At 65.8% G+C, this 56357-nt stretch carries 56 protein-coding genes (2 of these 56 running past the window's edge); 46 read left to right on the top strand and 10 right to left on the bottom strand.

The features are described 5' to 3' along the window. The 36 genes from tuf to OD750_RS03275 all read left to right on the top strand — a co-directional run. On the top strand, positions 1-342 hold the final stretch of the coding sequence (tuf, locus tag OD750_RS03100) for an elongation factor Tu (RefSeq protein WP_263542737.1). 849 nt of this gene lie to the left of the window's left edge; the window shows 342 of its 1191 coding nt (coding positions 850-1191); its start codon lies off the left edge, out of view; its stop codon occupies positions 340-342. Positions 343-588: 246 nt separating this feature from the next. After that, positions 589-900, top strand: a complete 312-nt coding sequence (gene rpsJ / locus OD750_RS03105) for a 30S ribosomal protein S10 (RefSeq protein WP_255910649.1) — start codon at positions 589-591, stop codon at positions 898-900. A 32-nt stretch (positions 901-932) separates the two neighbouring features. Then, positions 933-1574 carry a 50S ribosomal protein L3 gene (gene rplC / locus OD750_RS03110; protein WP_263542749.1) on the top strand — a complete coding sequence of 214 codons (642 nt, stop codon included), beginning with the start codon at positions 933-935 and terminating at the stop codon, positions 1572-1574. A gap of 11 nt (positions 1575-1585) precedes the next feature. Next, the gene (rplD, locus tag OD750_RS03115) at positions 1586-2191 is read left to right on the top strand and encodes a 50S ribosomal protein L4 (protein ID WP_263542750.1); all 606 of its coding nucleotides are present in this window, start codon (positions 1586-1588) and stop codon (positions 2189-2191) included. After that, complete coding sequence (gene rplW / locus OD750_RS03120) at positions 2188-2478, top strand: 50S ribosomal protein L23 (RefSeq protein WP_263542751.1); 291 nt, start codon at positions 2188-2190, stop codon at positions 2476-2478. Before rplD ends, rplW begins: the two co-directional genes overlap by 4 nt. A 12-nt stretch (positions 2479-2490) precedes the next feature. Continuing rightward, the gene (rplB, locus tag OD750_RS03125; protein WP_263542752.1) at positions 2491-3318 is read left to right on the top strand and encodes a 50S ribosomal protein L2; all 828 of its coding nucleotides are present in this window, start codon (positions 2491-2493) and stop codon (positions 3316-3318) included. A 12-nt stretch (positions 3319-3330) separates the two neighbouring features. After that, complete coding sequence (gene rpsS / locus OD750_RS03130) at positions 3331-3612, top strand: 30S ribosomal protein S19 (RefSeq protein ID WP_263542753.1); 282 nt, start codon at positions 3331-3333, stop codon at positions 3610-3612. Between the two features lie 11 nt (positions 3613-3623). Continuing rightward, the gene (gene rplV / locus OD750_RS03135) at positions 3624-3959 is read left to right on the top strand and encodes a 50S ribosomal protein L22 (protein WP_263542754.1); all 336 of its coding nucleotides are present in this window, start codon (positions 3624-3626) and stop codon (positions 3957-3959) included. A 16-nt stretch (positions 3960-3975) separates the two neighbouring features. Then, on the top strand, positions 3976-4683 hold the full coding sequence (gene rpsC / locus OD750_RS03140; RefSeq protein WP_263542983.1) for a 30S ribosomal protein S3: 708 nt from the start codon (positions 3976-3978) through the stop codon (positions 4681-4683). 2 nt (positions 4684-4685) lie between these two features. Beyond that, on the top strand, positions 4686-5099 hold the full coding sequence (gene rplP, locus OD750_RS03145) for a 50S ribosomal protein L16 (RefSeq protein WP_263542755.1): 414 nt from the start codon (positions 4686-4688) through the stop codon (positions 5097-5099). Then, positions 5099-5284, top strand: a complete 186-nt coding sequence (rpmC, locus tag OD750_RS03150; RefSeq protein WP_263542756.1) for a 50S ribosomal protein L29 — start codon at positions 5099-5101, stop codon at positions 5282-5284. The genes rplP and rpmC overlap by 1 nt, the downstream gene beginning before the upstream one ends. A gap of 10 nt (positions 5285-5294) precedes the next feature. Continuing rightward, positions 5295-5558 (top strand): 30S ribosomal protein S17, encoded by a 264-nt coding sequence (gene rpsQ / locus OD750_RS03155; protein WP_263542757.1) that lies wholly within the window; start codon positions 5295-5297, stop codon positions 5556-5558. A 23-nt stretch (positions 5559-5581) separates the two neighbouring features. After that, positions 5582-5950 carry a 50S ribosomal protein L14 gene (gene rplN, locus OD750_RS03160; protein ID WP_263542758.1) on the top strand — a complete coding sequence of 123 codons (369 nt, stop codon included), beginning with the start codon at positions 5582-5584 and terminating at the stop codon, positions 5948-5950. Between the two features lie 12 nt (positions 5951-5962). Then, a complete protein-coding gene (gene rplX, locus OD750_RS03165) occupies positions 5963-6277 on the top strand; it encodes a 50S ribosomal protein L24 (protein WP_263542759.1) in 315 nt (104 codons plus the stop codon). A gap of 11 nt (positions 6278-6288) precedes the next feature. Further along, positions 6289-6828, top strand: a complete 540-nt coding sequence (rplE, locus tag OD750_RS03170) for a 50S ribosomal protein L5 (RefSeq protein WP_263542760.1) — start codon at positions 6289-6291, stop codon at positions 6826-6828. 19 nt (positions 6829-6847) lie between these two features. After that, complete coding sequence (gene rpsN, locus OD750_RS03175; RefSeq protein ID WP_263542761.1) at positions 6848-7153, top strand: 30S ribosomal protein S14; 306 nt, start codon at positions 6848-6850, stop codon at positions 7151-7153. A 37-nt stretch (positions 7154-7190) separates the two neighbouring features. Beyond that, entirely contained in the window at positions 7191-7586 is a 396-nt protein-coding gene (gene rpsH, locus OD750_RS03180; protein ID WP_263542762.1) for a 30S ribosomal protein S8, read from the top strand. 10 nt (positions 7587-7596) lie between these two features. Continuing rightward, positions 7597-8124, top strand: a complete 528-nt coding sequence (rplF, locus tag OD750_RS03185; protein WP_263542763.1) for a 50S ribosomal protein L6 — start codon at positions 7597-7599, stop codon at positions 8122-8124. Positions 8125-8147: 23 nt separating this feature from the next. Next, a complete protein-coding gene (rplR, locus tag OD750_RS03190; RefSeq protein ID WP_263542764.1) occupies positions 8148-8507 on the top strand; it encodes a 50S ribosomal protein L18 in 360 nt (119 codons plus the stop codon). Positions 8508-8584: 77 nt separating this feature from the next. After that, a complete protein-coding gene (gene rpsE / locus OD750_RS03195; protein WP_263542765.1) occupies positions 8585-9097 on the top strand; it encodes a 30S ribosomal protein S5 in 513 nt (170 codons plus the stop codon). Continuing rightward, the gene (gene rpmD / locus OD750_RS03200; protein WP_425508204.1) at positions 9087-9302 is read left to right on the top strand and encodes a 50S ribosomal protein L30; all 216 of its coding nucleotides are present in this window, start codon (positions 9087-9089) and stop codon (positions 9300-9302) included. Before rpsE ends, rpmD begins: the two co-directional genes overlap by 11 nt. A 25-nt stretch (positions 9303-9327) precedes the next feature. Beyond that, positions 9328-9762, top strand: a complete 435-nt coding sequence (gene rplO / locus OD750_RS03205) for a 50S ribosomal protein L15 (protein WP_263542766.1) — start codon at positions 9328-9330, stop codon at positions 9760-9762. 3 nt (positions 9763-9765) lie between these two features. After that, positions 9766-11079, top strand: a complete 1314-nt coding sequence (gene secY, locus OD750_RS03210) for a preprotein translocase subunit SecY (protein WP_263542767.1) — start codon at positions 9766-9768, stop codon at positions 11077-11079. A gap of 146 nt (positions 11080-11225) precedes the next feature. Then, on the top strand, positions 11226-11582 hold the full coding sequence (gene rpsM / locus OD750_RS03215; protein WP_263542768.1) for a 30S ribosomal protein S13: 357 nt from the start codon (positions 11226-11228) through the stop codon (positions 11580-11582). 15 nt (positions 11583-11597) lie between these two features. Beyond that, complete coding sequence (gene rpsK / locus OD750_RS03220) at positions 11598-11990, top strand: 30S ribosomal protein S11 (protein WP_257385382.1); 393 nt, start codon at positions 11598-11600, stop codon at positions 11988-11990. 11 nt (positions 11991-12001) lie between these two features. After that, a complete protein-coding gene (gene rpsD, locus OD750_RS03225) occupies positions 12002-12628 on the top strand; it encodes a 30S ribosomal protein S4 (protein ID WP_263542769.1) in 627 nt (208 codons plus the stop codon). An 18-nt stretch (positions 12629-12646) separates the two neighbouring features. Then, positions 12647-13642, top strand: a complete 996-nt coding sequence (locus OD750_RS03230) for a DNA-directed RNA polymerase subunit alpha (RefSeq protein ID WP_263542770.1) — start codon at positions 12647-12649, stop codon at positions 13640-13642. A gap of 30 nt (positions 13643-13672) precedes the next feature. Next, complete coding sequence (gene rplQ / locus OD750_RS03235; protein ID WP_263542771.1) at positions 13673-14059, top strand: 50S ribosomal protein L17; 387 nt, start codon at positions 13673-13675, stop codon at positions 14057-14059. Positions 14060-14127: 68 nt separating this feature from the next. Continuing rightward, the gene (locus OD750_RS03240; protein ID WP_263542772.1) at positions 14128-15360 is read left to right on the top strand and encodes a Dol-P-Glc:Glc(2)Man(9)GlcNAc(2)-PP-Dol alpha-1,2-glucosyltransferase; all 1233 of its coding nucleotides are present in this window, start codon (positions 14128-14130) and stop codon (positions 15358-15360) included. Positions 15361-15403: 43 nt separating this feature from the next. After that, positions 15404-15928: a disulfide bond formation protein B gene (locus OD750_RS03245; RefSeq protein ID WP_263542985.1), complete on the top strand. Its 525-nt coding sequence runs from the start codon at positions 15404-15406 to the stop codon at positions 15926-15928. A 96-nt stretch (positions 15929-16024) separates the two neighbouring features. After that, positions 16025-17422: a class II 3-deoxy-7-phosphoheptulonate synthase gene (locus tag OD750_RS03250; protein WP_263542773.1), complete on the top strand. Its 1398-nt coding sequence runs from the start codon at positions 16025-16027 to the stop codon at positions 17420-17422. 145 nt (positions 17423-17567) lie between these two features. After that, positions 17568-20735, top strand: a complete 3168-nt coding sequence (locus OD750_RS03255; RefSeq protein WP_272841766.1) for an amidohydrolase family protein — start codon at positions 17568-17570, stop codon at positions 20733-20735. After that, on the top strand, positions 20735-22009 hold the full coding sequence (locus OD750_RS03260; protein WP_263542775.1) for an amidohydrolase family protein: 1275 nt from the start codon (positions 20735-20737) through the stop codon (positions 22007-22009). Before OD750_RS03255 ends, OD750_RS03260 begins: the two co-directional genes overlap by 1 nt. Positions 22010-22082: 73 nt before the next feature. After that, the gene (locus tag OD750_RS03265) at positions 22083-22922 is read left to right on the top strand and encodes a TIGR02452 family protein (RefSeq protein ID WP_263542776.1); all 840 of its coding nucleotides are present in this window, start codon (positions 22083-22085) and stop codon (positions 22920-22922) included. A gap of 376 nt (positions 22923-23298) precedes the next feature. After that, positions 23299-32088, top strand: coding sequence for an HYD1 signature containing ADP-ribosyltransferase family protein (locus OD750_RS03270; protein WP_263542777.1), 8790 nt, complete (start codon positions 23299-23301; stop codon positions 32086-32088). Positions 32089-32091: 3 nt separating this feature from the next. After that, complete coding sequence (locus OD750_RS03275) at positions 32092-32385, top strand: hypothetical protein (RefSeq protein ID WP_263542778.1); 294 nt, start codon at positions 32092-32094, stop codon at positions 32383-32385. Positions 32386-32731: 346 nt separating this feature from the next. Here the strand turns inward: OD750_RS03275 and OD750_RS03280 are convergent, their stop codons facing one another. Next, complete coding sequence (locus OD750_RS03280; RefSeq protein WP_263542779.1) at positions 32732-34333, bottom strand: amidase; 1602 nt, start codon at positions 34331-34333, stop codon at positions 32732-32734. Between the two features lie 58 nt (positions 34334-34391). Then, positions 34392-35036 carry a class I SAM-dependent methyltransferase gene (locus OD750_RS03285; protein ID WP_263542780.1) on the bottom strand — a complete coding sequence of 215 codons (645 nt, stop codon included), beginning with the start codon at positions 35034-35036 and terminating at the stop codon, positions 34392-34394. Between the two features lie 61 nt (positions 35037-35097). On the opposite strand from OD750_RS03285, the gene OD750_RS03290 reads away from it, so the two are divergent. After that, positions 35098-35487, top strand: coding sequence for a plastocyanin/azurin family copper-binding protein (locus OD750_RS03290; RefSeq protein WP_263542781.1), 390 nt, complete (start codon positions 35098-35100; stop codon positions 35485-35487). Here OD750_RS03290 and OD750_RS03295 read toward each other — a convergent pair. The 4 genes from OD750_RS03295 to OD750_RS03310 all read right to left on the bottom strand — a co-directional run bounded on the left by OD750_RS03295 (position 35391) and on the right by OD750_RS03310 (position 40523). Then, positions 35391-35915 (bottom strand): GNAT family N-acetyltransferase, encoded by a 525-nt coding sequence (locus OD750_RS03295; protein WP_263542782.1) that lies wholly within the window; start codon positions 35913-35915, stop codon positions 35391-35393. The two genes, OD750_RS03290 and OD750_RS03295, sit on opposite strands and share 97 nt — an antisense overlap. A gap of 52 nt (positions 35916-35967) precedes the next feature. Then, a complete protein-coding gene (locus tag OD750_RS03300) occupies positions 35968-36135 on the bottom strand; it encodes a hypothetical protein (protein ID WP_263542783.1) in 168 nt (55 codons plus the stop codon). Positions 36136-36288: 153 nt separating this feature from the next. Then, entirely contained in the window at positions 36289-38118 is a 1830-nt protein-coding gene (gene typA, locus OD750_RS03305; protein ID WP_263542784.1) for a translational GTPase TypA, read from the bottom strand. 167 nt (positions 38119-38285) lie between these two features. After that, positions 38286-40523, bottom strand: coding sequence for a pilin (locus OD750_RS03310; protein ID WP_263542785.1), 2238 nt, complete (start codon positions 40521-40523; stop codon positions 38286-38288). A 164-nt stretch (positions 40524-40687) separates the two neighbouring features. Here OD750_RS03310 and OD750_RS03315 point away from each other — a divergent pair, with 164 nt between their 5' ends. Further along, entirely contained in the window at positions 40688-41215 is a 528-nt protein-coding gene (locus OD750_RS03315; protein ID WP_263542786.1) for a peptidylprolyl isomerase, read from the top strand. Between the two features lie 73 nt (positions 41216-41288). Here the strand turns inward: OD750_RS03315 and OD750_RS03320 are convergent, their stop codons facing one another. Further along, entirely contained in the window at positions 41289-41555 is a 267-nt protein-coding gene (locus OD750_RS03320) for a GlsB/YeaQ/YmgE family stress response membrane protein (protein ID WP_263542787.1), read from the bottom strand. A gap of 201 nt (positions 41556-41756) precedes the next feature. On the opposite strand from OD750_RS03320, the gene OD750_RS03325 reads away from it, so the two are divergent. From OD750_RS03325 to prpC, 8 genes are all read left to right on the top strand, one after another. Then, positions 41757-42953 carry a pyridoxal phosphate-dependent aminotransferase gene (locus tag OD750_RS03325; RefSeq protein ID WP_263542788.1) on the top strand — a complete coding sequence of 399 codons (1197 nt, stop codon included), beginning with the start codon at positions 41757-41759 and terminating at the stop codon, positions 42951-42953. 7 nt (positions 42954-42960) lie between these two features. Continuing rightward, positions 42961-43341, top strand: a complete 381-nt coding sequence (locus OD750_RS03330; protein WP_263542789.1) for a glutaredoxin domain-containing protein — start codon at positions 42961-42963, stop codon at positions 43339-43341. Between the two features lie 92 nt (positions 43342-43433). Next, on the top strand, positions 43434-44420 hold the full coding sequence (locus tag OD750_RS03335) for a malate dehydrogenase (RefSeq protein WP_263542790.1): 987 nt from the start codon (positions 43434-43436) through the stop codon (positions 44418-44420). A 225-nt stretch (positions 44421-44645) separates the two neighbouring features. Continuing rightward, a complete protein-coding gene (gene prpE, locus OD750_RS03340) occupies positions 44646-46544 on the top strand; it encodes a propionate--CoA ligase (protein WP_263542791.1) in 1899 nt (632 codons plus the stop codon). Between the two features lie 60 nt (positions 46545-46604). Next, complete coding sequence (gene prpB, locus OD750_RS03345; protein WP_263542792.1) at positions 46605-47492, top strand: methylisocitrate lyase; 888 nt, start codon at positions 46605-46607, stop codon at positions 47490-47492. Position 47493: 1 nt separating this feature from the next. Next, positions 47494-48060 carry a hypothetical protein gene (locus tag OD750_RS03350; RefSeq protein ID WP_263542793.1) on the top strand — a complete coding sequence of 189 codons (567 nt, stop codon included), beginning with the start codon at positions 47494-47496 and terminating at the stop codon, positions 48058-48060. Continuing rightward, positions 48057-48623 (top strand): hypothetical protein, encoded by a 567-nt coding sequence (locus OD750_RS03355; RefSeq protein WP_263542794.1) that lies wholly within the window; start codon positions 48057-48059, stop codon positions 48621-48623. The genes OD750_RS03350 and OD750_RS03355 overlap by 4 nt, the downstream gene beginning before the upstream one ends. A 50-nt stretch (positions 48624-48673) precedes the next feature. Beyond that, positions 48674-49828: a bifunctional 2-methylcitrate synthase/citrate synthase gene (prpC, locus tag OD750_RS03360; RefSeq protein WP_263542795.1), complete on the top strand. Its 1155-nt coding sequence runs from the start codon at positions 48674-48676 to the stop codon at positions 49826-49828. A 146-nt stretch (positions 49829-49974) separates the two neighbouring features. On the opposite strand, the gene OD750_RS03365 is transcribed toward prpC, so the two are convergent. The 3 genes from OD750_RS03365 to OD750_RS03375 form a co-directional block, all read right to left on the bottom strand. Then, the gene (locus OD750_RS03365) at positions 49975-52821 is read right to left on the bottom strand and encodes a WD40/YVTN/BNR-like repeat-containing protein (protein WP_263542796.1); all 2847 of its coding nucleotides are present in this window, start codon (positions 52819-52821) and stop codon (positions 49975-49977) included. A gap of 162 nt (positions 52822-52983) precedes the next feature. After that, positions 52984-55809, bottom strand: a complete 2826-nt coding sequence (locus OD750_RS03370) for a WD40/YVTN/BNR-like repeat-containing protein (protein ID WP_263542797.1) — start codon at positions 55807-55809, stop codon at positions 52984-52986. Between the two features lie 117 nt (positions 55810-55926). Next, a protein-coding gene (locus OD750_RS03375; RefSeq protein WP_263542798.1) for a chemotaxis protein CheX crosses the window boundary here: on the bottom strand, positions 55927-56357 show its 3' portion. Its footprint extends 34 nt past the window's final position; the window shows 431 of its 465 coding nt (coding positions 35-465); its start codon lies off the right edge, out of view; the stop codon is at positions 55927-55929.

Raw genomic sequence — 56357 nt, forward strand, 5'->3', positions numbered from 1 at the left:
ACGAAGCGCGACGACGTGGAGCGCGGCCAGGTGCTGTGCAAGCCGGGTTCGATCAACCCGCACACGAAGTTCGAAGCCGAGGTGTACGTGCTGTCGAAGGAAGAGGGCGGTCGTCATACGCCGTTCTTCAAGGGTTACCGCCCGCAGTTCTACTTCCGCACGACGGACGTGACGGGGAACGTGGAACTGCCGGAAGGCGTCGAGATGGTGATGCCGGGCGACAACGTGAAGATGGTCGTGACGCTGATCGCGCCGATCGCGATGGAAGAAGGTCTGCGCTTCGCGATCCGCGAAGGCGGCCGTACCGTCGGCGCCGGCGTCGTCGCCAAGATCTTCGCGTAAGCGAAAGCAAGATCCAGCCGCTCTCCCGCGAGGAGAGCGGCTAACTACAGCGAAAAGAGGTGCAGGATGCGCCTCGTGTTCGCCGGACATGGAGTGTCGCGCATGGAATGCCCGCTTGACGGGCGTCTTTGTGCGTACTACACTTTCCTGTCTGGGCGGACCGGTTTACCGGTCTGCCCGATTTTTCTGGGGAACGGCACATGAAGTTGCCGTATCCCGACGCTCTTTTACCGAGGAAGTACGGCCATGGCGGACCAAAAGATCCGTATTCGACTGAAGGCTTTCGATCATCGTCTGATCGACCGCTCCGCGAGCGAAATCGTGGAGACCGCGAAGCGTACCGGCGCCCAGGTGCGCGGTCCGATTCCGCTGCCGACCAAGATCGAGCGCTACACCGTGCTGGTGTCGCCGCACGTCGACAAGGACGCGCGTGACCAGTACGAGACCCGCACCCACAAGCGCGTGCTGGATATCGTCGATCCGAACGACAAGACCGTTGACGCCCTGATGAAGCTCGACCTCGCCGCCGGCGTGGACGTGCAGATCAAGCTCTACTGAGCGGCGCCACAGGCACGCAATAGGACACGAACATGAGTATCGGATTGGTTGGCCGCAAATGCGGCATGAGCCGAGTCTTCACCGAAGACGGACGCTCGATTCCGGTGACCCTGATCGAAGCGACGCCGAACCGCGTCACCCAGGTCAAGACGGTCGAGAATGACGGCTACAACGCGGTGCAGGTGACGGCGGGCAGCAAGCGCGCTTCGCTCGTCAACAAGCCGGCCGCGGGCCACTACGCCAAGGCCAAGGTCGAAGCCGGCCGCGGCCTGTGGGAATTCCGCGTCGAAGCGGCCGACCTCGGCAACTTCAACGTCGGCGGCGAAGTCAAGGCTGACGAAGTCTTCAAGGTCGGCCAGATCGTCGACGTTCAGGGCGTCAGCAAGGGCAAGGGCTTCCAGGGCACCATCAAGCGCCATGGCTTCACCATGGGCGACGCCACGCACGGTAACTCGCTGTCGCACCGCTCGCCGGGTTCTATCGGCCAGCGCCAGACCCCGGGTCGCGTGTTCCCGGGCAAGAAGATGTCCGGCCACATGGGCGCGGTCACGCGCTCGGCGATGAACCTCGAAGTCGTGCAGATCGACACCGAGCGTCATCTGATCGCGATCAAGGGCGCGGTGCCGGGTGCTACCGGCGGCGACGTCATCATCCGCGCCGCGGCCAAGGGTTGAGGAGCGACGCCATGGAACTCAATGTTATCGGCGCCAAGCCGCTCAGCGTCTCCGACGACGTGTTCGGCAAGGAATACCGCCAGGATCTGGTCCACCAGGTCGTGACCGCGTATCGCAACGCGGGCCGTGCGGGCACGAAGGCGCAGCTGTCGCGCGCCGAAGTGTCGGGCACGACGAAGAAGTTCAAGAAGCAGAAGGGCGGCGGCGCTCGCCACGGCGATTACCGCGCTCCGATCTTCGTCGGCGGCGGCGTCGCGTTCGCGGCCAAGCCGCGCGACTTCTCGCAGAAGGTCAACAAGAAAATGTTCCGCGGGGCGATGGCTTCGATCCTGTCGGAGCTGATTCGCCAGGATCGCGTGAAGGTCGTCGCCGACTTCGACGTCGACGCGCCCAAGACCAAGAGCCTCATCGCCAAGCTCGGCGAGCTCAAGGCCGACGGCAAGACGATCATCGTCAGCGAAACGGTCAGCGAAAACCTGTACCTCGCCGCGCGCAACAACCACAAGGTGCTCGAAGTCATCGACACCAATGCACTGAACCCCGTCGCGCTCGTGCGCGCCGATCACGTCGTGATCACGGTCGACGCGGTGAAGAAGATCGAGGAGTGGCTGGCATGAACGAGCGTCTCCTGGGCGTGCTGCGCGCGCCGCGCATCTCGGAAAAGAGCGCGCGTCTGGCCGAGTCCAACCAGTATGTGTTCGAAGTCGCGTCTACCGCGACCAAGGCGGACGTGAAGGCGGCGATCGAGCAGCTCTTCAGCGTCAAAGTCGAAGCGGTCAATGTGGTCAATGCCAAGGGCAAGACCAAGACCTTCCGTTTCCGTTCGGGCCGTCGTTCCGACCTGCGCAAGGCATATGTCCGCCTTGCCGAAGGTCAGAGCATCGACGTGATGGCCCAGGCCTAAGGTGGGATACCCATGGCACTGATTGACTACAAGCCGACATCCGCAGGCCGCCGCGCGATGGTTCGCGTGGTGAACCCGGAACTGCACAAGGGCGCGCCGTACGCGGCGTTGACCGAGGCGCAGAACAAGACCGGCGGCCGCAACAACAACGGCCGCATCACCACCCGTCACAAGGGCGGCGGTTCCAAGCAGCACTACCGCATCATCGACTTCAAGCGCGACAAGGAAGGCATTCCGGCTCGCGTGGAACGGCTCGAGTACGACCCGAACCGCACCGCGCACATCGCGCTGCTGTGCTACGCCGACGGCGAGCGTCGCTACATCATCGCGCCGAAGGGCGTGAAGGTCGGCGACCAGCTGATGGCCGGCAAGGACGCGCCGATCAAGGTCGGCAACACCCTGCCGCTGCGCAACATCCCGGTCGGTTCGACCGTGCACTGCATCGAAATGAAGCCGGGCAAGGGTGCGCAGATCGCGCGTGCCGCCGGCGGTTCGGCGCAGCTCGTCGCTCGCGAAGGCGCCTACGCCACGCTGCGTCTTCGCTCCGGCGAAATGCGCAAGGTTCCGGCCGACTGCAGCGCGACGCTCGGCGAAGTCGGCAACTCCGAGCACAACCTCGAGAACCTCGGCAAGGCCGGTGCGAAGCGTTGGCGCGGTGTACGTCCGACGGTTCGCGGCGCGGCCATGAACCCGGTCGACCATCCGCACGGCGGTGGTGAGGCGCGTGCAGGCCAGGGTAACCCGCATCCGGTGTCCCCGTGGGGCATGCCGACCAAGGGTTACAAGACTCGCAAGAACAAGCGTACGACGCAGTTCATCGTGCGCGACCGTCGCGGCTGATAGGTACCAATCATGGCTCGTTCACTCAAGAAAGGTCCGTTCATCGATCTGCACCTTCAGAAGAAGGTGGAGGCCGCTGTCGCCGCCAACAACAAGCGCCCGATCAAGACGTGGTCGCGCCGCTCGATGATCCTGCCGGACATGGTCGGTCTCACGATCGCCGTCCACAATGGCAAGGCTCACGTGCCGGTGCTGGTCAACGAGAACATGGTCGGCCACAAGCTCGGCGAGTTCGCCGTGACCCGTACGTTCAAGGGTCACTCCGGCGACAAGAAAGCCGACTCGAAGAAGTAAGGGACACTGCGATGGAAACCAAAGCAATCCTGCGCAGCGCGCGCATCTCGCCGCAGAAGGTCCGCCTGGTCGCCGACCAGGTTCGCGGCCTTGCCGTCGACCGCGCCACGAACCTGCTTACGTTCAGCGATAAGAAGGCCGCGCACATCATCAAGAAAGTGCTGCTGTCGGCTATCGCCAACGCCGAGAACAATGACGGCGCCGACGTCGACGAGTTGAAAGTCGCTCGCATCTTCGTTGACGAAGGCCCGTCCCTGAAGCGTTTCGCCGCCCGCGCCAAGGGCCGCGGCACGCGCATCATCAAGCGGACGAGCCACATCACCGTGGTTGTCGGTACCGGCAGCTAAGCGAAGGACAAGAACGATGGGTCACAAAGTTCATCCGACCGGTATCCGCCTTGGCATCGCCAAGGATTGGAACTCCAAGTGGTACGCCAACAAGCGTGACTTCGCGGAGTACCTGGCTGCCGATCTCAAGGTGCGTGCGCTTCTGAAGAAGAAGCTCGCTCAGGCCGGTATCAGCAAGATCCTGATCGAGCGTCCGGCGAAGACCGCCCGCGTGACGATTCACACCGCCCGTCCGGGCGTGGTGATCGGCAAGAAGGGCGAGGACATCGAGAAGCTGCGCAAGGAAGTCTCGCAGGTGATGGGCGTTCCCGCCCACATCAACGTGACCGAAGTGCGCAAGCCGGAACTCGACGCGCAGCTCGTCGCCGAATCGATCGCGCAGCAGCTCGAGCGCCGCATCATGTTCCGCCGCGCGATGAAGCGCGCCGTGCAGAACGCGATGCGCATCGGCGCCCTGGGCATCAAGATCAACGTCGCGGGCCGTCTGAACGGTGCGGAAATCGCGCGCTCGGAGTGGTACCGCGAAGGTCGCGTGCCGCTGCATACGCTGCGCGCCGACATCGACTACGGCTTCGCGGAAGCCACCACCACCTACGGCATCATCGGTATCAAGGTGTGGGTCTACAAGGGCGAAATCTTCGACCTCGCGCAGGCGGCTGAAGCTGCCAAGGCCGAGGCGAGCGAAGAGCGTCCGCAGCGCCGCGCGCCGAAGCAAGGAGCCTGATCATGTTGCAACCCAAGCGAACCAAGTACCGCAAGGTATTCAAGGGCCGCAACGACGGGCTTTCCTTCGTCGCGACCAAGGTCAGCTTCGGCGAATACGGCCTGAAGTCGACCGAATTCGGCGCGCTGACCGCGCGTCAGATCGAAGCGGCGCGCCGCTGCATCACCCGCTTCGTCAAGCGTGGCGGCAAGTTGTGGATCCGCGTGTTCCCGGACAAGCCGATCACCAAGAAGCCGATCGAAGTGCGTATGGGTAGCGGCAAGGGCAACGTCGAGTACTGGGTCGCCCCGGTGCAGCCCGGCCGCATGCTCTATGAGATTGAAGGCGTCGATGAAGCCAGCGCGCGCGAAGCCTTCCGTCTGGCGGCCGCGAAACTGTCGGTCAAGACTCAATTCGTGACCCGTACGGTGCTGTGATGGAACTGAAAGAACTTCGTACCAAGTCCGCGCAGGACCTTAACGCCCATCTCGGCGAGCTGCGCAACGAGCAGTTCAAGCTGCGTATGCAAAAGGGCTCCGGCCAGCTGACCCAGACGCATCAGATCACGCGCGTTCGCCGCGAGATCGCGACGGTCAAAATGCTGCTCGGCGAGAAGAAGTAAGGACCTGGCCATGACCGATACCGAAAAGACTGCCCGCACCATTCAGGGGCGCGTAGTCAGCAACAAGATGGACAAGACGGTGACCGTGCTGGTTGAGCGCCAAGTGCAGCATTCGCTGTACGGCAAGATCATCCGCCGTTCCACCAAGTACCACGCCCACGACGACAAGAACGAATGCCAGGAAGGCGACGTCGTGCGCATCCAGGAGTGCGCGCCGCTGTCGAAGACCAAGAACTTCAAGGTCGTCGAAGTCGTTGTGCGCGCGGCGCAGTAAGACAGGTCTGAGGAGATAAAACCATGATTCAGATGCAGACCTATCTCGACGCCGCCGACAACTCGGGCGCGCGCGAACTGATGTGCATCAAGGTGCTCGGCGGCTCCAAGCGCCGTTACGCCGCGATCGGCGACATCATCAAGGTCACGGTCAAGGACGCGATTCCGCGTGGCAAGGTCAAGAAGGGCGAGGTCTATGACGCCGTCGTCGTGCGCACCAAGAAAGGCGTGCGCCGTGCCGACGGTTCGCTGATCCGCTTCGACGGCAATGCCGCCGTGCTGCTCAACAACAAGCTCGAGCCGATCGGCACGCGCATCTTCGGACCCGTCACGCGCGAACTGCGCGGCGAGAAGTTCATGAAGATCGTGTCGCTCGCGCCCGAAGTGCTGTAACGGGGTATCGTCATGAACCGTATCCGCAAGGGTGATCAGGTCACCGTGATCACCGGCAAGAACAAGGGCCAGAAGGGCGAAGTTTCCCGCGTCGCGGGCGAACGCGTGTTCGTCGCCAACCTGAACCTGGTCAAGCGCCACACCAAGCCGAATCCGCAGGCGAACCAGCCGGGCGGCATCATCGAGCGTGAGGCGTCCATCCACATCTCCAACGTGCAGTTGGTCAACTCCGCCACCGGCAAGGGTGAGCGCGTCGGCTTCAAAGTCCTCGAGGACGGTCGGAAGGTGCGCGTTTTCCGCAAGTCGGGCGAAGTGGTTGACATCTGAGGACCGCCGTAATGACGCGCTTTGAAAAGCATTACAAAGAAGTCGTTGTGCCCAAGCTGATGGAACGCTTCAGCTACGCCAACATCATGCAGGTGCCGCGCCTGACCAAGATCACGCTGAACATGGGCGTGGGCGAGGCGGTCGGCAACAAGAAGGTTCTCGAGAACGCGCTCGCCGACATGGCGAAGATCGCGGGCCAGAAGCCGGTCTCGACGAAGGCACGCGTCTCGGTTGCCGCCTTCAAGATCCGCGAAGGCTGGCCGATCGGCTGCAAAGTGACGCTGCGCCGTCACCACATGTTCGAGTTCCTCGACCGCCTGGTGTCCGTCGCGCTGCCGCGCGTGCGCGACTTCCGTGGCGTGTCGGCGCGTGCCTTCGACGGCCGCGGCAACTACAACATGGGTATCAAGGAACAGATCATTTTCCCGGAAATCGATTTCGACCAGGTCGACGCGATGCGCGGCATGGACATTTCGGTTGCCACGACCGCCCGTACCGACGAAGAAGCCAAGGCGTTGCTCGAAGCCTTCGGTTTCCCGTTCCGCAACTGATCCGCGAGGAACCGAACCAATGGCCAAGACCTGCATGGTGAATCGCGAAGTCAAGCGCGAGAAGCTGGCGAAGAAGTATGCGACCAAGCGCGCCGAGCTCAAGCAGATCATCGCGAGCACGACCGCTTCGTACGAAGAGAAGATGGATGCGTCGGCGAAGCTGCAGAAGCTGCCGCGCGATTCGTCGCCGTCCCGTCAGCGCAACCGCTGCGAACTCACCGGCCGTTCGCGCGGCGTCTATCGCAAGTTCGGCCTCGGCCGCAACAAGCTGCGCGAAGCCACCATGCGCGGCGACGTTCCGGGCCTGCGCAAAGCCAGCTGGTAATTCCAGCGGATATCGATGCTAGAAGGAAGCACGAAACATGAGCATGACTGATCCCATCGCCGATATGTTCACCCGCATTCGCAATGCCCAGCTCACGGGCAAGGCGACGGTGCGCATGCCGTCCTCGAAGCTGAAGGTCTCGCTGGCCAAGCTTCTGAAGGACGAAGGCTACGTTCGCGACGCCCAGGTCAATACGGTCGAAGGCAAAGCCGAACTCGAAATCGCCCTCAAGTACTACGAAGGCAAGCCGGTCATCGAGCGCATCGAGCGCGTGTCGCGTTCGGGTCTGCGCGTTTACCGCGGCAAGGACGCGCTGCCGAAAGTGCTCAACGGCCTCGGCATCTCGATCGTCTCCACCTCGAGCGGCGTCATGACCGACGCCCAGGCGCGCGCCAAGGGTCTCGGCGGCGAAGTCATCGGCCTGGTCGCCTAAGGAGCCAACAATGTCTCGCGTAGCAAAACTGCCGGTCGCTCTGCCGAAGGGCGTCGAGTGCAAGGTCGACGCCGACGGCGTCACGATCAAGGGCCCGAAGGGCACGCTGAAGTCCGTGGCTTTCCCGGGCGTCACCGTCGCCATCGAAGGCAGCGAAATCAAGCTCAGCGCCGCCAAGGCCGACGACGTCAAGCTCGCCGGTACCGCGCGTGCGCTGATCAACAACATGGTCAAGGGCGTCAGCGAAGGCTATCAGCGCAAGCTGGAGCTCGTCGGCGTCGGTTACCGCGCCGCGATGCAGGGCAAGGATCTCGCGCTGACGCTGGGTTTTTCGCACCCGGTGACGTTCAAGGCGCCGGAAGGCGTCACGCTGGAAACCCCGACCCAGACCGAAATTCTGATCAAGGGCGCTGACAAGCAGGCCGTCGGTCAGGCCGCCGCCAAGATCCGCGGATTCCGTCCGCCGGAGCCGTACAAGGGCAAGGGCGTGCGCTATTCCGGCGAGAAGATCACCTTGAAGGAAGCCAAGAAGGCCTGATAACGGCGCTTCAGCTTCGGAGAATGACGATGGACAAGAACGTATCCCGTCTGCGCCGCGCCAAGTCGACGCGCGCACACATCCGCAACCTCGGCGTGGCTCGCCTGACCGTGCACCGCACCGGCCAGCACATCTACGCCCAGGTGATCGCTCCGTCGGGCGACAAGGTCATCGCGGCCGCTTCGACCCTGCAGGATTCGGTTGCCGAAGGCCTGAAGGGCACGAAGAACAAGGCCGCCGCCGCGGCGGTGGGCAAGGCGATTGCCGAGCGCGCCAAGGCCGCCGGCGTCGAAGCGGTTGCTTTCGACCGTTCCGGCTTCAAGTATCACGGTCGCATCCAGGCACTGGCCGATGCGGCGCGTGAAGCCGGTCTCAAGTTCTAAGAACAACAACAACAACTCCAAGCGGCCTGTGTGCCGTAAGCAAAGCGCTCCGCCCGTTCGGAGCCACAAGGTGCGAAATGTCCTCAAACGAACGTGAAAACAGCGACGGCATGCTGGAAAAGCTGATCGCCGTGAACCGCGTGGCCAAGACGGTCAAGGGCGGTCGGCAGATGAGCTTTACGGCGCTGACCGTCGTCGGCGACGGCGACGGCAAGGTCGGCTTCGGCTACGGCAAGGCGCGTGAAGTGCCGGTCGCGATCCAGAAGGCGATGGAACGTGCGCGTCGCAACATGACGAGCGTGAAGCTCAACGACGGCACGCTGTGGCATGCCGTGAAGGCGAACCACGGCGCGGCTCGCGTCTTCATGCAGCCGGCCTCGGCCGGTACCGGCGTCATCGCCGGCGGCGCGATGCGCGCGGTGCTCGAAGTCGTGGGCGTCAAGAACGTGCTGGCGAAGGCCGTCGGTTCGCGCAACCCGATCAATCTGGTGCGCGCGACGATCAAGGGCCTCATCGCGATGGCGTCGCCGGATCGCATCGCCGCCAAGCGTGGCAAGTCCGTGGAAGAGGTGACCGGTCATGGCGAGTAAGAAGTCGGCAATTGCCGTCGAGTCCAAGACGGTGCGCGTGCGCCTGGTCAAGGGCCTGCGCGGCGTGCAGTCGCGTCATCGTCTGAGCGTCAAGGCGCTCGGCCTGAGCAAGCTCAACGACGTGCGCGAGCTGAAAGACAGCCCGCAGGTGCGTGGTCTGATCAACACGGTCTACTACCTCGTAGCCGTCGAAGACCAGGCCTGAGCCCACAAGGAATTCGGAGTACATCATGCGTCTTAATACGCTCAAGCCCGCCGCCGGTGCCCGCAAGTCCCGCACGCGCGTCGGTCGTGGTATCGGTTCCGGCCTCGGCAAGACCGCCGGCCGCGGCCACAAGGGTCAGTTCGCGCGCACCGGCAAGGGCAAGGTCAAGGCCGGCTTCGAAGGCGGCCAGATGCCGCTGCAGCGCCGCCTGCCGAAGGTCGGCTTCCGCTCGAAGAAGGCTCACGAAGTCAGCGAAGTGCTGCTGTACAAGCTCGACTCGCTGAACGTCGACGTCGTCGACTTCGATGCGCTCAAGGCCGCCGGTCTCGTCGAGTCGCGCGCCGAGCGCGCGAAGATCGTCAAGAAGGGCGAAATCACGCGCGCGGTAAAGCTCAAGGGCGTGGCGGTCACCGCCGGCGCCAAAGCCGCGATCGAGGCCGCTGGCGGCAGCGTGGAGTAATACATGGCCGCCAACCAGGCCAACATGCTCGCGTCGCTCGGCAAACTGACCGAGCTCAAGCAGCGCATCCTGTTCGTGATCGGCGCGTTGATCATCTATCGCCTGGGATCGTTCATCCCGGTGCCGGGTGTCAACCCCGAGGCGATGGCCCGCCTGATGGAAAATCAGGGCGGCATCATCGACATGTTCAACATGTTCTCGGGCGGTGCACTGAGCCGTTTTTCGATCTTTGCGCTGAACGTCGTTCCGTACATCTCGGCGTCGATCATCGTGCAGCTGTTCGCCTCGGTCGTCCCGAGCATGCAGCAGTTGCGCAAGGAAGGCGAATCGGGCCGTCGCACGTTGACCAAGTACACGCGCTACGGCGCGGTGTTCCTGGCGGCGTTCCAGGCCTTCGGCGTCTCCGCGGCGCTCAACGGCCAGCCGGGCGTGGTCTACAGCCCGGGCGCAGGCTTCATCTTCGCCTCGGTGGTCGGCCTCACCGCCGGCACGATGTTCCTGATGTGGCTGGGCGAGCAGATCACCGAGCGCGGCATCGGCAACGGTATTTCGCTGCTGATCTTCGCCGGCATCGTCGCCGGTCTGCCGGGCGCGGTCGTTCACACGCTCGGCATGGCGCAGCAGGGTGAGCTCAATCCGCTCAAGGTGATTGTGATCGTCGCGATCGTGCTCCTGGTGACGGCGTTCGTGGTCTACGTGGAACGCGGCCAGCGCCGCATCACGGTGAACTACGCGCGGCGTACGGGTGGTGCGAAGGCGTACATGAACCAGAGCTCGCACCTGCCGCTGAAGCTCAACATGTCCGGCGTCATCCCGGCGATCTTCGCGTCGTCGCTGATCATGTTCCCGGCCACGGCCGCGACGTGGTTCAGCAGCTCGAACGAAATGCGCTGGCTGCAGGTCCTGACGGCCGGTCTGGCGCCGGGCGAGCCGATCTACATGGTCATCTTCGCGGCTCTGATCATCATCTTCGCGTTCTTCTACACGGCGCTGGTGTTCAACTCGCAGGAAACCGCCGACAACCTCAAGAAGTCGGGCGCGCTGATTCCGGGTATCCGTCCGGGCAAGGCCACGGCCGAGTACATCGACGATGTGCTGACCCGTCTGACCGGCGCCGGCGCGCTGTATCTCGTCGCGGTATGTCTGATTCCGGACATCCTGCGCAGCGCGTGGAACGTGCCGTTCTACTTCGGCGGTACGTCGCTCCTGATCGTCGTCGTCGTGGTGATGGACTTCACCGCCCAGGTTCAGGCCCATCTGGTGTCGCACCAGTACGGCAGCCTGTTGAAGAAATCGAATCTGCGCGGCGGCCGCTAAGCCGCTCGCGCACCCGCGCCGATCGGTGATCGGCGCGGTTTGGGGTTACCTCCGGAGTCTCTCCGGGGCGGGATTTGGTATTTCCCGCGAATCAAGGTACAATTTTCAGTTCACTGCGCTTTCAGCCCGTTTTCGGAGAGAGTTACATGGCGCGCATTGCAGGTGTCAACCTGCCGGTCCACAAGCACGCGTGGGTCGGTTTGCAGAGTATTTTCGGCATCGGCCGCTCGCGGTCCAAGAAGGTTTGCGAGCTTGCCGGCGTGAATCCGGCCAGCAAAATCAAAGACCTGACCGAGGCCGAAGTGGAAAAATTGCGCCATGAAGTGGCCAAGTACACGGTCGAAGGCGACCTGCGCCGCGAAGTCGGCATGAGCATCAAGCGCCTGATCGACCTCGGCTGCTACCGTGGCCTGCGTCATCGCCGCGGCCTGCCGGTTCGCGGTCAGCGTACGCGCACCAACGCCCGCACCCGCAAGGGTCCGCGCCGTGCGATCAAGAAGTAATTGCGGACAGAGACTATGAACAAGCCGGCAGCTGCCAAGACCAAAAAGAAAGTCAAGCGCGTCGTTACCGACGGTATCGTCCACGTGCAGGCGTCCTTCAACAACACGGTGATCACCATCACCGACCGTCAGGGCAACGCGTTGTCCTGGGCGACGTCGGGCGGCGCGGGTTTCCGTGGTTCGCGCAAGTCGACGCCGTTCGCCGCGCAGGTCGCTGCCGAGAAGGCCGGCCGTGCTGCGCTCGATTACGGCCTCAAGACGCTCGAAGTGCGCATCAAGGGCCCCGGCCCGGGCCGCGAGTCGGCCGTGCGTTCGCTGAACGCGCTCGGCTACAAGGTCACCAACATCATCGACGTCACGCCGATTCCGCATAACGGCTGCCGTCCGCCCAAGCGTCGCCGCGTGTAAGGAGCTCCGACATGGCACGTTATATCGGTCCTACCTGCAAGCTCGCGCGTCGCGAAGGCGCAGACCTCAGTCTCAAGAGCCCGGCTCGCGCCGTCGACTCCAAGTGCAAGCTCGAGCAGAAGCCGGGCCAGCACGGTGCGGCGCGCAAGGGCAAGATGTCCGACTACGCCGTTCAGCTGCGCGAGAAGCAGAAAGTCAAGCGCATCTACGGCCTGCTCGAACGCCAGTTCCGCAGCTACTACGCGAAGGCGTCGCGCAAGAAGGGCAATACCGGCGATTCGCTGCTGCAGATGCTTGAACAGCGCCTCGACAACGTCGTCTATCGCATGGGTTTCGCGGTCACGCGCACCCAGGCCCGCCAGCTCGTCGCCCACAAGGCGATCGAAGTGAACGGCAAGAAGGTCAATCTGCCGTCGTTCCAGGTCAAGGCCGGCGACCAGATCGCGATCGTCGAAAAGTCGCGCGCCCAGTTGCGCATCCAGGAAGCCCTGACCCTCTCGCAGGAGATGGATCTGGCGCCGACCTGGGTCGAAGTCGATGCGAAGAAGTTCAGCGGCATGTTCAAGTCGGTGCCGGAGCGTTCCGATCTGCCGTCCGACATCAACGAAGCGCTGATCGTCGAACTTTATTCGAAGTAATTCTGGAGAGTTGGCTACATGGCCCTTTCGTCTACCACCGTTTTGCGCGCGCGCGGTATCGGCGTCGAGCGCATCGGCCAGAACCGCGCCAAGGTGATCGTCGAGCCGCTTGAGCGCGGCTTCGGCCACACGCTCGGCAACGCGCTGCGCCGCGTGCTGCTGTCGTCCATCCCGGGCGCGGCCATCACGGAAGTCGAAATCGACGGCGTGCTGCACGAGTACACGACCCTCGAAGGTCTGCAGGAAGACGTGATCGAAGTCCTGCTGAACTTGAAAGACGTCGCGATCCGCATGCATGGACAGGACGAGGCGACCCTCAGCCTGAGCCGCAAGGGCAAGGGCGTGGTCACCGCCGGCGACATCAAGGTCGATCACAACGTCGAGATCGTCAATCCCGACCACGTGATCTGCCATCTGACCAAGGACATCGCGCTCAACATGCGGCTCAAGATCGTCCGCGGCGTCGGCTACCAGCCGGCCACCGCGCGCCGTTTGCCGGAAGAAGAGTCGCGTCCGATCGGTCGCCTGCAGCTCGATGCGTCGTTCTGCCCGGTCCGTCGCGTGGCCTACGAAGTCGACGCGGCCCGTGTGGAACAGCGCACCGACCTCGACAAGCTCGTGCTCGACGTCGAAACGAACGGCACGATCGACGCCGAAGACGCCGTCCGCAAGGCGGCCGAAATCGTGCAGGATCAGCTTTCGGTATTCGGCGACTTCACGCGCCGCGAAAGCGCCGACACGAAGGCAGAGAAGGGCGGCGTCGACCCGCTGCTGCTGCGTCCGATCGACGATCTGGAACTGACCGTGCGCTCGGCCAACTGCTTGAAGGCCGAAAGCATCTACTACATTGGCGACCTCGTGCAGAAGACGGAAGTCGAGCTGCTCAAGACGCCGAACCTGGGCAAGAAGTCGCTGACCGAGATCAAGGACGTGCTTGGCGCGCGTGGCTTGTCGCTCGGGATGAAGCTCGAAAACTGGCCGCCGATGGGTCTGACCCACGGCATGATGGGCTGAGCGGCCGAGATAATCTAAGGAAACACGACCATGCGTCACATGAAGTCCGGCCGTAAGCTCAACCGCAACAGCAGCCACCGCGAAGCGATGTTCAAGAACATGGCGTCGTCGCTGTTCAAGCACGAGCTGATCAAGACCACCCTGCCGAAGGCGAAGGAACTGCGTCGCGTCGCCGAGCCGCTGATCACGCTCGCCAAGACCGACGGCGTCGCCAATCGCCGCCTCGCGTTCGCGCGTCTGCGCGACAAGGTTGCCGTCGGCAAGCTGTTCGTCGACCTCGGCCCGCGTTACCGCGAGCGCAAGGGCGGCTATCTGCGCATCCTGAAGTGCGGCTTCCGCGCCGGCGACAACGCGCCGATGGCGTACGTCGAACTCGTCGACCGCCCGCGCGCCGCGAGCGACGACGCGGCCGAGTAAGCCTCGCGCAAGATCGAAAGAGCCCAGGCGGCGACGTCCTGGGCTTTTTTTGCCTGCGGGATCGAAGGATGACCTTGTCCGCAACCGATACGCGCAACGCCTGGACGTTTGCCACCGTCGTCGCACTCGCATGGCTCGCGGCCTGCGTCTACGCCGCGACCGGCGCCGAACTGCGCGGCGACGAGTACGCGCATGTGCCGCAATTGGAACTTTTCCTGCGCGGCGACTGGCGCTTCATGCGCGATGCGATGACCACCGTGCCGGCGTATCACGCGCTGATCGCCTCGATCATGCGCGCGCTCGGCCTCGACGGGCTCGGCGCCGCGCGCGTGATCGCGGGCGCCGCGTGCCTGTTCGCGATCGCCGGCTTCGTGCGCCTGCGGCGTGCGGCGCTCGGACGCGACGACTGGCTCGGCGATGCGCAGTTCGCCGCGTTTCCGCTGATGGCGCCGTTCGCGTTCCTGATCTACACCGACGTCGCGTCGCTCGCCGCAATGCTGTGGGCGACCGAAGCGAGCGTCCGCGCACGGCATCTGCGCGCGGCGCTGATCCTCGTGTTCGCGCTCGCGATGCGGCAGAACAACGTGTACTGGATCGCGTTCCTCGTCGCGCTCGCCGCGTGGCCCGCGCTGCGCGCGCAAGGGTTCGCGAGCCTGCGCACGACGCTGCCGCCGCTGTGGCCGTATCTCGTGCCGTGCGTCGTGTTCGCCGGCTACTGGGCGTGGAACGGATCGATCTCGTTCTCGCCGCTGCAGTCGGCGATGCATCCGGACGCGAGCCTTCACGTCGGCAATCTGTACTTCATGCTGTTCTGCGCCGCGCTGCTGTTGCCGCTGCAGGTGCTCGACGGCCTGCGCCGCTACGCCGCGCAGTTGCTCACGCGGCCATGGCTGATCGTGCTGCCGCTGGCGCTGGTCGGACTGTATTACGCCGCGTTCGCGGTCGATCACCCGTACAATCTGATCGAAAATTCGGTGTCGTGGCGCAATCGCACGCTGCAGCTGACGCAGGCATCGGCTGCGTTCAAGGCGCTGTTCGGTGTCGTCGCCGCGCTCGCGGCCGTCGGCATCGCCTGGCAGCCGCTCGTCAACGCTTCGGCGCGCTGGCTGTATCCGCTCGGCGCGCTGTTCGTGTGCCTGTCGTGGCTCGTCGAACAGCGCTACTACCTGATCCCGCTCGCGTTGTTCCTCGCGTTTCGCGTACCGCTGTCGCGCCGCGCCGAATTGGCGACGCTGGCACTTTGGTGCATTCTCGCGGTCTTCCTGTTCCACGGCATGATTTCCGGGAACTGGTACCTGTAGGTCTTGTCTGCACCTTTCTCATCGTCGGATCCGAAACATGCAACTGAACCCGTTCCGGTGGCCGTTTCGCGGCCAGTATCTTTTAGGCGCCGTCGCCTGCGTCGCGTTGCTCGCGTATGCGCTGTTCGCGCAATTCCAGCTCGGCAAGGATCCGTGCCCGCTGTGCATCCTGCAGCGCATCGCGTTCGCGGCGATGGGCGTGTTCTTTCTGCTCGGCGCGATCCACGGTCCGCGCGGATGGGGGCGCAAGGTCTACGCGATCCTCGTGCTGATCGCCGGCGGCATCGGCGCGGCGATCGCGGGCCGTCACGTGTGGCTGACGCATCTGCCGGCCGACCAGGTGCCCTCGTGCGGCCCGGGCCTGGGCTACATGCTCGACACCTTTCCGCTCGGCAAGACGCTGCAGCTCGTGCTGACCGGCTCGGGCGAATGCGCCAAGGTCGACTGGACGTTCCTGGGCCTGTCGATGCCGGCATGGTGTCTCGTCTGGTTCGTCGGCCTCGCGCTGTTTGCGCTGATCGCCGCGTGGAAGCGCGACAAGTCGCCGTACGGCCCGCCGATACGATAATTGGCAATAACGGCGCCGCGTCGGCGCTAATGCGCTTGCGTGCGGGAACCGCTGTGGCAAGATCGGTTTCCGCAACGCAACAAAGCCAGACGTGTCATGAGATCGAGCGAGCGCAGCATCACCCCGGTACGTGAAGCCAAGGACTGGAGCCCGGCTTCGTGGCAAACCCGGCCGGCCGTGCAGCAGCCGCGATATCCGGACGCCGGCGAGCTCGAACGCGCGCTGGTCAAGCTCGCGGCGCTGCCGCCGCTCGTCACGTCGTGGGAAGTGATGAACCTGCGCCGGCAGATCGCCGACGCGCAGGAAGGCCGCAGCTTTCTGCTGCAAGGCGGCGACTGCGCCGAGAGCTTCGACGACTGCTCGTCGGGCCTCATTTCCAATCGCCTCAAAGTGCTGCTGCAGATGAGCCTCGTGCTCGTGCACGGACTCAAGCTGCCCGTCGTGCGCGTCGGTCGCTTCGCCGGCCAGTACGCCAAGCCGCGTTCGGCCGACGTCGAAACGCGCGGCGACGTGACGCTGCCGTGCTACCGCGGCGACATCGTCAACGGCGTCGACTTCACCGAAGCGGCGCGCCGGCCCGATCCGCAGCGCCTGATCGAAGGCCATTCGCACTCCGCGCTGACGATGAACTTCGTGCGCGCGCTGATCGACGGCGGTTTCGCCGACCTGCACCACCCGGAATACTGGGATCTCGACTGGGTCAGATACTCGCCGCTGCAGAACGAATACCAGCGCATGGTCGAATCGATCGGCGATTCGCTGCGCTTCATGGAAACGCTGCACGGCGCGCCGATCGGCAGTTTCTCCCGCGTCGATTTCTACACGTCGCACGAGGCGCTGGTGCTTCACTACGAACAGGCGCAGACGCGTCAGGTGCCGCGCCAGTGGGGCTGGTTCAACCTGTCGACGCATTTCCCGTGGATCGGCATGCGCACCGCCGACGTCGACGGCGCGCACATCGAATACTGCCGCGGCATCCGCAACCCCATCGGCGTGAAGGTGGGGCCGTCGGTGAAGCCCGAGCAGTTGAAGCGCCTGCTCGCCGTGCTCAATCCCGACAACGAACCGGGCCGCCTGACGCTGATCCACCGCATGGGCGCCGACAAGATCGAGCAATACCTGCCGGCGCTGGTCGAGGCCGTGAAGTCCGAAGGCGCGCGCGTGCTGTGGACGTGCGATCCGATGCACGGCAATACCGAATCGACCAACGTCGGCGTCAAGACGCGCCGCTTCGAAAACATCCGCGGCGAACTCGATCGCGCGTTCGACATCCATGCCGCGTGCGGTTCGCGCCTCGGCGGCGTGCATCTGGAGCTCACCGGCGAGAACGTGACCGAATGCCTCGGCGGCGCGCGCGATCTCACCGAAACCGACCTGGCACGCGCGTACCGGTCGACCGTCGATCCGCGTCTGAACTACGAACAGTCGATCGAGCTTGCGATGCTGATCGTGCGCAAGCAGGCCGGTTCCGCGCCGGTTGCGCGATCCGTCTGACGCGTTTCGCCACACGCCGTACCGAACGATCCCGGCCGCGGCCGGGATCGTCGTTTCCGGCGTGCCGATGCATGACTTTCGTCCTGTAGCGCGGCCTGAACGGACCGCTATGCTCGGGCCTTTGTCGCCGTGATGGGGATCGCGCATGCGCAGAACGATGCTTCGTATACACCGACCGGCCGCCGCGCTCGGCGTGCTCGTCGGGTTGGCCGGATCGATCGGCGGCGCGCTCGCGCAGGTCGATACCGCGCCGGTCGAGGGGCTGCGTGAAAACACACCGGGCCTGATCGCGCTGCGCCATGCGCGGCTCGTCGTCAAACCGGGGCAGGTCGTCGAAGACGGCACGCTCGTCATGCGCGACGGCGTCATCGTCTCGGCCGGCAGCGGCGCCGCGCCGGCCGACGCGCTCGAGATCGATCTCGCCGGCAAGACCGTGTTCGCCGGCTTCGTCGACGCGCAGACCGACTACGCGCAGGTTGCCGATCCCGCGCCGCCCGCGTCGCAGCCGCCGATCGCCATGCCGTTCTCGCCGACGCCGCAGCAGGGCGCTCGGCACTGGAACAGCAAGGTGCGGCCCGAGCGCGACGTCGCGCAGCAGCTGAAGCCCGACGCGAAGAAGGCCGAAACGCTGCGCAAGCTCGGTTTCACGACGGTGCTGAGCGCACCGGACAAAGGTATCTTTCGCGGACAAAGCGCGCTTGTAGCCTTGGGCGAGTCGACGCGCGCGAACGACGTGCTGATCAAGCCGCAGGTCGCCCAGCATCTCGCCTTCGAACTCAGCCGCTTTCCGGCGAACGAGTACCCCGGTTCGCTGATGGGTGCGATCGCGCTCATGCGACAGACGTTCTACGACACGCGCTGGCAGCACGATCGGCTCGCCTGGCAGGCCAAGCACCGCGATGCCGAGCGCCTGGAAGCGAACCTCGCGCTCGACGCGCTCGAAGCGCCGCTCGCCGGCCGCCAGCCGGTGCTGTTCGCGACCGAGGACGAACTCGACTACGCGCGCGTGCTGGCGCTTGGCGCCGAGTTCAAGCTCAAGCTGATCCTCGGCGGCAACGGCTACGAATATCGCGAGGTCGCGCGCATCAAGAACGCCGGCGTGCCGGTCGTCGTGCCGCTCGCGTATCCCGAAGCGCCCGCCGTCGAAGATCCCGAGCGCGCGCTCGACGTGGGCCTGGCCGAACTCGAACACTGGGAATGGGCGCCGTTCAACGCGCGCGTGCTCGCCGAGGCGGGCGTGCCGTTCGCGATCACGTCGGCGGGCCTTAAGAAGCCCGAGGAACAGTTCTGGGCGAACCTGCGCAAGGCGGTGGCGAGCGGTCTGGACGAGCAGTTCGCGCTCGCCGCGCTGACCGTGCAGCCGGCGACGATGCTCGGCGCGGCCGACAAGCTCGGCACGCTCGAACCGGGCAAGCTCGCGCAGATCGTCGTCGCCGACGCGGACCTCTTCCGCTCCGACAAGGCGCGCATCTACGAAACCTGGATCGACGGCAAGCGCTACGCCGTCGCGAGCGTCGACACGCCCGATCCGCGCGGCGTGTGGAACCTCACGTGGCGCGGCGTCAACGGCCCGGCGTCGATCGAGATCGGTGGCGACCTGCCCGACCTCACCGCGAAGGCCGGCGACAAGAGTTTTCCGGTCAGCGTCGGCGACCGGCGCCTGAGCCTGTATCCGCCGGGCGAGCTCGTCGGCGTCAAGCGCGAGCGGCTCGCCGTCGTGCTGTCGCTGACCGCCGACGGCGTCGAAGGCCGCGGCCAGATCGACGGCGCGCGCGAGTTCCAGGTCAGCGGCAAGCTCGCGACGGCGAAGCCGCGCGTCGCGGACGCCGCGAAGGCGAAACCGGCGCTGCCGTCGCGCGAGCGCCGTTATCCGTATGGCGAATTCGGCCGCCTCGCGCCGCCGCCCGCGCAGAACCTCGTCGTGCGTCACGCGACGATCTGGACGCAGGGGCCGCAGGGCAAGCTCGAAGACGCCGACATCGCCGTCGCGAACGGCAAGATCGTCGCGGTCGGCAAAGGCGTCAAGGCGCCGGCCGGCGCGGTCGAGATCGACGGCCGCGGCAAGCACGTCGCGCCCGGCATCATCGACACGCATTCGCACATGGCCGTCGCCAAGGGCGTCAACGAAGGTTCGCACGCGGTGACGAGCGAAGTGCGCATCGGCGACGCGCTCGATCCGACCGACATCTCGATCTACCGCGTGCTCGCCGGCGGTACGACGTCCGCGCAGCTCCTGCACGGCTCGGCGAACCCGATCGGCGGCCAGTCGCAGATCATCAAGATGCGCTGGGGCGCCGATGCCGACGGCCTGCGTTTCGAAAACGCGCCGCCGACGATCAAGTTCGCGCTCGGCGAAAACGTCAAGCAGTCGAACTGGGGCGACACGTTCACCAAGCGCTATCCGCAGACGCGCATGGGCGTCGAGCAGATCGATCTCGACACGTTCCTCGCCGCGCAGGAATACGGCGAGGCGCTGGCGAAGCAGGGCAAGTCGGGCGAACCGGTGCGGCGCGACCTGCGCCTGGAAACCGTCTGGGAAATTCTGCAGAAGAAGCGTTTTGTCCATATCCACAGTTATCGCCAGGACGAAATCCTCGCGTTCGCGCGCCTCGCGCAGCGCTTCGGCATCGTGCCGGTGTTCCAGCACATCCTCGAGGGCTACAAGGTGGCCGACGTGCTCGCGAAGCTCGGCGCCGGCGCGTCGGGTTTCACCGACTGGTGGGCGTACAAGATGGAAGTGGCAGACGCCATTCCGTACAACGGCGCGCTGATGGCGAAGCAGGGCGTGGTGGCGTCGTTCAATTCCGACTCCGACGAACTGTCGCGGCGCCTCAACACCGAGGCCGCCAAGGCGATCAAATACGGCGATCTCTCCGAAGTCGAGGCGTTCAATTTCGTAACGATGAACGCGGCGAAGAACCTGCGCATCGACCAGCGCGTCGGCTCGCTCGAAGCGGGCAAGGACGCCGACTTCGCGATCTGGAACGCAAGTCCGTTGTCGTCGCTCGCGATGCCGGAGCAGACCTACGTCGACGGCCGCAAATACTTCGACCGCAACGACGATCTCGCCGAGCGCGCGCGCATCGAGACCGAGCGCGAACGCCTGATCGGCAAGATCCTGCCCGAGCGCGTCAAGGCGCTCGCGAAGAAGGACGACAAGAAAGACAAGAAGGACGACGGCGCCAAGCCGCAGTTCGCGGGGTCTCACGACGGCGGCGTCACGACCGCCGATCTCGTGCACTTCGCGACGTTGCGCGGCCCGTACCACGACGGCGAACCGGTCAATACCTGCTCGGCGCAGGAGGCTCACTGATGAAAACCCTGTTGATTGCCGTACTCGCAGCGCTCGCCGGTTCCGTGCACGCCGCCGACAAGCCCGTGGTGCTCGCGGGCGCCGACCTCTACACCGTCAGCCACGGCGTGATTCCGCGCGGCGAGCTTCTGATCGAAGGCGGCAAGATCGCCGCCCTCGGCGCCAAAGTCGACGCACCGGCGGGCGCCGAGCGCATCGACCTCTCCGGCAAGCGCATCTATCCGGGCTATCTCGCCGCCAACAGCAACATGGGCCTGACCGAAGTCGACGCCGTGCGCGCGACGGTCGACCAGGCCGAAGTCGGTGCCGTCAATCCGAACGCGCGCGCGCTCGTCGCGGTCGACGCCGACAGCGAACTGCTGCCGGTCGCGAGAGCGAACGGCGTGCTCAGCGTGCTGGTCGTGCCGCAGGCGGGCGACGACGGTCTGCTCACCGGACAGTCGGCGCTGATCAAGCTCGACGGCTGGACCTGGGAAGAAATGAGCCTCAAGGAGCCGGTCGGCGTACATCTGGCGTGGCCGTCGACGCGCGTGCCGCCGTGGCTGCCGCGCGAGGCGCAGGAGAAGGCGGCGGAAGCGGCGAAGAAGAAGCTCGGCGAGATCGATCAGGCGTTCCGCGACGCGCGCGCCTATCGCGCGGCGAAGGGCGCCGGCAAGAAGGATCTGCGCTGGGAGGCGATGATTCCGGTGCTCGACGGCAAGACGCCGCTGTTCGTGCACGCGGACAACGCCGTGCAGATTCGCGAAGCACTGGAATTTTCCAGGCGTGAACAATTGCGCATCGTGCTGGTCGGCGGCGTCGACGCGTGGCGTTTCGCCGATACACTCAAGGCGCGCGACGTGCCGGTGATCCTGGGTTCGTCGCACAACCTGCCGCTGCGGCGTTGGGAAGCGTACGACACGATCTACGCGAACGCGGGCAAGCTTGCGAAAGCAGGCGTGCGCTTCGCGATCGCGAACGACGCGCAGGGCTCGTCGAACGAGCGCAACCTGCCGTACCAGGCGGCGAGCTACGCGGCGTTCGGCCTCGGCGCAGAGAACGCGCTGCGGGCGATCACGCTGAGCCCGGCGGAAATCCTCGGTGTCGCCGATCGCCTGGGCTCGCTCGACGCGGGCAAGGACGCGACGCTGTTCGTCGCGAACGGCGACGCGCTGGAAGACGCGACGCAAGTCGAGCGCGCGTGGATACAAGGCCGCGAAGTGAACATGGCGAACAAGCAGACGCGGTTGTACGAAAAGTACCAGCGCAAGTACGAAGGCAAGCCGCGCGACTGAGCGCACGGCCGGGCGATACGCACAGCGCATCGCCCGGCCGCCGCATGGCGCGGCGACGACGTACACTACGGCGATGAATCGGGACGCACGCAAGGCAGCGGCGGAAGAAACGCTGCGCATCATCGAGCGCGGCAGCTATGTGGCGCCGCGCGGCGCCACGATCGTAGTCGCCGCCGCGATTCGCGAATGCCGCGAGGCCACGCGGTTGTATACGCCGGACGATCTGTCGGCGCTCGAACGCGACGTGCTGGCGCGACCGTCGCCGGGTTTCGCGACGCGTATCGAAGTCGTCAACGAAACGACGCTGGCCGGCGTGCGAAGGCTCGTCGCCGAGGCCGGCGACGTGGCCGCGCTGAACTTCGCATCGGCGAAAAATCCGGGCGGCGGTTTCCTGAGCGGCGCGCAGGCGCAGGAAGAATCGCTCGCGCGCAGCTCGGCGCTGTATGCCTCGCAACTCGCGGCGCCGGCGTTCTACGAGCGACATCGCGCGTCGACGTCGCTGCTGTATTCCGACACGATGATCGCATCGCCGCGATGCCCCGTCTTTCGCGACGACGACGGTGCGCTGCTCGACGTGCCGCGCTTCGTGAACTTCATCACCAGCGCCGCGCCGAACGCCGGCGCGATCGCGCAGCAGCGGCGCGACGAGCTGCCGCTGATCGAGGCGACGTTGCGCCGTCGGGCGGGCTATGTGCTGGCGCTGGCGGCGTCGCAAGGGTGGCACCGGCTGGTGCTCGGCGCGTGGGGTTGCGGCGTGTTTCGCAACGATCCACGCCGCGTCGCGGCGATGTTTGCCGAGCCGCTGCGCAGTCCGGAGTGGTGCGGCCGTTTCGAGAGCGTCGTATTTTCGGTGTTCGATACGACATCGGCCGAATCGACATTTCGCGCATTTCACGACGAACTGGCGTCGTAGCGAATAGCGAGCAAAGCGTTGCCGGCCGCTCGCCTGAGGTCGACGCATTCGTCTGCGGTGGTATTGCCCGCAAATCTCAGATCCTGAAACCGATGTCGCCCACCATCGGCACAGTCGGCAGGTCGTGTCCGAGCGTTGAGCGTTCGTGATCACGTTTTTCGCCGTTTCCCGAATAGTAGGTTGGGCCGGGCGATCAGCCGCCGGACTGCGCAATTGACGACGAACAACAGGGGCAAGAATGTGCTGCCGATCCTAACCGCCTGAGTATCGGGCTTCATCCCTCTTTGATTACGCGCGAGCGCTTTGTTTCGCCCTTCGGGCGAAGGAGAGCCCTTGCGTCCGAATCCAAGCTGCAAGCTTCTTGAGTAAAGCATCGATGAAATTCTGGAAATCATTTCTCTTGACAGCCGCCCCACTGGCGGCACTCGGCTTCGGCCGCGCCGAGGCGACCAGCCTGCTGACGCCACCGCCGGCCAGCGTCTGCACTTCGCCGACCGTACCGACGGAGCCCGGCGACATTCATGCCTTTCCCGGTCGTTGGTGGAATCCCAATCGCAAGGGCATCGGTTGGGATTTTTTCTACGGCGACGGCCAGCAGTCGATGTATCTGACGCTGTTCACGTTCGACAAAGACGGGCGGCCCGTCTGGTTCACCGGCGCGTCGACCGAACCCCAATTCAATTCGGTGACCGGCGAGTCGATTTGGCAGTCGAGATTGTTCCGCGTTAAATGGAACGGGCCGACCTATGAGAACCGCATCAGCACCGAAGTAGGTCTGGTGTCGATCACGTTCCCGCGCCAGACGACGACGCGAGCTGCCGTGCGCTGGCAGTTTACGGATGCCGGAAATCCCTGGGCCGATACGGTGGCTCATGACGAATGCCTGTTTGACTACTACCGCGACGGCAACGGGCAGGTCGAGGGCTCGCTCAGTCAGGCGTATTCGTCGAACTGGTTCTACGACGCGCCGAACACACACCCTTATGTCGGCTGGGGCGTCGATCTTCTGATTGCGCTCGACAGCCAGCAGCAGTATCAGGAAACGGCGACCGTCGCGATCTACGACGAGAATCGGGATCCGGTCTGGTTGCAGTCGAGCGACAACTACGGCACCAGTTCGCCGACGTCCGATACGTTGAACGACCTGCCGAACAGCCGCGGCATCCTGCGCTACTTCCGCCACAAGAGGCTCAACGGCTGGCCGATGTTGAGCGACTGCGCGAGCGACAGCTGTCTCGATATCATTGCGTTGCCGGGCAACACGTCGACCAAGGAAAACCGTTTCCTGCGCAACATTACGGGGGTCCGCAGCGGCCAAATGTCGGTGCGGGCGCTCGCGGAAGCCAACGTCACCGGTTCGGCCACGGCGGAGGTGCGTTGGCCGCTGCCGACGCTGCCGACCCAGCCCTGGCCGGATCCGACGCCTGTTTCTCATTTCGACGTCGATCACGTCGTTGTCGACAAATCGGTCTGCCGTGTTCCGACGGGCCAGACGACCTGCCGGTTCACCGTGAGTTGGACCAGCCACGACCAGGGCGCGATCGTCAAACGGATCGACCTCAGGAATCCCGGCAACATCCAAACGATCGGCATCGGCGGTAGCGGCATCTATAAAGACGATGTCGCCGTCGGCGATCGCGTGCAGTACCGCATCTTGTATTGGACCCCCGCGGACGGCTACTTGCAGCGGACGACCCCGGAAGTGCGCACGTTGCTCGACACCGATATCGCCGATGCGAACGTCGAACCGGTCGATTGCGTGAGCGGTCCGAGCTGCGACCTCGGCGAACACGACCCGACGGTCGGTGCAGTAGCCGGAGAGGCGTCGACGGAAGGTGGTGCCGCAACGTATACGATTCCCATAGCTTTGCCTCCGGGCCGCAACGGCATGCAGCCTGCCGTTGCGCTTTCCTACAGCAGCCGTGCCGGCAACGGCATCGCCGGCATGGGCTGGTCGCTTTCCGCATCCAGCGCAATCCATCGGTGTCCGCGCACACTCGATCAGGATGGGCGGGCAGTCGCGGTTCGTCTCGACGGCAGCGACGCGCTGTGCCTCGACGGTCAGCGCCTGGTGGTACTCGAATCGCTGCACGGCAACCCGAAGCTCGACCAGTTCGCCGGCTACGGCATGGCGAACGCGATCTATCGCACCGAAATCGACAACTTTGCGCGTGTCACGCAGCTCGGCGGCAGTCTTGCCGGGCAGGACGCGTGTTTTCGCGTCGAACACAAGGACGGCCGCATCGCGTACTACGGCGGCGTCCCGTCTGGCAACGGATGTTCAGCAAACGACCGCAACTCGCGCGTTTCGCCGTCGGGCGTCAATACGACGCTGAACTGGCAGGTCGAGAAGGTCGAGGATCGCGTTGGAAACAATCAGTTCTTTTTCTACGCCAATCACGGCAACGGCGAAGTTCTCCTCAGCGAAATCAAGTACACCGGCAAAGGAGACAACGCAGGCAATCGGCGTGTGATATTCGCGACGGAGCTGCGCCCCGTCGCGAGCGACCGCTCGTCGAGCTACATCGCCGGCGGGCTCACGATGCAGACGCAACGCCTGATTCGCATCGAGACATGGATCGGCACCGGCGAACGGGTAATGACCTACAAGCTCGACTATGCCGAGCCGCTGACGGGTCAACAGGTCGGTACATACAGCGCTCGCAGTCAATTGCAGAAGATTACGCAGTGCGGTTACGACGGCGGCGTGGAAAAGTGCATGGCGCCGACGATGGTCGATTGGAACGACGCACCGCCGGACAATGTTCTGCGCTCGCTGACTGTCGCGGACTTGCCCGAACCGACAGCGATGCCCAATGGCGCGCAAGTGGATCGGCGCGTCCAGCCGCTCGGCGACCTGGACGGCGACGGCGTGCGGGAGATAGTCGTTCACCAATGGGAGAAAATAAACCCGAGCGCTCCGGAGAGCCCGCAGAACTTGCGCCGTGCCGTCTGGCTGGTGAAGCAGTCGGCGGACCGCGATACGCCGCAAAAGCTCGACATTACCGCGCTTTCGGCCGACATCGCCTACGTCAGCCCGGATTACGTCGCCGATATCGACGGCGACGGCAAAGCCGACATCCTCGGCGCGCAGAACAATCAGCTGTATCTGTATCGCTGGAAAGGTGCGCGCGGCGCCGCGTTCGGATCGCTTTTGGGGACGTTCGAGGGTATTCCGCTCAACGTGCCCACTGGCGATCAGGTCGTTTCTCTCGAGGATCGTGACGGTGACGGTCTTGCCGATCTGCTGCTGCGCCGCAAGCAAGGCAGCGACTGTAACGGCGCCTATGTCGCACCGTCGTCGCAGCTCGACCCTCAGATGCTGTGTTTCTACCGGAACACGACGAGTCGTTCCGGCACCAGTGTTCAGGTCGGATTCGCGCAGGGCGCGGAGGTTTCCAACTGGACCATCCCGACGGCACAAAGCGGACCGAGCGCGCCGGGCGATTTCAACGGCGATGGCATCCGCGACATTCTGATCACGTATCGCACGAGTACCGGCGATCGCGTCGAGCGCATGCTGCTGTCGAAGGCTGCCGGCGAACCCGTGCTGCCCGGTTGTACGCCGCTTACCGTCGATCGTTTTCAAAACTGCTCGCCGGGCTCGTTGAACCTCTACCCGAACGGCGCTTACGCGCTGCCGGAATCGGCGCGCTACTGGCTCGATGTCAACGGCGACGGTCTTACCGACTTGCTGTTCGCGACAGTGACGGGACGCGGATGCTCTGACGGCAGCAATTTCGACATCGTACTGCCCGAGCCGGTGCTTCCGGTCGAGGCCGATCGCGGCACCTGGTGCATCAAGCTCTCGACAGGGCGTGGATTCGGCAACGCGATCATTGTGGACGGCAATGCGGATGCGCTGCTGATGCAGGTCAATCGAGGCAGCCCTTCGGCCGGATCGCAGCCCAGGATGCGTTACGCCGGTCGTTTGCCGACGATGGATATCGACTCGGACGGCAGACCGAACCTGTTGTATCCCGTTGCGCTCGCGGCCCGTCACTGCCAATACACGACCGTGACTCACGTGTCGCGTGAGGATACGCCGGCGTGCCCGTACATCGGTTGGCAGGGCGGCAATGGCGAGGGCGACAGCGGCCCTCGGGTCTGTACGAATCAGGTCTGGATGTGCAGCGACGATCCGCGCAAAGCCATCAACGGTTCGAGCGCGTTTTCGTTGCCCGCGCTCAGCGAGTTCCCGGTCTACAAACCCGCTCCGCCGACGGAAGTCGCCGTCGACAATCTCTACACCCCGATAGTGCACAAGGCGTCGTACTCGGAACTCGACAAATCTGCCTATGTCATGGCGGCGATTCGCTTCGAGCAGACGGGCCCGGCTTCGTTCACCGCAACGTCCGTTCCCCTCGACAACACGTCCGGTCCCGGTGCGAGCGCTGCAGCTCATCGCGTGGTGATGAAACTGGCCGGCGACAGCGAAGTCGACGTTTCCGACGACATGTATGGCGACGGTCTCGTCGATTCGATTTTCCAGATCGGCTGCTACACGGGGGGATTCCGTCCGGACGCCTGCCAGTATGTCGGCGGCGCGTCGGGCCCTTCGAATATCGCGTTGAGTCCGGGGCAGAACGGCGGGCTTACGACCGTGTCGGTGACCGATCTCGAAAACGGCATGCGCACCTGGATCAACGAGAATGTCGGCATCGCCGAAAACGCCGGCGGTCCGCCGCTGCTGCCCGATCTCGTCTCTTCGATTCAGAACGGCTTGGGCGACAACGCGGTCTGGTCGTACTTCCCGATGTCGAGCAAAGCGTTCCGCACGGGCAGCAATACGATGCCGCTGTACGAACTACCGGCGAACGAGAGCGCGTACACCGATACGCGACATTTCTACTTTCGCTCCTCGATGCCCGTCGTCGGTTCGATGGGTCGCAGAAGTACCTTGGGCGGTTTCGGCATGTTCGGCTTCCGCAGCTGGACCTACAGCTATCGCGAAGCGATCTACAACAGCCGCGGTCGAGGTTTCCAAGGCTTCCGTACGATTCTGCAGGAGCACTTGACGCTCAGCGGGGCCGAAAATCGCCGGCTGCGGATTGCCACGACGTACCACCAGAAGTTTCCGTTGACCGGCAAAGTCGAGCGCGTGGAAACCGGCGTTCCGAGCGGTACGAACGCCATCAATCCCGTCAAAGTGGAATCGTACAGTTGGGGTTGCGCGGTCGCGACTTCGGCTGCTTGCGATACGGCGTCCGCAGCTCAGCCGACCAACTATCCGTTCCTTGTCGAGCAGTTGACGACGACGTATGACCTCGTAAATGCCGAAGGCGGCGGAACTCCGCGACAGATTGCATCGACGCAGGTGCGCAACTACAACGGCGTCAAGACGCAGCCCGGCTGGGACCAATACGGCAATTCGTTGTTCCAGGAAACGCAGTCTGCCGACGAATACGTTACTGCGACGACGCGCGCGGTGAACACGTATACGTCGCCCGGCAGCAGTTGGTGGGTCGACAAGCTGTCCACGACGCAAAGAACGGTTCTTCCTGTGACGTACGCCGCGCAACATACGTTGCCGGCGAGTGCGGCAACGCCCGAGCAAACCTTGGCGACGACGTACGAGTGGAACGACGATCGCACCCCGAAAAAAGTGGAGTTGCAGGCTCAGAAAACTGGTTTGGAACTGGACGAGCAGCATACGATCACGCGGTATGCCTATCCGTCGGCTACCGTCAACTACGGATTGCCCACGCTTGTGACGACGGAAATTCGTCGCGCCGACGAGCGTCCATTGCCGGCGGGCCAGACTCGCCAGGTCGAAACGCTGTTCGACGGGACGGACGGCTACTTCGCGTCCGAAATCAAGTATCCGAACGATACTGGGGGCTACCTCAAACTCGGCATGCGCACGACGACGCGCGCGCGCGACGGACAGCCGAGTATCGTGGAAGATTTATCGGCTGGAACAAAAATCGTCACAACGTACGACGCGTTCGGCCGAGCCGTTGCCGTCGACACGCTGAATCTTGCGGGACAGCGGATCAAGCAGCCCGTGCGTGCTGCCTGGCAGAAGTGCGCGAACGGCGTCTGTCCGGGCGTCGGCGCCGGCGCCTTGAATCGCAGCGGCCTGAATGCCGACCGCTTTGCGGCATACCGCGTTGTCACAGTCGAGAATGGCAGCCCGACGCAAGTCGTCATGTACGACTTGCTCGGACGCGAGATCAAGCGCGCCGCGCGTAGTCTAGACGCGAATCTCACATTCGTTGCGTCCACGATCGACTATGACGTGATGGGAGCGACGACGAACCAGAGTGCGCCGTTCAAGCTGACAAGTGCGCAAGCGGCGGCTGCCTACGAAACCGTGATGACGTACGACCGGCTTGGGCGCGTCAAGACCAAGACGAGTCCCGGCAGCGAACTGGATGCGGCAAACGGCAACGTCGTCACGGACTACACCTACGACGGCAATCGCACGACGGTCAGGGTTCGCACCGCGAACGATCCGAGTTGCTCGCTGGCGTCCGCAAATCCGCTGTGCATGGTGATGTCGCGCGACAACAGCGTGCTGGGTCTCGTGCGAACGACGGATACGCTCAACGGCGTCACGACCTACTGGTATGACGCGGCCAAGCGGCCGATTGCGATTCGCGACGCCAAAGCAAATGCAAGCAATCCGCCGGGGAGCGCGACGCTCGCGCAATACAACGAACTCGGCCATCGCAAAGTGCTCGACGATCCGAACATGGGTCGTTGGACGTTCAGCTACAACCCGTTCGGCGAGCTGCGCAAGCAGACGGATGCACGCCTGCTCGACACGATTGTCAACTTACGCGATCCATTGGGCCGCGTCGTCTTCCAGACCAGCACCAACCCGGATCGCTACGATGCCGGCCGCTACGAAACCGTCGTCGATGCCTGGGCTTACGACCCGGTCAACGGCTTGCTCAACGACGTCAGTCGTTCCGTCGACGGCACGTTGAAATGGCAGGAAGCGTACGAATACGACACCGTTGCGCGACCGACGCAAACGAAAACTTCGATCAAACTCGAACAGCCCGGCCTGCACGATCTCGTCACGAAGTTCTTCTACGACGCGAACTATGGTCGCGAGAAAGGCATCGAGTACCCCAGCGGCTTGCGTGTCCAGACCATTTACGCGAAGAACGGCGACGTGCAGGACGTGCTCGATGCGGATACCGGCATTCGTCTTTGGGCGATCGAGTCGAAAGATGCGTGGGGCAACGTCGCGGTCCAGCGCTACGGCAACGGCATCGTCGGCCAATACGCGGCGGCTGCCAGCACGGGTCAGTCGCTGCAGCGCGAGTGGCTGATTCCAGGGCAGGCGGCCAAGGACGCGATCGCCTACGGTTACGACAGCTTCGGCAATCTGAAGAGCCAGACGCGAACGACGCCGGGAGAGCTCAACCCGATAGCCACCGAAACCTATGCCTACGACCGCTTGCAGCGTCTGACGCGTGCGACGCCGTCGACCGGGTCTGCGGTGACTTATGGCTACGACGCCATCGGCAACTTCACGTTCAAGAGCGACTTCAGCACGACGTCCCCTACCGCATACCAGTATCCGGCCACAAGAACCGGCGGCTGCGGAACGAACGTGGCGACGAGCATTGCGCGATCGAACAATTCGACGGCGACGTATACCTGCGACGCGAACGGCAACATCGCCACGAGTACGAACGGTGGCAACTATCTGCAGCCGCGTAAAATCGTCTACGACGCGACGAACCGGCCGATCGGCATCGTCGCTGCGACGAGCTATACGGAGTTCTACTACACGCCGAGCGGCGATCGGTACGACACGATCAGCAAAGGCGCCGGCATGAGCGGCTGGCGCGTGCTGCGCGGTCCGCGCGGTTATGAAGAAGAGTATCTGCTGGCCGATAGCACGCAGAGAACTCAACGTCACGAACTCGGGGAGGCCGTGGTGACGTATGGGCCAGGCACGACGCGCAGGACGAACTACCGCGCGAGCGATCGCCTCGGTTCGGCGCTCGCGATCATGAACGACGACGTCGCCAATCTGTTCGAACAGACGCAATGGGGTCTGCCGTCGAAGGCGTTGCTGTCGTTCGATGCGTTCGGGATGCCGAAGGATCGCGACTTCAAGTCGCGCGCGAGTGCAACGACGAATCTCGGCGCAACGCGGCAGGGTTTTACCGGGCACGAGCACATCACGGCACCGAATGGCACTCCGGGTCCCGAGGTCATTCATATGAATGGTCGGGCTTACGACTTCAGGCTGGGTCGATTCCTTAGCGTCGATCCATTCATCCAGTTTCCGGAGAACAGCCAGAGTCTCAATCCTTATGCCTATATCTCCAACAACCCCCTCTCGGGGACGGATCCCACTGGATTCTTTTCCTGCGACAAAGACGATAAATGCACAGGGACGGTCGGGGAAATTGAGACCATCAATGTCTACAAAGATGGGACCGTTACGGCGACGAATAGTGCCGGGGATACCATCGAGCTCGGCAAGATCGCGGACAAAAACGTTCAGAGCGCGGTAACGGCATTCGCCGGGTCGATCGGACAGGTAGTCGATGGATTCAAGAGTGTGCAGGGATATACACCGCAGATCTGCCAAGCACCTGACCAAATTGCGGATATGGCGTCCCGCGGCGGCACGGTCTTCGCTCAGATTGCGACATCGGAAATCGTTCAAAAGCCTCGAGGTAATGCAGAGAGGGGTGCTGTCCTGACATTGGCGGATGCCGTTTCCGCGGGCACCGTTGTTTGGATGACGGAAAAATTCTTCGGGTTTGACCCTGCTCAAAATCAGGCCGACCTTGATGCGTACAATTCGCAAGTTGGATACTTGTCGTATTTGTCCTACCTGAACCCGCGGCAAATAGTAACTCGGGTCAAGTCCGGAATCTCCTCGGTCAAGGAAATGATCAGGATAAGGCACTACACGAGCAATAGTGGAATAAAGGGGATTGCAGAGAGTGGGGTCATTAAGGCCTCCGACCAGAATAAAGTATTCGCGGATCTGGCCAAAGGAAAGCCGCTGTCTCCGAGGGACGCCGAAGAAAAATTTGGAATTAAGCGAGGCAAAGGTCAGAATTACGTGGAAACCGACGTTCCTGCGGATAAGATAGATCGTGTGTACAATCCGAAAACAAAAGTCTGGGAGCTTACGGTTAAGGGAGATGTGATTCTTGAAAATCCCACCTTTGAGAAGAGGTAGATAATGAGCATGCTGGCAGTCGACCTAGTGGCCTTGAAGAGAATCATGTGCGATCTCGACTATTTGGCTATTTCTTTGGATCGAATTGGGTCTGAGCAGATGACGAAGGACGAGCGGATAGCCGTCCACGATAGATTTATGGAGGAGTCAGACTTGGCCCGGCGAATTCTTTTTGCAAGAAAGATCCTGTCGGTTGCCATTGATGAAGGCGTATCTCGAGAGGAGTTGGCCGAGATTGATGAGGCCGTTGAGCGAGTTCGCCCCTGGGATATGAAGAATGCGTTGATGAAAAAATAATAGTTGTTCCCGCGGTTGCGGAGGTGGCACTGCCTTTTGAGAAAAGGAGGCAGTGCCACCCCGAATTTTGGCGTGGTAGGAGCTGTTGAGCAGTTTGTGATCTCGGCGAAACATGGAGAGGCGAGCTAGACTCCGAGAGCTGCCAATTGTCAATCCTGCTATGTCACTGCTGGCAACGTCATATGTGGAGGTATTGACCGTACCTATTCTTCTTCGACGAACGAGATCTCGAAGGCTCGGTGCTCGTGACAATCGCTGACGGCGAGCGTCGCGAAACAACTGGTTGTGGACTACTGCCAAGCTGGCGCAATGGGCGGGATTTTGATGGCTCGCTGGCGTATAGTCGCTACGGCAACGTCGGCAAAAACCTCGGCGCCCTACGCGCCTTGCTCAACTGCTCGTACGCATACGCGAGCCTCACCAGAGTCGTCTCGCTCCACGCCGCGCCGATGAAGCTGATACCCACCGGCAGTTCGCGCACCTGTCCCATCGGCACGGTGATCGACGGATAGCCCGTCACCGCCGCGACGCCGCTCGATCCGCCGGTGTAGTGATCGCCGTTCAGCGGGTCGGTCGTCCACGCCGGATTGTTCGTCGGGGCGATCAGCGCGTCGAGCCGGTGCTTTTTCAATACCGCGTCGAGGCCTTCCTTGCGTGCGTACTTCTGGATCGTCGCCTGCGCCTCTTTGTAAGCCTTGTCCGACAGCGTGCCGCGCTTTTGCGACAATTCCAGAAGTTCCTGGCCGAAGATCGGCAGTTCCCTGTCCGCGTTCGCCGCGTTCCAGGCGATGAGTTCGGCGAGCGTGGCGACCGGCACGCCGCGCCGCGTTGCCAGATACGCGTTGAGGCCGGCTTTGAATTCGTACTGCAGCACGGTCATCTCGGCATCGCCGAGCTTGTCGGCGTTCGGTATTTCCACCGGATCGACGATCGTCGCGCCCGCGCCGCGCATCAGCGCGATGCTGCGCTCGAATGCGGCGTTCACCTCTTTGTGGAAGTTGGCCTGTTTGCGCAGCACGCCGATGCGTGCGCCCTTGAGCGCGCCCGCGTCGAGCGCGCGCACGTAGTCGGCCGCGTGTTTGTCGGCGTCCCAGCTTGCCTTGTCGCGCGGGTCGGCGCCGGCGAGCACGGTCAGTAGAGCCGCGGCGTCGGCGACGCTGCGCGCCATCGGGCCGGCCGTGTCCTGGCTCGCCGAGATCGGCACGATGCCGCTGCGCGCCACGAGACCCACGGTCGGCTTGATGCCGACGAGGCCGTTGACGCCGGCCGGGCAGACGATCGATCCGTCGGTTTCGGTGCCGACCGCGACGGCCGCGAGATTCGCCGCGATCGCCGCGCCGCTGCCGCTCGACGAACCGCACGGATTGCGATCGAGCACATACGGGTTCTTCGTCTGGCCGCCGCGCGCGCTCCAGCCGCTCGTCGAACCGGTCGAGCGGAAATTCGCCCATTCCGACAGATTCGTCTTGCCGAGGATGACCGCGCCGGCGGCGCGCAGGCGCGCGACGATCGCCGCATCCTGCGTCGGCGCGGCACCGACGAGCGCGAGCGACCCCGCGCTCGTCTGCATGCCGTCGGCCGTGTCGATGTTGTCCTTGAGCAGCACCGGCACGCCGTGCAGCGGCCCGCGCACCTTGCCCGCGGCGCGCTCGGCGTCGAGCGCGTCGGCGCTGGCGAGCGCGTCGGGGTTCAATTCGATGACGGCGTTGAGCGCCGGTCCGGCCTTGTCGATCGCCGCGATGCGATCGAGGTACTGCTGCATGATCGCATGCGCGGTCAGTTCGCCGGCGCTCATGCGGCGCTGCAGGTCGGCGACGCTCGCCTCGTCGAGCGCGAACGCCGGCTTGGCCGGTTCGGCGGGCGCGGCGACGGCGGCCGGCTTCGGCGCGCCGGTGGCGCAGGCCGCGAGTGCGAGAACGATCGGCAACAGAGCGCAGGCGCGCGACATGGCGGTATTCCGGGCGGGGAAGCGCCGATGATGCCAGACGCGGCGATCGTCGCGAACGCTACGCTTGCGGACGGCGGAAGATGGAAATGACGCCGCCGGTTTCGCCGCGCCACGGCGTCGCCCGCCAGTCGCGCCAGCGAACGTGCGGCGCGAGGCCGGCGCTTGCCGTCCAGGCGTCGAGATCGTCGAGCGACACTTCGCACAGCCGCGGCGAATAGCGTCGCGGCCCGCCGCGCGTCTCCACGACATGATCCATTTGTACAAACGTATCGCGACGGCCCGGCGCCGTCGTTTCGACGAGCAGCGAGCCGTCGCCGGCGACGCTCGCGGCGAGCCTCGCGACGGCGCGCGCCTGCGCGTCGCGATCGGGCAGCAGCGCGAGCGTGTCGACCATGCAGATGACCAGCCGGTAGCGGTCCGGCGCGCTGACGCAGGCGAAGTCGCCGAGCGTGACGCCGATCGCGTCGCCGCCGGATTTGGCGCGCAGCCGCGCGATCATCGCGGCCGAGGCGTCGATGCCGTGCACCGCGAGCCCGCGCGAGGCGAGCGCGATGGCGTAGCGGCCGGTGCCGCAGCCCGCGTCGAGCACCGGGCCGCCGCGCGCGAGTTCGACGAGCCGGTCGAGCGACAGGCGCGACGGCGGCGGATACATCTCGTCGTAGAATTCGGCGCAGTGGTCGCCGTAACGCGCGGCATCGATCATGTCGGCGGAGCATGACCGACCGGCGACGATGCGCCAAGGGCGGACCGCGAGAAGGGGGGCGATGCGGCGATGTCTGTGGGGAATGCTGGCGCTCGCGGCGGGGCCGGTCGACGCCGCGCTGCACGTGGTGATCGTCGGCGCACGCGGCGAACTCGTGTACGAACCGGCGACACTGACGATCCGCGCCGGCGACAGCGTGCGTTTCGTCAACGTCAGCGGTTTCCACAATGTCGTTGCCGACGACGCGTCGTTCCGTTGTGCGAACGGCTGCGACGGGCTGGGCGGCAACGGATCGCCGAGCAACGCGCAGTGGATCGCGACGGTCGTGTTCGGCGATCCCGGGACGGTCGGCTACTACTGCGAAGCCCACGGCGCGCCGGGCAGCGGCATGGTCGGCACGATCGTCGTCGAGTCCACGCCGGTTGCGCTGCAGTCGTTCGACGTCGAATAGCGCGGATCGATTTCCAGCGTCAGCGCGCAGTCGCGCCAGCCCAGGTCGTGCCAGAAGTCGAGCGCCTTGCGATTGCCGACGAGCACGTCGAGCGTCAGGCGCTTGCCGCGCGGCCAGATGTCGCGGCGCAGGCGCTCGATGGCCGCATGGCCCACGCCGTGACGGCGTGCGTGGCGCAGCACGAGAAACTGCGCGAGATAGATTTCGTCGGCGCTTTCGCGGAACACCGCGTAGGCGACCGTCTCGCCGTTCTCGTCGAACAGCACCGCGCGGTACGCGCCCGATGCGAGCCAGGTGCGCATGCGGTCGTGCAGAAAACGCAGGTCGTCGGGGCCGAAGTCGGCGCCTTCGCGCACGAGCTGTCGATTCAGACGGGCAAGTTCGGGCGCGTCGGCGACGCTCGCCCAGCGATAGGTCAACGCGTTCAATCGAAGACTCGGGTATGCGGCCGATTGCCGCCGATGTCGCGGCTCCCCGTGGTCAGCGCGCATCGCGCGTGCGGCCTGCCTGCGCGGCCGACAGGTGCTCCATCGCGGCGTGCGTCGCGATGTCGCGCAGCGGCGCGCGACGATGAAGCACGCGATACAGCAGCGCGGCGTAGCCGAGCACGCCGGCAAGAAACAGCACGATGTAACCGAGGCTCGTCATGGATGCGGATCCGTGGAGAACGGATCGCAGCTTGCGCGCCGTGGCGGTAAACGATCCATCGACGCATCGCCGCGCGGCGTAACGAACGCGTAAACGAAAAACCCCGGCATGCTCGCGCATGCCGGGGTTTCGTCGGAGCGCTTGCGGCGTCGATCAGGCCGCGCGCGAATTCTTCTTGCGATCGTTTTCGGTCAGGTGCTTCTTGCGCAGGCGGATCGCCAGCGGCGTCACTTCGACGAGTTCGTCGTCTTCGATGAACTCGAGCGCCTGCTCGAGGCTCATCTTGACCGGCGGCGTCAGCGCGAGCGCATCGTCCTTGCCGGACGCGCGGAAGTTCGTCAGCTGCTTGGCGCGCAGGGCGTTGACGGTGAGGTCGTTGTCCTTGGCGTGGATGCCGACGAGCTGGCCTTCATACACTTCTTCGCCCGCTTCGATCAGCAGGCGGCCGCGTTCCTGCATCGCGAACTGCGCATAGGCCGGCGACGGGCCCGTGCCGTTCGAGATCATCACGCCGTTCTGACGCGCGGCGATCGCGCCCTCGCTCTTCGGACCGTAGTGGTCGAACACGTGGAACAGCAGGCCCGTGCCCGCGGTGATCGTGCGGAACTCGGTCTGGAAGCCGATCAGGCCGCGCGCCGGAATCAGGTACTCCATGCGCACGCGGCCGCGGCCGTCCGGTTCGATGTTCTTGAGCTGCGCGCGGCGTTCGCCCAGGCGCTGCATCACGCCGCCCTGGAACTGCTCTTCGAGGTCGACGACGAGCTGTTCGTAAGGCTCCATCAGCTTGCCGTCGATTTCCTTGATGATCACTTCCGGGCGCGACACGGCGAGCTCGTAGCCCTCGCGGCGCATCGTTTCGATCAGAATGGACAAATGCAGTTCGCCGCGGCCGGACACGCGGAATTTTTCCGATTCGCTCGTGTCTTCGACCTTCAGCGCGACGTTGTGCAGCAGTTCGCGGTTGAGGCGGTCGCGCAGCTGGCGGCTGGTCAGGAACTTGCCGCCGGAGTGTTCCTTCTTGCCGGCGAACGGCGAGTTGTTGACCTGGAACGTCATGCTGATCGTGGGTTCGTCGACGGTCAGCGCCGGCAGCGCTTCGACCGCGTCGGGCGAGCAGACGGTGTCGGAAATGCCGAGCGCTTCGATGCCGCTGATCGCGATGACGTCGCCGGCCTGGGCTTCGGGAACCTCATGGCGTTCCAGGCCCATGAAGCCGAGCACCTGCAGCACGCGGCCCTGCTTGCGCTTGCCTTCGCGATCGACCACGACGACGCTCTGGTTCGTCTTGATCTTGCCGCGCTGCACGCGGCCGATGCCGATCACGCCGACGTAGTTGTTGTAGTCGAGCTGGCTGATGCGCATCTGGAACGGACCTTCCGGGTCGACTTCCGGCGCATGCACCTTGTCGACGATCGCCTGGAACAGCGGGTCCATGTTGCCTTCGCGGACGCTCGCGTCCATGCCGGCGTAGCCCTGCAGGCCCGACGCGTAGACGACCGGGAAGTCGAGCTGTTCGTCGGTGGCGCCGAGGCGGTCGAACAGATCGAACGTCGCGTTGAGCACCCAGTCCGGACGCGCGCCGGGGCGGTCGACCTTGTTGATCACGACGATGGGCTTGAAGCCCATCTGGAACGCCTTCTGCGTGACGAAGCGCGTCTGCGGCATCGGGCCGTCGAAGGCGTCGACGAGCACGAGCACGGAATCGACCATCGACAGCACGCGCTCGACCTCGCCGCCGAAGTCGGCGTGGCCCGGGGTGTCGACGATGTTGATGCGGTAGTCCTTCCAGCGGATCGCGGTGTTCTTCGCGAGAATCGTGATGCCGCGTTCTTTTTCCAGATCGTTGGAGTCCATCACGCGGTCCGGGACGATCGCGCGTTCGTTGAGCGTGCCCGACTGCTTGAGCAACTGGTCGACGAGGGTGGTCTTGCCGTGGTCGACGTGCGCGACGATGGCGATGTTGCGGAGCTTTTCGATGGACATGGCGAATGCTCCCGCCGGCGGCCGGCAGGACTCTGGTGGGAAAGAATGGGCGGCAGTATAACCGGTTATGCGTCAACTTGCCGCGTTGCAGCACGTTGGCGTGCCGTCTTCGACGAAAAGCGCGAACCAGCCGGACGCCGCCGTGCGCGGCGGCGTCCGGCCGATCGTCAGCGGCAGCCTGCCGGCAGGTACTTGGCCGGCACCGTCGTCGTCTCTTCCGAGTCGCTGATCGGCTCGGCGTCGTCCGCGATCTGCGCGTCGCCGCAGCGCCAGACGAGCTCGCCGCCGAGCTTGTACGGCGCGAGCGTCAGCGTCTGGCCGTGGACGGCCTTGTTCGCCTCGTCGCCGAACGCGAGCACGATCGTGCCCTGGTCGGTGTAGTAGTGGTCGAGGTACTTGAGCGATTCGCCGAATGCCGGTCCGTCGAGGTCGTCGTCGGTCGCCGGCAGCTTCTTGCGCTTGGCGTAGTACTCGGCGATCGCGAGCTTGAGCGGACCTGCGTCGGCGATCGTGCCGCTGACCTGCGCGCGGATCGTGTAGTCCTGGTAGGCCGGTATCGCGATCGCCGCGACGATGCCGACGACGGCGATCGCCATGACGCCGCCGCCGGCGGAGAGAATCGCCTCGGCCGGGCTCTGCTCGTACGTCACGCTGAAGCCGGCGCGGTTGGGCGTCAGGTCGAAGGTCAGCCCGAGCGCGCCGTCGAGCGGCAGGCCGAGGCTGGCGGCGTTCGGGAGGTCGGCGAGACTCGTCGGCTGGCCGAGCGCGTCCGAGATCGACTGCAGCACCGCGAGGTAGGCGTAGTAGATCTTCTGGTTCGCGTTGCGCGTCGTCACGGCGCCGCCGATCAGCGTGCTCGCCGGGTCGTACGACTGCTGCGTGCGCAGCCAGTCGCCGATGTCGGTGTCGAGCTTCGCGGCGGCGCGGTCGCCGAGCGCCTGCGGCACCTGGCCGAACACGAGCCAGTCGCCTTCCTCGGTCCAGTACAGGTGCGTGCCCATGCGCGTGTACAGCTGCAGCCAGGCGGTGGCCTTCGCGGTGGTCTCGGGCGCCGCCTTCTCGTCGGCCAGGCTCTTGGCGATGTCGATGCCGGGCACGTAGACGTGATGCATCGTCGCCTTGCCGGACTTCACCGTCTCGTGCTTCCACTTGAACCGCGCGACGAGATCGTCGAGGCGCGCATACAGCGCGGCGCGATCGACCGTGCGCACGGCCGAATACGTGCCGGCGGCGTCTTCGAACGTCACGAGCTCGGGGCCGAACAGGCCGGCGAGATCCTTCACCTCGAAGCCGAAAGCCGTCTTGAGTTCGTCGTTCGCCTTGTCGTACGCGGCCTTCGTGCCGGCGCCGAAATCGGCGTCGAGGTTCCCGACGAACGCGTCGAACTGCGCGCGCGACGGCAGGCGCATCGTCACCGCCCACGACGGATTGCCGGCGGCCTTGATGTCGGTCTTGTAGCCGTCCTGCGCGAGATAGCCGAACAATTTCGACTGCGGCGCGATGAACTGCACCTGGAACTTGCCGCGACCGCCGACCGTGCCCCAGCCGAAAGCGACGGCCTGGCTCTTGTCGAGCAGGTCGCGTACGGCCGTGCCGGGCTTGGCCGCCGGCAACTGCGCCGAGGCCATGCCCATGACGCCCTTCAGGCTCATCCAGAAAAACAGGCCCTGGCCGGACGTGTCGAACGTCTTTTCGACCTCGTGCATCGCATGTGCGCGCTTTTCGCCGAGCTGCTTGACGAAGCCGTCGAGCGCGAACGCCGACGCGGCCATGCCCGAAAGCACGTACAGGTGCTTCGTCGCCGCGTCGAACTGCACGTAGCCCTTGGTCGCCAGCTCGCCCTTGCCGTTGGCGTCGAGCGGCGCCTTGAGCACCGGCGCGCCGGTCGCGGCGAGGCGCGCGTTCATCGTCGCCACGTCGGCGATGTCGAACGGCAGGCTGACGAGGATGTTGCTCGCCGGGTTCGCGATGTCGCTCGTGTCGATCACGGCGACTTCGACGGGACCGGCAAGATCGTCGAGCGCGAGCGCCGTGAACGGCGCGATGCCGGCCTGCACGAGCAGCGGATCTTTGGCGGCGGCATCGCGCAGCGCGGCGATCGCCTTCGTATGCGCCTCGCTCGCGAGCGCGCCGTCGAGCGCGCGGCCGTTCGGCGCGGACATGAGGCCCCACAGCGTCGGCAGGCGCAGATAGGCGACGGTGTGCTCGGGCAGGCGTTCGCGCAGCCAGGCCGGCTGCGAGATGGTGTCGGCCGCGCGTTTCTGCGCGGCGCCGTCGAGTTGGGCGACGGCGGCCGGCGCGCTCGTCGACGCCTTGTCGCGATTGCAGCCGGCGAGTACGACGCCCGCCGCGACCGCCGCGACGAAGCAGGTGCGGCGGATCAAGGTGTTCCGGGTAATACGCATGATGTCTCCCTGTGCCGTCCGGCCGCGCGCGCCCCTCGCGCACGGCATCGGTTCCTTGGCGGAAACGTCATGCTACCCGAGGCCCGGAATTTTGGCTTGGCGGAACTGTCAAGGCGCGCCGCGGCGCGGTCGGCTATCATGCGCGGTTTCAACGGGAGCCCCCGATGTCCAACGAACTCATCGCCAAGGTCACGACGAGCCGCGGCCCGATCAACATCCGCCTTTTTGCCGACAAGGCGCCGGTGACCGTCGCCAGCTTCGTCAACCTCGTGCAGCGCGGCTACTACGACGGCCTGAACTTCCACCGCGTCATTCCCGACTTCATGATCCAGGGCGGTTGCCCGCACGGCAGCGGCATGGGCGGCCCGGGCTACAAGTTCGAAAACGAATGCCGCCCGGACCTCAAGCACGACAAGCCGGGCATCCTGTCGATGGCGAACGCGGGTCCGGGCACGAACGGCAGCCAGTTCTTCATCACGCACGTGCCGACCGCGTGGCTCGACGGCAAGCACACCGTGTTCGGCGAGGTGCTGAGCAAGGACGACCAGAAAGTGGTCGACAGCATCCGTGTCGGCGACAAGATCGAATCGATCCGCATCGAAGGCGACGCCTCGGCGCTGCTCGACGCGCAGTCGGCGCGCGTCGCCGAATTCAACCGCGCGCTCGACGCGGCGGGTTTCAAGGCGAAGTAATCGCCCGAAGCAGCAGCGATTGCGCAAGACCTCGCCCGCCGCAACGGCGGGCGAGGGGCGAAGCCGGTGCCGGTCAGGTCGACGAGCCGCCCGACGTCTTCGTGAACACGCGGTACAGCGCGAGCAGGATCACCGCGCCGATCACCGACGTGATGAAGCCGGCCGCCTGGCCCGGCCGATACCAGCCGATCGCCTGGCCGAGCCAGGTGGCGACGAGCGAGCCGGCGATGCCGAGCAGGCCCGTGATGAAGAAGCCGCCGGGATCCTTGCCGGGCATCAGAAGCTTCGCGATGACGCCTACGACCAGGCCGATGATGAACGCCCACAACCAGTACAACATAGGTGCCTCCTGCGAACGGGTGGAAACGCGCCGGCAATGTAGCGCATTCGCGCGGCGGCGGGGCGTGTCCGGCGCGCGCGCGGCACAGGGTTTTGCAACGTGTCACGACCATGGCCATTCGCCATAAGTCGGGCCGGATGCTGCGCTGCAATGTGCTACGATCCTGCCGATTTTTCCCGATCCCAGACCGCGAGAAGACACATGCTCAAGCTAGCCGAGCGCATGGGCCGCGCCAAACCGAGCGCGATCATGCTGGTTGCCGAGAAGGCGAAGAAGCTCAAGGCCGAAGGCCGCGACATCATCAGCTTCTCGATCGGCGTGCCGAACTTCCTGCCCGGCGAGCACGTGTACGCGGCGGTGCGCGACGCGCTCGCGAAGGACTCCGGCCAGTACGGCTCGAACCGCGGCGCCGACGCGCTGCTCGATGCGTTTCTCGCACACATCGAACGCGCCGGTTTCACCGGCTATACGCGCAAGAACGTCTCGACCGGCATCGGCGCCAAGCACGTGCTGTTCAACCTCGCCGAGGCGCTGCTCGATCCGGGCGACGTGATCGTCTTCCCGACGCCGTACTGGACGAGCTACATGGACATCGCCGACATCGTCGGCGCGACCGTGCGCACGCTGCCGTGTCCGCCCGAGCAGAACTACAAGCTCACGCCGGCGCAGCTCGACGCCGCGCTGCCGGGCGCGAAGGTGTTTCTGTTCAACAATCCGTCGAACCCGACCGGCATGGTCTATTCGCCGGACGAAGTCGCGGCGATCGCGCAGGTGCTCGCGAAGTATCCGGACCTGTGGATCATCACCGACGACATCTATCACCGCATGGTGTTCGACGATCTCGGCTACCGCAATTTCGTGCAGGTGAGGCCGGAGCTGCGCGACCGCACGATCTTCGTCGACTCGCTGTCGAAGACCTACGGCATGCCCGGCTGGCGCGTCGGCTTCATGGCCGGCCCGGAAAGCGTCGCGCAGGCGCTGACGAACCTCAATTCCAACCACATCACGAACATCCCCGAAGCCGTTACCGCGGCGGCCGTCGCGGCGCTGACCGGCCCGCAGGATGTGCCGGCGCAGAAGAACCTCGAGTTCCAGGCCAAGCGCGACCAGGTGCTGGCGATGCTCGATTCGATCCCGGGCGTGGTCTGCCCGCGTCCGCAGGGCGCGTTCTACGTGTTTCCGGATATTTCCTGCGCTTTTGGAAAAAGCCACAACGGCAGGAAGATCGAGAACGACGTCGATTTCTGCAACGCGCTGCTCGATGCCAAGGGCGTCGCCTGCGTGCCGGGCTCGGCGTTCGGCGAACCGCGCGCGCTGCGCATTTCGTACACGTGCCCCACGCCGCAGCTGCCGGAAGGTCTGAAGCGTTTCCGCGAGTTCTTCGCCGAGCTCGCCTGACGCTGCGATGAGCCCCAACGCGCCGAAGCTGCTCCTGATCGCCGCCGGCATCGTGGCGCTCGCGGCCGTATCGGCGTTCACGGCGCACTGGCAGCGGCAGATGGCGCAGGCCGATCCGCGCCTGACGACCGGCGAACACGGCGTCGTCATGCTCGGCGCGTCATGGTGCGGCTATTGCCAGCGCCTCAAGGCCGGGCTCGACGCGGCGAAAGTGCCCTACGTCGAACTCGACGTCGAGGACGGCGGCATCGGCGAGAACGCGTTCTTCGCGGTCGGCGGTCGCGGCGTGCCGGTCACGGTGATCGGGCAGGAGGTCGTGCACGGCTACGACGCGGCGCGCCTGACCGAACTCCTCGGCAAGCTCGGGCACAGCATCGACCTGAAATAATTCCAACGCTCGCGCGGCGTCGTTGCCGTGCGAGGCATTCAACCCGGCGGGCGCCCGTTCGTCCGCGACGATGAGTCAGACCAGGAGTCACTATGAAAGCCCCCGTTCGAGTTGCCGTCACCGGTGCCGCCGGCCAGATCGGCTACGCCCTGTTGTTCCGCATCGCCGCCGGCGACATGCTCGGCAAGGATCAGCCGGTCATCCTGCACCTGCTCGAAATCACGCCGGCGCTGCCGGCGCTGCAGGGCGTGGTGATGGAACTCAACGACTGCGCGTTCCCGACGCTGCACGGCGTCGTCGCGACCGACGACGTCAACGTCGCGTTCAAGGACGTCGACTACGCGCTGCTCGTCGGCGCGCGTCCGCGCGGCCCGGGCATGGAGCGCAAGGACCTGCTCGAAGCGAACGGCGCGATCTTCGCTCCGCAGGGCAAAGCCATCAACGACCACGCCAAGCGCGACGTCAAGGTGCTCGTCGTCGGCAATCCGGCGAACACGAACGCGCTGATCGCGCAGCAGAACGCGCCGGATCTCGACCCGCGCTGCTTCACCGCGATGGTGCGCCTGGACCACAACCGCGCGATCAGCCAGCTCGCCGAGAAGACCGGCGCGCTCAACACCGATCTGGCCAAGATCACGATCTGGGGCAACCACAGCTCGACGCAGTATCCGGACATCCATCACTCGCTCGTCAAGGGCAAGCCGGCGCTCGGCGAAGTCGACCAGGCGTGGTACGAAGGCACGTTCATCCCGACCGTGCAGCAGCGCGGCGCGGCGATCATCAAGGCGCGCGGCGCGTCGTCGGCCGCGTCGGCCGCGTCGGCCGCGATCGACCACATGCGCGACTGGGCGCTCGGCACGGCCGAGGGCGACTGGGTGTCGATGGGCATTCCGTCGGACGGCAGCTACGGCATCGCGCCGGGCGTGATCTACGGCTATCCGTGCGTGTGCAAGAACGGCAAGTATGAAATCGTGCAGGGCCTCGAGATCAACGCGTTCTCGCGTGCGCGCATGGATGCGACCGACAAGGAGCTGCGCGAAGAGCGTGCGGGCGTGGAGCATCTGTTCGCGAAGCGGTGACGCGCTTGAACCCTCTCCCCCAAGCTTGCTTGGGGGAGAGGGCAGGGTGAGGGGGCGACGTTGTGTTCTTCCTCGACATCGACGAAGTACGAGGCACCGCCCCCTCACCCCGACCCTCTCCCCCAACGGCGTTGGGGGAGAGGGAGCACTGTCTAGACCAAAGTCGCTTCGCATTGCTGCACCGCACGCGGATAGCCTAGCTCCATTGAGCACGGAGCGACACGCATGCGCTACGAAGACGCCTATCGCCGTTCGATCGACGAACCGGAAGCGTTCTGGGCCGACGAGGCTCGCGCGATCCACTGGCATCGTCCGCCGCGAAAAATCCTCGAATACACGAATCCACCTTTTCGACGCTGGTTCGCCGGCGGCGAAACGAACCTGTGCCACAACGCCGTCGATCGCCACCTCGACGCGCGCGGCGACCAGCTCGCGCTCGCGGCCATCTCGACCGAAACCGGCGTGCGCGCGCACTACACCTACCGCGAACTGCATCGCGAGGTGAACGCGTTCGCCGCGGCGCTCGTCTCGCTCGGCGTCGACCGCGGCGACCGCGTCGTCGTGTACATGCCGAATATCGCCGAAGCGGTGTTCGCGATGCTCGCGTGCGCGCGCATCGGCGCGGTGCACTCGGTCGTGTTCGGCGGCTTCGCCGCGCACAACCTCGCGCTGCGCATAGACGATGCGAAACCGAAGCTCCTGATCGCCGCGGACGCCGGCATGCGCGCCGGCAAGGTCATTGCGTACAAGCCGCTCGTCGACGAGGCGCTCGCGCTCGCGGCATCGCCGCCGCCGCACGTGCTGATCGTCGATCGCGGCCTCGATCCGTCGATGACGCGTGTCGCCGGCCGCGACCTCGACTACGCGGCGCTCAAGAAACGGCACGCGAACGCCGACGTGCCGGTCGTCTGGCTCGAGTCGAACGAGCCGAGCTACCTGTTGTACACGTCCGGCACGACCGGCAAGCCCAAGGGCGTGCAGCGCGACGTCGGCGGCCACGCGGTTGCGCTGGCCACGTCGATGCGCACGGTGTTCGACGTGGGGCCGGGGCAGGTGATGTTCTCGACGTCCGACGTCGGCTGGGCCGTCGGCCACAGCTACAACGTGTACGGGCCGCTGATCGTCGGTGCGACGTCGCTGTTGTACGAAGGCCTGCCGATTCAACCCGACCCCGGCATCTGGTGGCAGCTGTGCGCCGAATACGGCGTGCGCACCATGTTCTCGTCGCCGACCGCGATCCGCGTGCTGAAGAAGCAGGACCCGGCATGGCTCGCACGTCACGCGCTGCCCGAGTTCCGCTGGCTGTTCCTCGCCGGCGAACCGCTCGACGAACCGACCGCGCGATGGATCAGCGAGGGCCTCGGCAAGCCCGTGATCGACAACTACTGGCAGACCGAAACCGGCTGGCCGGTGTTGTGCCTGCAGCCGGGACTGGATCTCAAACCCGTGAAATTCGGCTCGCCGGGCCTGCCGAACTTCGGCTACGACCTGCGGGTCATCGACGAGGTGAGCGGCGAGGAAGCCGCGCCCGGCGAGAAGGGCGTGCTCGTCGCGCGACCGCCGCTGCCGCCCGGATGCCTCACCACCGTGTGGGGCGACGATGCGCGTTTTCTACAAAGCTACTTCAGTCACTTCAAGGAACTCTGGTACAGCTCGCTCGACTGGGCCGTGAGCGATGCCGACGGCTACTACTTCATCCTCGGCCGCACCGACGACGTGATCAACGTCGCGGGGCACCGCCTCGGCACGCGCGAGATCGAAGAGGCCGTCGCGACGCATCCGTCGGTCGCCGAGGCGGCCGTGATCGGCGTGCACGACGAGATCAAGGGACAGGTGCCGGTCGTGTTTGCGACGCTCAAGGCCGGCACGCCCGAAGGCGCCGCGCGCGCCGACGCGGCGAACGCGCTGCGCGAGCGCGTCGCCGAACGCCTGGGCGCGGTCGCGAAGCCCGCCCGCGTCTACGTCGTCAACGCGCTGCCGAAAACGCGTTCGGGCAAGCTGTTGCGGCGCTCGATCCAGGCGCTGGCCGAGGCGCGCGATCCGGGCGATCTTTCGACGCTCGACGATCCCAACGCACTGGCGGAGATCCGGGCGGCGCTCGATCGCGGCTCCGACTTGTCCTGACAAGCGCAACGACCGCGGCGGCGTCCGGGTGCTAAAATCGCGTTTTTGCAGGAGCCCCCGATGACCCAGAAATCGAGTGCCGGCGCGCGCTTCCGCGCCGCGGTCGCCGCCGAGAAGCCGCTGCAGATCGTCGGTGCGATCAACGCCTACGCCGGCATCCTCGCCGTCGCGAGCGGCTTCAAGGCGTTGTACGTGTCCGGCGGCGGCGTCGCGGCGTCGAGCCGCGGCATTCCCGATCTCGGCATCACCACGGCCGAGGACGTCGCTATCGACGTCGAGCGTCTGGCGAGCGTCGTCGACGTGCCGATCCTCGTCGACATCGACACGGGCTGGGGCAGCGCGTTCAACATCGCGCGCACGATCCGCACGATGGAACGCGCCGGCGCCGGCGCCGTGCACATCGAAGACCAGGTCATGGCCAAGCGCTGCGGCCACCGTCCGGGCAAGGCGATCGTGCCGGCCGACGAAATGGCCGACCGCGTCAAGTCGGCCGTCGACGCGCGCACCGACGCCGATTTCGTGATCATGGCGCGCACCGACGCGATCGCGGTGGAAGGTCTCGACAAGGCGATCGAACGCGCGCGGCTGTGCGTCGCGGCCGGCGCCGACATGATCTTCGCCGAGGCGGTGACCGATCTTCCGATGTACCGCAAGTTCAAGGACGCGGTCGGCGTACCGATCCTCGCGAACATCACCGAGTTCGGCCAGACGCCGCTGTGGAGCACGCAGGAACTCGCCGAAGTGGGCGTCGACATGGTGCTGTATCCGCTGTCGGCGTTCCGCGCGATGGCGCGGGCGGCGCTCGGCGTGTACGGCGCGATTCGCCGCGACGGCCATCAGCGTTCGGTGATCGATACGATGCAGCCGCGCATGGAGCTTTACGACTATCTCGGCTACCACGCGTACGAGCGCAAGCTCGACGAGCTGTTCGCGAAATCCGGCGAGTGACATGTCGGACGCGGCGCACGAACCGGCTTCGCCGCCGCGCCGCGGGCGCGACGGCAACAACGCGGGCACGATCATCGCGGCGCTGATCGGCCTGCTCGCGCTCGTCGTGTCGGCGTATACCGCGTATCTGCAGCGCCAGCAGGTGCGCGCGCAGGTGTGGCCGTACATCGAAAGCGGCTGGTCGCAGTCGGGCCGCTACGTGCTGATCGCGAACAAGGGCGTCGGCCCCGCGCGCATCGAAACGCTGCAGGTGTTCGTCGACGGCAAGCCGCATCCGAGCTGGACCGAAGTGTTCAAGGCGCTCGACGTGACGTTCGACGTCGCGCCGCCGTGGTCGACGTCGCACGGCATCGTGCTGTCGCCCGGCAGCCACATCCAGCAGCTGAGCTTCAAGAGCGACGCCGACTTTCTCAAGTTCGACCCGTTGTACAAACGGATCGACATCGCCGCGTGCTACTGCTCGTCGCTCGGCGAATGCTGGCAGCTCGACGAGCGCGAAGACGACCCCGACAAGGTGCGCCGCGAAGTGGATCGCTGCGTGCGCAGCCCTGAGGATTTCACGCAATGAACGACGCCGACCCGCAGGCGCCTGCGCGCCGCGTCGACTGGAGCGCGGTCGCCGCTATTGTCGCAACGCTCGTGGGCCTGCTCGCGCTCGCCGTGTCGGCCTACACGGCCGACCTGCAGCGCAAGCAGGTGCGCGCGCAGGTGTGGCCGCGGCTGGTCCTCGCGTGGTCGGGCGTGCGGCACGAGTTCATCGTCATGAACAAGGGAGTCGGACCCGCGCTGGTCGGCAGCGTGCGCTTCACCGTCGACGGCGTCGCGCAGCGCGACTGGAAGGCGGTATCGAAGGCATTGATCGGCGAGCCGTTCGCCGCGGGCCAGTATTCGCAGTCGACGATCAGCGAATGGATCGTCGCGCCGGGCGAGCAGCTGACCGTGCTGCAGGTGTCCGACGACGCGCTGTGGCAGCGCTTTCGCAGCGAGATGCCGAGACTGCGCGGTCGCATCTGCTTCTGCTCGACGCTCAAGGAATGCTGGGTCGTCGATCAGACCGCGCAGACGCGCGAGGATTCGTATCGCGCGGTCGATCGCTGCGAGCGCAGCGAAGCCGAAGAATTCAACGAGTGAGCACCCCGCGCGGCGAGGCTGCTTTCGCCGCGATCAACCTGGAGTCAAAGATGAGCGAATCGGGCCAGCAAGTTCTCCCCAAGCCGAAGAAGTCGGTCGCGCTGTCCGGCGTCGCCGCCGGCAACACCGCCGTTTGCACGGTCGGCCGCAGCGGCAACGACCTGCACTACCGCGGCTACGACATCGCCGAGCTCGCGCAGAAGGCGACCTTCGAAGAGGTGGCGTACCTCCTGGTGCACGAACACCTGCCGACGCGCGACGAGCTCGCCGCGTACCGCACGAAGTTGAAGCGCCTGCGCGGCCTGCCGCAGCCGGTGAAGTCGGCGCTCGAACTGCTGCCGGCGTCGACGCACCCGATGGACGTCATGCGCACCGGCGCGTCGGTGCTCGGCACCGTGCTGCCGGAGAAGGAATCGCACCCGATCTCCGAGGCGCGCGATATCGCCGACCGGCTGATGGCGAGCTTCGGTTCGATGCTGCTGTACTGGTACCACTACAGCCACAACGGCCGCCGCATCGACGTCGAGACCGACGACGAGACGATCGCCGGGCACTTTCTGCACCTGTTGCACGGCAAGCTGCCGAGCGAATCGCATACGCGCGCGCTCGATGCGTCGCTGATCCTCTACGCCGAGCACGAGTTCAACGCGTCGACGTTCACCGCGCGCGTCATCGCCGGCACCAACAGCGATTTCTATTCGGCGATCACCGGCGCGATCGGCGCGCTGCGCGGCCCCAAGCACGGCGGCGCGAACGAAGTGGCGATGGACATCATCTCGCGCTACCGCAGCGCCGACGACGCCGACGCCGATATCCGCGCTCGCATGGAGCGCAAGGAAATCATCATCGGCTTCGGGCATCCGGTGTACACCATCGGCGATCCGCGCAATCCGATCATCAAGGACATCAGCCGCAAGCTGTGCACCGAGGGCGGCAACCGGACGCTGTTCGACGTGTCCGAGCGCATCGAGACGCTGATGTGGGATCTGAAGAAAATGTTCCCGAATCTCGATTGGTACTCGGCGTCGAGCTACCACATGATGGGCGTGCCGACGGCGATGTTCACGCCGCTGTTCGTGATTTCGCGCACGAGCGGCTGGAGCGCGCACATCATCGAGCAGCGCATCGACGGCAAGATCATCCGTCCGAGCGCGAACTACATCGGACCTGACGACCGCGCGTACGTCGAGATCGGCGAGCGCTGAGCGGCGCTCTCACTGCTCGTCATTCCGGCGGAGGCCGGAATCCAGCTTCTATGTCCGGTTTTCGCGGACGCCGAAAAGCTGGATCCCGGCCTTCGCCGGGATGACGAGCAAAGATGACGGTAACGTCGTCTTGCAGATTGCCGGATCTACTCGAACCCGTTCGCGAAGATCATTTCCGGCAACTGCGCCGGCCCGCCGATGAACAGCACGTTGTTCGCATCGTTGCGATAGTTGCCTTGCCGCGTCGCGTCGATCGACAACCGCCACGTGTCGGCGTCGAGGCGCACGGCGCCCGCGAACGTGTACCAGCCGAACGTGCCGTCGTCGCCGCGCCGGCGCGGACCGTAGTTGCGCCAGAACCAGCCGCCGCTCGCGAAGTTCGCGCCGTGGAAAGTCACGTCGACCACGGCGTTCGCGCAGGCCGGCAGTTCGATGCGCATGAGGCCCCACGGATCGTGGCTCGTCGCGGAGCCGGCGGGATCGGGCGGAAACAGGTCGGCTTGAATATTCGCGCTGTTGTTCAGCTGCGTGCAGCCGCTCGCGATCGCCGTCGTCACCGCGATGTTGGTGCCGCGCGCGACGAGGCCGCTCGGCGGCGCGACGACCGACGCGACGCCGCGCTGCGATTCGTCGGGCGTACCGTCGCCGTTGCCGTCGCCGACCTGCGCCTCGAGGGCGTTCGGCGCGCCGTCGGCGTCGCCGTCCGGCGTTTCGGTGTAGTCCCACACGCCCGAGCCGGTGCCGGCGAGGATGCGCGCCGGCGCGCCGGTCGCGCGCGGCGGCATCGCCAGCGCGGTCGCCGAATTCGCGGGCAGGCCGAGGCTGTACGAATTCCACGTCGCGCCGCCGTCGGTCGTGCGGTAGACGCCGCCGGGGTCGGTCGAGCCGCCGCCGGTCGCGGCGTAGACGGTGTTGCCGGTCGGATCGTTGCGGTCGACGAAGAGCGCGCGCACGTCCTGGCCGGCGATGCCGGTGGTTTGCGCGGTCCAGTTCGCGCCGCCGTCGGTCGTCTTGTACACGGCGCCGGCGAGCGGCAGGTCGGTCAGCTTGACCGTGGCCGCGTACAGCACTTGCGGATTGGCGTGACTGATCGCGAGCGCGAGCACGTCGTAGTGCGACGTGCCGGTGCCGCCGACGCGCGGCATGCCGTTGCTCGCGTGCGTCCACGTCGTGCCGCCGTCGAGCGATTTGAACACGCCGTTCGCGAGCGACGGCGTCGCGGCGCCCGGCACGCCGGTCGGGTAGCTCAGAAAAGTACCGATATACAGAATGTTCGCATTGCCCGGATCGGCGACGATCGCCGCGGCGCCGCCCATGTACGCGTAGGCGCCGGCGCCGAGATCCTGCGGCAGCGGCAGGCCGGTCTCCGACGCGGTCCACGCGCCGCCGGCGTTCGTGCTGCGGTACACGCGTGCCGAGCGGTAGGGCATGCCAGGCGCGGAAAGATCGGCGATGCCGCTGCCGACCGCGAGAATCTTCTGCAGCGGCCCGGATCCCGCCGCGCACGGCCCGCTCGGCGGCGGCGCGGCGCACGAACGCGGGTCGAGCCAGATGCCGCGCACCGTGCCCATGTCCGGCCGGCCGTTGACGACGGCGATGCCGCTGTCGATCGTCGTCCACGTCGCGCCGCGGTCGACGCTCTTGTACAGGCCGCCGTCCTTGTTCGCGACGGCCGGCAGGCGTTCGGACCGGCCGCCGGCGTAGACGACGAAGTTCTCGTTCGTGAACGGATCGGCGTCGACGGTCGTCGGGTCGATCGCGAGCGTGCGCACCTGCTCGGCGTTGAGGTTCGCATGGCTCGTCGACCACGTCGCCGCCGAGTCCAGGCTGCGAAACAGCGCGGGCGCCGTAGTGAAGCTGTCGCCCTGGCCCGCGAGCACGATGTTCGCGTCGAGCGGATGCGTCGCGAGCGCACGGATGTTGACCGACTGGAAACCGGCGTTCGCGCCCGACCAGGTCGTGCCGCCGTTCGTGCTCGCGAACAAGCCGCCGTACTGCGACGCGGCCCACAGGCTCGGCGTCGCGAGAAACGCCGGATGCAGCGCGAGCGAGACGACCGCGGCCGGATCGCCGGTGCCGTTGGCGCCGAGGCCGTTCGCGGCGTTCCACGTCGTCCACGCCGGAGCGGCGAGCGTCGCGTCGGCCGTCGCGACGAGACCCAGGCGCACGCAGCCGACGTACAGCGACAGCGGGTTCGTCGGATGCACCGTCAGGCTCATGACCTGGCCGCAGTTCGCCGGCAGGTTGACCGCGTTCCAGGTGCCGCCCGCGTTCGCGCTCGTCGCGACCGTGGCGGTATCGCTGGCGTACAGGCGCTGCGGCGTATTCGGCGAAATCGCGAGGGGACTGCCGCCGAACAACGGAACCGGCGCGGCCACCGGCGACCACGCACTGCCGGTCGCCGATTTGATCAGGCTCGCGCCGCCGTAGGTGTTGTTCGGATCCTCCTGCACGACGACGTACAGCGTGCCGTCCGAGGCGTAGGCGATGCTCGCGTAGGTCGCCGCGGCATCGAGGCCGCCGGCGGTCGCGGCCGTTGCGCCGCCGTCGGTCGACAGCAGCACCGCGTGGTCGGTCACGGTCGCGACGGTGTTCGTCGTGCCGCGCCGCAGCGCGATGCCGCGCACGAAACTGCCGGCCGGCGGCGTGAACGCGGTGGTCACCCACAGGTCGCCGCCGTTGCCCGAGCGGTAGACGCGCGACTGGCTCGCGACGTAGGTCACCGGCGCGGCGGTTGCGGCTGCGAGGTCGACCGGAAACAGCGAATCGGGCAAGCCGACTTCGATGCGCGACCACGAACCGCCGCCGCTCAACGAACGGAACACGCCGCCGCCGCCGATCGCCCAGAGCGTGGACGGGCCGGCTTCGTAGACGAGGATCTTCTGCACCGATCCGCCGTACGGACCGGCCGTCGACCAGCTGCCGACGGCGGCGATGGCGCCACCGGCCGCTGCGAGCGCGGTCAGGGCGACGAGGAAACGGGACTTCGACATGGCAACCCCCGGGGGTATCGATGAATGGCGGTTCGCCGCGATCGACGTCCGGTCGAGCGCGGCAGGCCACTACGGATACGCAAAACGGCGCCCGACGGCGACGTCGGGGCCGATGATGCCTGGAGGGAGCCGCGTTTGGCACTCGCCGCCGAACGCGTGGGGTCAGTCGAATCCGTTCGCGAAGAGGAAGTCGGGCAGGTCGGACGGGCCGCCGATGAACAGGATGTTGTTCGCGTCGCCGCGCCAGTTGCCCTGGCGCGTCGCGTCGAGCGTCAGGCGCCAGGTCTGCTGTCCCAGTCGCCGCGCCTGGGAATACGCGTACCAGTCGAGCATCGTCTCGTCGCCGGGTTTCATCGGGCCGTAGTTGCGCCACCGATGGTTGCCGCCGGCGAAGTTCGCGCCGTGGAACGTCACGTCGACGACCGCGTTCGCACATCCCGGCAGTTCGATGCGCACGAGTCCCCATAGCTGCTGTTCCGTCGCGGCGACGGGATCGACCGGCAGGCGCTGCGCCGCGACGTGCTCGACGTTGTCGAGCTGCGCGCAGCCGCTGACGATCGACGCCGTCAGGATGAAGTTCTGCTTGCTGCCGACGATCGGCGCCAGGAGCGATGCGACGTTGCGCTGCGACGCGTCCGGCACGCCGTCGAAGTTGCCGTCGCCGATCGATGCTTCGATGACGTCGTCGACGCCGTCGTCGTCGCCGTCGGGTGCCGACACCAGCAGCGATACGCCGGCCGGCGTGCCGGCGAGCACGCGTGCGGGCTCGCCGGACGCGCGCGGCGGCAGCGCGAGCGCCATCGCGGCCGTCACCGGCAAGCCGAGGCTGTGCGAGTTCCACGTCGCGCCGCCGTCGGTCGTGCGGTAGACGCCGCCGGGATTGACGGTGCTGCCGTCGACCGCGACGTAGACGGTGTTGCCCGTCGCGTCGTTCGGATCGACGAGCAGCGCGCGCGGGCTGCGGCCGGCGATGCCCGCGCTCCGCGACGTCCACGTCGCGCCGCCGTCGGTCGAGCGGTAGACCGCGGCCGACGCCGGTGCGTACGGCGGTGCCGTGGCCGCGTACAGCATCTGCGGATCGGCGGGGCTGACCGCGAGCGCGAGCACGTCGACGTGCGACGTGTCCGGCCCGCCGATCCGCGGCAGACCGTTGCTGCTGTGCGTCCAGTTCAGGCCGCCGTCGGTCGATTTGAACACGCCGTTGGCGATCGTCGAGACGGGACCGGACGCGGGAAATCCCGCGAGAAACGTGGCGGCGTACAACGTGGAGGCGTTGGTCGGATCGGCCGCGAGCGCGACGACGCCGCCCATCGCGAACGTGCCGCTCGTGCCCGGGCGTGCGATCGGCAGCGGCAGGCCGTTGTCCGACGGGCTCCAGTTCGCGCCGGCGTCGGTACTGCGCCAGATGCGCGCGGATCGATACGGCAGTCCGGGACTGGTGCGGTCGGACACGCCGCTGCCGGCCGCGAGGATCGTGCGCAGCGGTCCGCCGCCGGCCGGACACGGGCCCGAAGGCGGCGGCGCCGCGCACGAACGCGGATCGAGCCACAGCGCGCGCACGAGGCCCATGTCGGGCCGGCCGTTGACGAGCGCGATGCCCGCGTCGATCGTCGTCCACGTCGCGCCGCGGTCGGTGCTCTTGTAGATGCCGCCGTCCTTGCGCGTTTCGTCGAGCGGGGTCCGGTACGACTCGCCGGCCGCGTAGACGGTGAACGGCTCGTCGGTGTTTGGATCGGCGTCGACGGTCGTCGGGTCGATCGCGATCGCGCGTATCTGCTCCGCGTTGAGTTTCGCGTTCGATACGTTCCAGCTCGCGCCGCCGTCGGCGCTGCGGAACAGGCCGTGCGACGTCGTCGTCGCGTCGGACTGGCCGGCGAGCACGACGCGCGCGTCGTACGGATGCGTCGCCAATGCGCGGATGCTCGTCGATTCGAAGCCGTCGTTCGCCGGCGCCCACGTCGCGCCGCCGTCCGTCGTCCGGAACACGCCGCCGTCGAGCGAACCGGCCAGCAGCGTGGGGCCCGGGCCCGGCGGCAGCGCGGCCAGCGTGCCGATCTGCTGGGCGTCGCCGGTGCCGTTGGCGACGAGACCGTTGCCGGCGCCGAACGGCGTCCAGATCGCCGAGGCCGAGTAGGGCGCGTACGCGACACCGCCGTCGTCGCATCCCGCGTAGAGCCCGAACGGATCGCCCGGGGCGACGGCCAGCGCGTTGACGCCGCAGTCAGCCGGCGGTCCGACGAGGAACCACGAGTCGCCGGCGTCGGCGCTGCCGAAAACCGTCTGGCCGTCGCCGACGTACAGGAGAGACGACGATTCGGGCGCCGTCATGATCTGCGAGACCCACGAGAGCGATGCCGGCAGCGTCAGCGGCGTCCACGACGCGCCGCCCGTCGTCGAGCGGATCAGCCGCGCGCCGGCGTGCGTCGCGTTCGGATCGTAGTCGACCTGCAGGTACAGCGTGCCGTCGTTCGCGTAGGCGACGCGGCCGTACGATGCCGCGGGATCGAGACCGGCCGCCGGCGCGAACGTGACGCCGCCGTCGTTCGACAGCGACAGGCCGGCGCTCGTCAGCACGGCGAGACTGTCGCTCGCATACGGACGCATGGCGACGTCGAACACCGCCTGGACGTCGCCGGCGCCCGCGAAACGCGAGGCACGCGTCCAGGTACGGCCGTCGTCGCTCGAGCGGTACACGGCATAGTCGCTGGCGAGATACAGCACGTGCGCCATGGCGGCGGCTTCGACGTCGACCACGTACAGCGACGGCGGCAAGCCGTCGACGCGCGACCACGCCGTGTCGGCCGCAGACCGGCGAAACACGCCGCCGTTGCCGTACGCGAGGATCGGCGCATCCGGCGCGGACCGGCCGGCGACGATCTTGAAAACGCTGCCGCCGTGGGGACCGTGGGTGACCCAGGTGCCGGCGGATGCGAAAGGGCAGGCCGCGAGCAGTGCGACGGCGAGCAGGGAGCGCTGGAGAAACGGCATGAATACCTCGGCGGGTGCGGTGCGACTCCTCAACCGGGAAATCGCGCCGAATCGGATCAACCGGCGAGGATGGACATCCGGCGTGCGACCGCCTTGCGCGGTCGCACGCGGCGACGCTCAGCTCGCGCGTTCGATGTCGACGACGAGCGAGGCGTTGTAGGTTTTCCAGTTGACCATGATCACGTACGGGCGGTCACGGCCCGTATCGCTGCCGGGAATCGCGCCGGCCGCCGTCACCGGCACCGAGATCTCCATGTTCTCGCCGAAATACTTGCGCGCGTTGCCGGCGAGCGTGTTGGCGAGCTCGCCGACCGTGTCGCGCAGGTTGTCTTCGGACTGGTCGGTTTCGTGCAGCGCGACAAGCAGATGCCGGATCATCGCGCGCGGCGCCGACAGCGTGACGCTGCCGCGATACTGGCCGGTGACCATGATCCTGCCCGAGAAATCGTACACCGGAGTCGCTTCGCCCTCGCGTTCGAGATAGGCGCCGCGCACGGCGGCCGGCTCGCGCGTGAGCTGGCCGAAATAGTGCGCCACCGCGTCGGTGA

The sequence above is a fragment of the Tahibacter soli genome (genome assembly GCF_025717065.2).
Lineage (GTDB): Bacteria > Pseudomonadota > Gammaproteobacteria > Xanthomonadales > Rhodanobacteraceae > Tahibacter > Tahibacter soli.

Excerpts from the sequence above, each read along its gene's own strand:
- rpsJ (WP_255910649.1), top strand. The coding sequence starts at position 589 with ATGGCGGACCAAAAGATCCGTATTCGACTGAAGGCTTTCGATCATCGT.
- rplC (WP_263542749.1), top strand. The coding sequence starts at position 933 with ATGAGTATCGGATTGGTTGGCCGCAAATGCGGCATGAGCCGAGTCTTC.
- rplD (WP_263542750.1), top strand. The coding sequence starts at position 1,586 with ATGGAACTCAATGTTATCGGCGCCAAGCCGCTCAGCGTCTCCGACGAC.
- rplW (WP_263542751.1), top strand. The coding sequence starts at position 2,188 with ATGAACGAGCGTCTCCTGGGCGTGCTGCGCGCGCCGCGCATCTCGGAA.
- rplB (WP_263542752.1), top strand. The coding sequence starts at position 2,491 with ATGGCACTGATTGACTACAAGCCGACATCCGCAGGCCGCCGCGCGATG.
- rpsS (WP_263542753.1), top strand. The coding sequence starts at position 3,331 with ATGGCTCGTTCACTCAAGAAAGGTCCGTTCATCGATCTGCACCTTCAG.
- rplV (WP_263542754.1), top strand. The coding sequence starts at position 3,624 with ATGGAAACCAAAGCAATCCTGCGCAGCGCGCGCATCTCGCCGCAGAAG.
- rpsC (WP_263542983.1), top strand. The coding sequence starts at position 3,976 with ATGGGTCACAAAGTTCATCCGACCGGTATCCGCCTTGGCATCGCCAAG.
- rplP (WP_263542755.1), top strand. The coding sequence starts at position 4,686 with ATGTTGCAACCCAAGCGAACCAAGTACCGCAAGGTATTCAAGGGCCGC.
- rpmC (WP_263542756.1), top strand. The coding sequence starts at position 5,099 with ATGGAACTGAAAGAACTTCGTACCAAGTCCGCGCAGGACCTTAACGCC.
- rpsQ (WP_263542757.1), top strand. The coding sequence starts at position 5,295 with ATGACCGATACCGAAAAGACTGCCCGCACCATTCAGGGGCGCGTAGTC.
- rplN (WP_263542758.1), top strand. The coding sequence starts at position 5,582 with ATGATTCAGATGCAGACCTATCTCGACGCCGCCGACAACTCGGGCGCG.
- rplX (WP_263542759.1), top strand. The coding sequence starts at position 5,963 with ATGAACCGTATCCGCAAGGGTGATCAGGTCACCGTGATCACCGGCAAG.
- rplE (WP_263542760.1), top strand. The coding sequence starts at position 6,289 with ATGACGCGCTTTGAAAAGCATTACAAAGAAGTCGTTGTGCCCAAGCTG.
- rpsN (WP_263542761.1), top strand. The coding sequence starts at position 6,848 with ATGGCCAAGACCTGCATGGTGAATCGCGAAGTCAAGCGCGAGAAGCTG.
- rpsH (WP_263542762.1), top strand. The coding sequence starts at position 7,191 with ATGAGCATGACTGATCCCATCGCCGATATGTTCACCCGCATTCGCAAT.
- rplF (WP_263542763.1), top strand. The coding sequence starts at position 7,597 with ATGTCTCGCGTAGCAAAACTGCCGGTCGCTCTGCCGAAGGGCGTCGAG.
- rplR (WP_263542764.1), top strand. The coding sequence starts at position 8,148 with ATGACGATGGACAAGAACGTATCCCGTCTGCGCCGCGCCAAGTCGACG.
- rpsE (WP_263542765.1), top strand. The coding sequence starts at position 8,585 with ATGTCCTCAAACGAACGTGAAAACAGCGACGGCATGCTGGAAAAGCTG.
- rpmD (WP_425508204.1), top strand. The coding sequence starts at position 9,087 with ATGGCGAGTAAGAAGTCGGCAATTGCCGTCGAGTCCAAGACGGTGCGC.
- rplO (WP_263542766.1), top strand. The coding sequence starts at position 9,328 with ATGCGTCTTAATACGCTCAAGCCCGCCGCCGGTGCCCGCAAGTCCCGC.
- secY (WP_263542767.1), top strand. The coding sequence starts at position 9,766 with ATGGCCGCCAACCAGGCCAACATGCTCGCGTCGCTCGGCAAACTGACC.
- rpsM (WP_263542768.1), top strand. The coding sequence starts at position 11,226 with ATGGCGCGCATTGCAGGTGTCAACCTGCCGGTCCACAAGCACGCGTGG.
- rpsK (WP_257385382.1), top strand. The coding sequence starts at position 11,598 with ATGAACAAGCCGGCAGCTGCCAAGACCAAAAAGAAAGTCAAGCGCGTC.
- rpsD (WP_263542769.1), top strand. The coding sequence starts at position 12,002 with ATGGCACGTTATATCGGTCCTACCTGCAAGCTCGCGCGTCGCGAAGGC.
- OD750_RS03230 (WP_263542770.1), top strand. The coding sequence starts at position 12,647 with ATGGCCCTTTCGTCTACCACCGTTTTGCGCGCGCGCGGTATCGGCGTC.
- rplQ (WP_263542771.1), top strand. The coding sequence starts at position 13,673 with ATGCGTCACATGAAGTCCGGCCGTAAGCTCAACCGCAACAGCAGCCAC.
- OD750_RS03240 (WP_263542772.1), top strand. The coding sequence starts at position 14,128 with ATGACCTTGTCCGCAACCGATACGCGCAACGCCTGGACGTTTGCCACC.
- OD750_RS03250 (WP_263542773.1), top strand. The coding sequence starts at position 16,025 with ATGAGATCGAGCGAGCGCAGCATCACCCCGGTACGTGAAGCCAAGGAC.
- OD750_RS03255 (WP_272841766.1), top strand. The coding sequence starts at position 17,568 with ATGCGCAGAACGATGCTTCGTATACACCGACCGGCCGCCGCGCTCGGC.
- OD750_RS03260 (WP_263542775.1), top strand. The coding sequence starts at position 20,735 with ATGAAAACCCTGTTGATTGCCGTACTCGCAGCGCTCGCCGGTTCCGTG.
- OD750_RS03265 (WP_263542776.1), top strand. The coding sequence starts at position 22,083 with ATGAATCGGGACGCACGCAAGGCAGCGGCGGAAGAAACGCTGCGCATC.
- OD750_RS03270 (WP_263542777.1), top strand. The coding sequence starts at position 23,299 with ATGAAATTCTGGAAATCATTTCTCTTGACAGCCGCCCCACTGGCGGCA.
- OD750_RS03275 (WP_263542778.1), top strand. The coding sequence starts at position 32,092 with ATGAGCATGCTGGCAGTCGACCTAGTGGCCTTGAAGAGAATCATGTGC.
- OD750_RS03280 (WP_263542779.1), bottom strand. The coding sequence starts at position 34,333 with ATGTCGCGCGCCTGCGCTCTGTTGCCGATCGTTCTCGCACTCGCGGCC.
- OD750_RS03285 (WP_263542780.1), bottom strand. The coding sequence starts at position 35,036 with ATGATCGATGCCGCGCGTTACGGCGACCACTGCGCCGAATTCTACGAC.
- OD750_RS03290 (WP_263542781.1), top strand. The coding sequence starts at position 35,098 with ATGCGGCGATGTCTGTGGGGAATGCTGGCGCTCGCGGCGGGGCCGGTC.
- OD750_RS03300 (WP_263542783.1), bottom strand. The coding sequence starts at position 36,135 with ATGACGAGCCTCGGTTACATCGTGCTGTTTCTTGCCGGCGTGCTCGGC.
- typA (WP_263542784.1), bottom strand. The coding sequence starts at position 38,118 with ATGTCCATCGAAAAGCTCCGCAACATCGCCATCGTCGCGCACGTCGAC.
- OD750_RS03310 (WP_263542785.1), bottom strand. The coding sequence starts at position 40,523 with ATGCGTATTACCCGGAACACCTTGATCCGCCGCACCTGCTTCGTCGCG.
- OD750_RS03315 (WP_263542786.1), top strand. The coding sequence starts at position 40,688 with ATGTCCAACGAACTCATCGCCAAGGTCACGACGAGCCGCGGCCCGATC.
- OD750_RS03320 (WP_263542787.1), bottom strand. The coding sequence starts at position 41,555 with ATGTTGTACTGGTTGTGGGCGTTCATCATCGGCCTGGTCGTAGGCGTC.
- OD750_RS03325 (WP_263542788.1), top strand. The coding sequence starts at position 41,757 with ATGCTCAAGCTAGCCGAGCGCATGGGCCGCGCCAAACCGAGCGCGATC.
- OD750_RS03330 (WP_263542789.1), top strand. The coding sequence starts at position 42,961 with ATGAGCCCCAACGCGCCGAAGCTGCTCCTGATCGCCGCCGGCATCGTG.
- OD750_RS03335 (WP_263542790.1), top strand. The coding sequence starts at position 43,434 with ATGAAAGCCCCCGTTCGAGTTGCCGTCACCGGTGCCGCCGGCCAGATC.
- prpE (WP_263542791.1), top strand. The coding sequence starts at position 44,646 with ATGCGCTACGAAGACGCCTATCGCCGTTCGATCGACGAACCGGAAGCG.
- prpB (WP_263542792.1), top strand. The coding sequence starts at position 46,605 with ATGACCCAGAAATCGAGTGCCGGCGCGCGCTTCCGCGCCGCGGTCGCC.
- OD750_RS03350 (WP_263542793.1), top strand. The coding sequence starts at position 47,494 with ATGTCGGACGCGGCGCACGAACCGGCTTCGCCGCCGCGCCGCGGGCGC.
- OD750_RS03355 (WP_263542794.1), top strand. The coding sequence starts at position 48,057 with ATGAACGACGCCGACCCGCAGGCGCCTGCGCGCCGCGTCGACTGGAGC.
- prpC (WP_263542795.1), top strand. The coding sequence starts at position 48,674 with ATGAGCGAATCGGGCCAGCAAGTTCTCCCCAAGCCGAAGAAGTCGGTC.
- OD750_RS03365 (WP_263542796.1), bottom strand. The coding sequence starts at position 52,821 with ATGTCGAAGTCCCGTTTCCTCGTCGCCCTGACCGCGCTCGCAGCGGCC.
- OD750_RS03370 (WP_263542797.1), bottom strand. The coding sequence starts at position 55,809 with ATGCCGTTTCTCCAGCGCTCCCTGCTCGCCGTCGCACTGCTCGCGGCC.